Consider the following 57,671-nt stretch of genomic DNA (forward strand, 5'->3'; position numbering starts at 1 on the left):
CCTCGACCACACGCCGATTGTCCTCGAACGGACGACCCTTACGTCCCTCATTCGATGGCAGCAAAGGTTCAACGCGTTCCCATTGATCGTTCGTGAACTGCGTGAACCTCGACCGGCGAACCATGATCCTCAGCCTGCCCGAACTTCACCGACTCATATAGGAGACACGCCCTAGTCAGTAGGTGCTCTGTTCTCGCGAGTTCTCGACATCTACTGTCGAGCGGAGCGAGTCGATGAAGGGGATGTCGTCCCGGGTCCCCTGTCGTCGTGGGCGCACCTGCTCGTCAGACCTGCAGTGTACGGTGAATACGACGATGGGAGTGCTCCGTGACCGATCAGCAGCCGCAGTCCTCTGACGCCTCCTCCGGGGCGCAGGACGAGCGGAACCGCCCGCAGGCGCCGGGAATCGCGCCGCAACAAGCATCGCGCTACCTACCGCCCGGGGTTGTTCCGCCGCCCGCCGCACAGCCACCGTACGCGGCGCCCCAGCCGCCCTATGCGCCGGCCCGGTCACCGCACGCGGGAGCACAGCCCCCGGCCACACCCGCCTACCCCCAGCCCGCCCCCGTTTACGCCCCCTACTCGGCGGACCGGCCGCAGTACGGCCGGACGCCGACCACGCCGGCCTACCCCCAATACGCCGTCGCTCAGCCGCAATACGCCCCATACGGCTCCCCGGTTCAGCCGCCCTACCCCGGCTACCGGCTCCCCTCGGGCCGCAAGTTCTGGGCGCTTGGCTTCCTCTACTTCATCCCGTATCTCGGCTGGCTCGTCGCACCGATCGTGGCGCTGACGCTCAACGCGGGGGCCAGGCGGGATCCCTCGCCCCTGGTGCGCGAGAACGCACGATGGGCGGCGAACTGGAGCCTCACCGTGCTCATCGCGGGGGTAGTGGCCTTCATCACGATCCTCGGCTCGGCGATGGCGGGAGCCGCCACCGACGAGGCGGGCGGGAACGGCGATGTGTGGTTCCCCGTCGCGATGGTGGGGCTGCTCTTCCTGGGTATCGTCTGGCTCGCGCAGCTCGTCATCTGCATCATCGGAACCGTGCAGGCCGACCGCAGGGTGTTCGACCCGGTGGTGGTGTTCAGCTTCTTCCGTCGGGTGGATTGAGAACAATCCAAGGGGTTGTTCTTTGGCGGTTCTGCACAACGGATGCTCGCGGTGCCTCCGCCCCCGATTGTGGGGTAGGGATCCCTCGCTGGCCCGCCGCGCGAGCCGGTCGTAGCCTGAGAGGTACACGCGGGGACGTCGGCGCTCGCAGGCGCTCCGCGAGGCGCGCGTCAGCGACGCGCAGCACACCAGCGACCAGGGGGAGTCGTGAGCGACTCCGCATCGAAGGAGCATCGATGAGTGACCACACCGCCCGCACCCAGCCCCGTATCGACATCGCCGAGGTCGGGGACGCGCTGCTCGGACGATGGAAGCAGGAGCGCCTCGAATCGCGTGCGCTCGCAGCCGACCCGCGTCTCCACACTCCGCAGGGCACCCCGATGTCCGAGCACCGGGAGCGAGTGTTCGAGCAGCTCCGTATCCTGGTCGAGGAGAACGCGATCCAGCGCGCCTACCCCGGCGACCTCGGCGGCGGAGACAACCACGGAGGCAACATCGCGGCGTTCCAAGAGCTGGTGCTCGCCGATCCCTCGCTCCAGATCAAGAGCGGCGTGCAGTGGGGCCTCTTCGGTGCGGCGATCCTGCACCTCGGCACGCGGGCGCACCACGAGAAGTGGCTGCCCGACGTGATGGATCTGAAGCTGCCCGGAGCGTTCGCGATGACCGAGATCGGGCACGGCTCCGACGTCGCGTCCATCGGCACGACCGCGACCTACGATCCCGAGACCGAGGAGTTCGAGATCCACACCCCGTTCGCGGGCGCGTGGAAGGAGTTCCTCGGCAACGCCGCCCTGCACGGCCGCGCCGCCGTCGTCTTCGCGCAGCTGATCACCCGCGGCGTGAACCACGGCGTGCACGCCTTCTTCGTGCCGATCCGCGACGCCGACGGAGAGATGATGCCCGGCGTCGGCAGCGAGGACGACGGAGTGAAGGGCGGGCTCAACGGCATCGACAACGGTCGGCTGCATTTCGACCGCGTCAGGATCCCTCGCGAGAATCTGCTCAACCGCTACGGCGATGTGGCGCCCGACGGCACCTACTCCTCGGCGATCGAGAGCCCGGGCCGTCGCTTCTTCACGATGATCGGCACGCTCGTGCAGGGGCGCGTCTCGCTCGACGGCTCCTCGGTGCGCGCGATGCAGGCGGCCCTCGCGATCGCGATCCGCTACGGAAGTGAGCGGAGGCAGTTCCCCGGAGCCTCGGGGCGGGAGACCGTGCTGCTCGACTACGGACAGCACCGCCGCCGCCTCATCCCGCGGCTCGCTCAGACCTACGCCATGGCCTTCGCCGACGAGCGGCTGCTCACCGTCTTCGATGAGGTCTTCTCGGGCGCGCGCGACACCGAGGAGAACCGCGAGGATCTCGAGACCCTCGCGGCTGCGCTCAAGCCGCTCTCCACCTGGGCGGCGCTCGACACCCTGCAGGAGGCGCGCGAAGCGTGCGGCGGCGCCGGATTCATCGCGAAGAACCGGCTCACTGGCCTCCGAGCAGACCTCGACATCTACGCGACCTTCGAGGGCGACAACAACGTGCTGCTGCAGCTCGTCGGCAAGCGGCTGCTCACCGACTACGCCGACCAGTTCAAGCCGGGCGACCGCGCCGCGATCGCGAAGGCGGCCGCGGCGCAGCTGGGCGATCGGGTGAGCCGCTTCGGCCTGCGCCAGATGGGACAGAGCATCGCCGATCTCGGCCAGGTGGCGCGCTCGGTCGAGAGCCTGCGCAGCACCGAGGCCCAACGCGAACTGCTCACCGACCGAGTGCAGACGATGATCTCGGAGATCGCGCTCGCGCTGCGCGAGGCGACCAAGAACGTGCCCAAGGGCGACAGGCTCGCCAAGGCGATCGCCGCGGAGGACGCGTTCAACGCCCAGCAGCACAAGCTCATCGAGGCGGCGCGCGCGCACGCCGAACTGCTGCAGTGGGAGGCCTTCACCGAGGCCGTCGAAAAGCTCGAGGGCGAGGGATCGCGCCAGGTGCTCACCTGGCTGCGCGACCTGTTCGGGCTCGGATTGATCGAGCGCAACGCCGCCTGGTATCTCACCTCCGGACGCATCTCGGGACAGCGCGCGGAGGCTGTCACCGCCTACATCGACCGCCTCATCGGACGGCTGCGGCCCCACGCTCTCGACCTCGTCGACGCGTTCGGGCTCACGCCCGCGCTACTGCGCGCCGAGATCGCGACCGGTATCGAGGCCGAGCGGCAGCAGGAGGCGCACGACTACGTCGAGGCGCAGCGCGCGGCCGGCACCTGGCCGGTGCACGAGAAGGAGCTGCGGGCGCGCGCGAAGGCCGAGGCGAAGGCGGCGTCCAGGGTCGAGGCCCGGGCGGGTGCGAAGGTCGGAGCCAGATCGTAGGGGACGCGGCGGCCGCAGCGTCTCGGCGACGCTCCTTTACGGCCGCCTCCGCGGGGCACCGGGGGAGTGGATACGATGGGCCCATGGCTGAACTGCGCACACTCTACCCGCCGATCGAGCCGTACGCGTTCGGGCGGTTGCCTGTCGGCGATGATCAGCAGATCTTCTGGGAGACCTGCGGAAATCCCGACGGCAAGCCCGTCGTCTTCCTGCACGGCGGTCCGGGAGGCGGCTGCGGCCCCGACCACCGCCGCTACTTCGACCCCGAACGCTACCGCATCGTGCTGTTCGACCAGCGCGGCTGCGGTCGCAGCACACCGCACGCGAGCGACCCTCATGCCGATCTGTCGACGAACACCACCTGGCACCTCGTCGCCGATATCGAGCGGATCCGCGAGCACCTCGGCATCGAGCAGTGGCAGGTATTCGGCGGCTCGTGGGGCTCGACGCTCGCCCTGGCCTACGCTCAGAACCACCCCGAGCGCGTCACCGAGATCGTGCTGCGCGGCATCTTCACGCTGCGGAGCAGCGAGATCCACTGGTTCTATCAGGAGGGGGCCTCGCAGCTCTTCCCCGATGCCTGGGAGGACTACCTCTCGGTGATCCCAGCCGATGAACGCGACGACCTCGTCGCGGCCTACCACCGCCGCCTCTTCGACCCCGATCCGGCGGTGCACACTCCCGCGGGCGTCGAGTGGACCGTGTGGGAGAACACGACGATCCGGCTCATCCCCGATGAGGCCGCCATCGAGGCGGCGCGGGCCGACGAGGCCGCCGCCGTCGCATTCGCGCGCATTGAGAACCACTACTTCTCGAACGGCGGATGGATGGAGGATGGCCAGCTGATCCGCGACGCGGCGCAGAAGCTGCGAGGGATCCCGGGAGTCATCGTGCAGGGCCGCTACGACACCTGCACTCCGCCGCGCACGGCCTGGGACCTGCACCGCGCGTGGCCCGACGCGGACTTCGAGCTGATCCCCGACGCGGGGCACGCGGCGAGCGAGCCGGGCATCGTCGATGCGCTCGTGCGCGCGACCGACCGCTTCGCGGGATAGGGAGCGTATCGACTCGCAGGTCCGCTGGTCGGGCGAGGCGAAGCCGAGTCGATATGTGGGGGTCTCGGGTTCGATTCGTGGTATTGCACCGCAGCCCCAACGTTCTTCGGGTGGAATCTCGAATTTTCTGCGATGGTTCGCGCGACGCGGTGCGATTTGCTTCGGTGCTCTCCTCTCCGCGTCATGGCGTCCCGCCAATCCGGTCTCAGTACCTGAAGGGGATTTCTCTGCGCGTTGCGCGGCGAGTCTCCAGGCAGAGTTCTGAGAGAGGTGGAAGTCAGTGGAGAGTCCGATCCGCAGAAGGAACGGTTTCACGGGAGCGAAGCGGTGCGCGGCGGTCGTGGTGGCCATGGCGCTCGCCGTCGGTCTCGGACCGACTGCAGCATGGGCGGCTCCGGAGCCGCCGGGCGACGGGGGAGCCCAGGAAACCCCGGCGGAGGTGCCGGGGGACGCCGCTGAAAGCGGTGCCGGGGAGACGCCGACTGAGACGGCCGCCGAGCCAGCAGAGGGTCTCGCACCGACTCCGCTCGAGGCGCCGGTACCCGCACCGTTCGCGGGCGATGAGGCATCCCTCTCGCTCACGATCACTCAGAGCACCGGCACCGAGCCGTTCCAGCTCGACAACGGCCCCGGGCATGATTCGGGCCCGGATAACAACATCGTGCGCACGAACGATACGGTCACCTACAACCTCGGTATCCGCTACGAGGGCGACGACCAGACCGCACCGACGGTAAAGTTCGAGCTGCCGCGCGGCCAGGAACTGCTGCAGCTGCCGCCGTTCTGCCTCGCGGGCAGCTCGGTCGACCCGGCGACGCTGCCCGCACCGACCGCTCCGCTGACGGCGACTTCTTGGGAGGCGCTCCCGCGCCAGACGGTCACCTGCGTGCTCAAGGACGAGAACATGGGCACCGCGCTGAACTACGCCTTCATCGCACAGGTGCGATCCGAGGTGCCGAACGGCACCGTCATGGACGAGGTGACCTTCAGCGTGACCTCGGAGCAGGTCGCGGAACCCGCGACGATCGCACCGGAACAGGTGACGGTCTCGGCTGCCGCGGACTACGATCTGTCGAAGCGCATCGACTCTACCGACCCGAACAAGGGCTGGACCTGGCAGAACAACACCGCCTGCCCGGCTCCGAACTCCGGCGAAGCCTGCCAGAACGTGATCTACCCGCTCACCGTGACGCTGCCCGCGGGCGGCAAGGGGGCCACCCCGCTCATCGGAGACATCAGCTTCATTGAGAATCTCGATCCCGAGTCCTTCTACGGGGCGGACGTGTGGGCGCAGATGGTCGCCGCGGCCGGCTCGGTCGCAGATGCGAAGGCGAAGTACGGGCCGCAGTACCGCAGCTGGACGAGGATCACCTCCGGCAACGGCAGTCGGTCGAGCCTCCCGTACGGCGGCCTCTCGCTCGGCGACTACACCACGCCAGAGAATTCCGTGCGGGAGAGCGGCACGATCAACGCTTCAGGTACGGGACGCGGCGAGCCGACCACGATCACCATCTCGGGCATGGACACCACGGGAATCACCGTCCCCTCGACCACAGGAAACGGCAACGCGCTGCCGGCCAACCTCGGTTTCGTGGCTTCCTTCGAGCTCAGCATCGCCGTCCCCCAAGCGGCCGTGATCGAATTCGGGGGTGAGGAGAGCGGAGGATCCTTCGCCATCGAGACGCACAACGAGTTCACCGACTTCACGGCGACGGCACTCGACGGCACCCCGGTGACGGAGAGCGAGGAGAACCTCGCGAACAACGAGCGCGACCTCACCATTCGCGTGGAACGCGGTGCCGGGGTGAACAAGGGCTTCGCCGGTATCCCGGGAGTGGACGGCAACACGCCTCCGCAGCAGTTCATGCCGGCCGATGCCGTGGCACTCCCCGGGCCGCCCGGTTCGGGGGTCTGGAAGGACGGCAATACGGTCGTGATGCCCGGCCAGGCCGTCTACTCCGTGCTCATGTCGCAGTACTCCGGGCCCGACATGACCGGTGCGACGAATACGGTCGTGGCCTGCGATGTCTGGGACGCCGACCGTCTCTCGCTCGCGGCCCACCCCGATTGGAACGGCAAGAGCGAGGCGAGCTATCCGGGGAACAACCGCCCGGTCTTCCCCGTGCTCGTGCGATCCAACAACCTTGACAGGCCCGCGTCGCAGATCGGGGAGCCGCAGAGCGGCGTGCAGAGCCTCAAGGTCGAGTACAGCTCCGGGCCCGCCGGCCCCGGTGCCCAGTCGGACTGCTCGAGCGGCACCTGGTCGGAGAACCCCGGTGACATCGCGAATCCCACGGTCGACGCGCAGGGGCGCACCGTCTGGGACGGTGTCAACCGCGTCAGGGTCACCTGGGTGGCGAGCCACCCGGCGAACACGCTCATCGGCACGGTCTATCTGCGCATGGCGATCGGGCAGGTCGTGAAGGACTCGGACTCCACAGCTCCGATCGGCAACTGGGCTTCGCAGGCGAACACCGCCGGCACCAAGACGGCGGAGCAGGTGTTCGCCGACCCCGCGAAACGGACACTGATGCCGAGCTACAACCCGGCGACGCACCAGGGAACTCAGGGCGACCGCCTGTGGCAGGGCGATGCCCGGGTTCGCGTGCACAAGCTGGTCGAGAACCCCGGCACCGGCGAGTTCGTCGATGCCGCGGTGCCGCAGTACACCTCGGGGAACTCGATCCGCTACCGTCTCGACCCCTCGCTCACGGGCGATGTGACCGTCGATGGCACGAAGCAGCGGGTCACGATCGAGGACTGCCTGCCGCGCTATCAGGTGTTCGAGTCCGCGATGCAGGGCGCCGGCGCACTCGCTCCTCAGACGGTGCAGATGGGTGCACCCGCGGGTGCCGAGATCACCTGCGATGCGAGTCGTCAGTACCTGAAGTGGGATCTGGGCGAACTCGCGGTCGGCGCTCCGATCGAGCCGATCGTGGTGACCGCGGAGATCCTCGACGTGGCGCGCAACGGCGTGTTCACGAACGACGTCGTGATCGCCTCGCCCGCCGACAGCTCACCGGTGTCGGTGCGTTCCGATCATCGGCAGATGCAGCTCGTCGTGCCGACGGGGCTGAAGATCTCGAAGACCGTCGATCCCGGCGTGATCGAGGTCAACCCGGACGGCGTCACGAACCCTCGCACGCTCAAGTGGAGCGTCTACTTCGCGAACATCGACGGGCCGCCGAACGTCGCGAACGTCGACGTGATCGACGTGCTGCCGGCCGACGGCCTGAACAGCAACGTGTACACGGGCAGCCTGCGCTTCGAGTCGGCTGCTCCCGTCGCCGGAGACAACATCACGGTGCTCTACACGAAGACCGCTGCGGCGGCTCTGAACTCGGACCCGAGCGACGCGAGCAACGCCGCGGACGGCAGCACCGTGTGGTGCGACGCGCCGTCGGGTGGCGCCGTCGTCAGTGGCGCCGGTGATGCGGCGGTGGACTGCCCGCAGTCGAACGAGGAGGTGACGGGCCTGCGCTTCCAGCGCCCCGGTCAGTTCAACCCGGACGACGAGTTCCAGGTCGACATCCTGATGACTCCGGTCGGCAACCACTCGGGCGACGTCTACCGGAACATCACCTCGGGCCGCGCCGACGGCGTGAGCCAGGGAGTCGGACCGGCCAGGCGTGACGCGACCGTGATCGCCTCCCAGATCGGCGACTTCGTGTGGAACGACCTCAACGGCAACGGAGTCCAAGACGCCGGCGAGCCGGGCATCGCCGGCGTCCCGGTGAGGCTGACCGGCACCGATGTCGACGGGAACGCGGTGTCGCTTCAGACGACCACCGACGCGAACGGGAAATACCTGTTCGCCGAGCTCGCCTCGGGCGACTACCGGGTGACCTTCGACATCTCCGGACTGGCCGGGTACGTGTTCACCCAGAAGGGCGCCGGCAGCGACCCCGCCCTCGACTCGAACGCCGACCCTGCGACGGGCGAGGCCGAGGTGACGCTCGGGAAGGACACGCAGGATCTCACGATCGACGCGGGCGTCGTGCAGCGCTTCGGCGGGCTCATCATCAACAAGCAGCTCGAGGGCGTCGGCGTCAAGGACATCGCCGCCCAAGACGAGCTCGTGTTCAACGTGGTCTGCACTCTGGGAGGTGCCACCGTCTTCGAGCAGGACGTCACCCTCGCGGTCAACGGTCGGACCGCGGTCACCTCGGGCGAACTCGCCCCGATCCCAGCCGGCGCCGAGTGCGTCGTCACGGAGACCGGCGCGGGTCATTCGGATCCCGATTCGTTGCCGGATCCCGTCACGGTGACGATCCCGTGGAACCCCACCACCGGTGAATCGGGGACGGTCACGGCTTCGCTGACGAACTACTACTCGGCGGGCCGGCTCCAGCTGAAGAAGGTGCTTGAGGGCGATGCGACCCGCCTGGCTCAGGTGAAGGACACGCAGTTCGAGTTCCTCATCACCTGCCAGGTGGAGGAGCAGAACGACTCGGGCGAGACCGTTCGCGCCGATGTCGTTTCGGGAACCTGGAAGCTGAGGGGCGGCGAGACGATCATCCTGGGATCGGACGACCGGACTCCGCTCACCATCCCCGCTGGAGCGCACTGCTTCGGTCAGGAGACCGACAACGGCGGCGCGACCAGCGCTACGATCAGCAGCGACTCGTTCGAGAACGCCGTGGTGGTGGAGGGTGGCAAGCCCGATGAACTGCAGACGCTCGCGATCACCGCGGTGAACACCTTCACCTGTGCGAACGGGGCCTGCGGGCCCGGCACCCCGGGCAAGCCCGGGACGCCCGGCGGGCTCTCCCTCACCGGTGGTTCCTTCGCCGCCGCAGCCGTCGCGGGCATCGCACTGCTCGCGGCCGGCATGCTGCTCCTCGCCCGACGGCGCCGGGGCGCCGACGCAGCGGCCGAGTAGCTCCCGGCACCAGTCGAGGGGCCGGTCATCGAATCTCGATGGCCGGCCCCTCTCGTCGTCGTAAGGAGCACACGGCAGACGTCAAGTTTTTCTCTCGGACGGCGTCATATTCGGTGCGCATCGGTGTCCAGGTAGATGAGGGGAGATCCCCTCGGACTCGTCGGCCGACTTTCCCAGCACCCCGGCGGCGAGCAGACGGACTCGGCATCTTTCCCCCTACTCCATGCCCGGTCCGTCACCGTGATGGCGGCGGCCCCCGCCGCCGCCATCACGACTCTCATGGTCGACTCGGCCCTCGCACCACCGGTTCCTCCTGCGGAAGCGTCTCCCACGGGCCGGGGTCGACGGGGATGGCCGACTCGCCCGTAGTCGCATGACCAGAGGAACCACGGTCGCCGTTGCGCGACTCCGTCTCTTCTTCTTCGCGATCGTCGGGTCGGCTCTCCCGCCCGCCCTCAGCGGCGGCAACCGCTTCCGAATGCGTCGGAGGGCCGGGAGCAGACGAAGGTGCGTCGGAGCTCAGGAGTGCGACCAGCACGACCGCCGCGGTGAGGGAGGCGGCGGAGCCGACGAGGAGCGCAGTCTTATGGGAGGCGACCGAGCCCGCTCCCTGCGTCGCAGCTGCGGCGGACGAACCCCGGTCGACGAGGGGGAACAGGCAGCTCGCCGTCGACGCTCCGAGCACCACCACCAGGATCGCGCGTCCGAGAGCGCCCTCGCCACCGTCGACGATGCTGCGGAAGCGCTTCCGCGCACGGTGTCGGATCTGCGAGACATTGTTGGCCGAGAGCCCGAGCAGCTCTGCGGTCTCGCGCGGGGTGAAACCCTCGACCTCGGTGTACCAGAGCACCGCCTGCCAACGCTCCGGGAGTGCGGTCAGCGCCTCGGCGACGATGCTCTGGTCGGCGAGTATGTCGGCCAGATCGTCGAGAGAGCGCGGGTGCACCAGGTCGACGTCATCGATCGACGTCTCGTTGCGCGCGGCGGTGACACTCGACATGTCTATCGAGACGTTCCGTATGACCTGGTAGAGGTACGGGCGGAACGCCTCACGAGGCCCCGCCCCGTTCTCGATCGTCTGCAAGATCCTGGTGAACGCCTCGGAGATGATGTCGTCTCGATCGATGCGCGGAGCTATACGGTAGGCTGCGGCGCGCGCCGCGTCGAGGTGCCGACGGTAGAGCTCGCCGTAGGCGGTTCGGTCGTGCCTCTCGCGCACAGCAGCGATCAGGGCCCTGTCGCTCGTATTCAATTTCGCCCCTTCGAGTACCGTGCATCCCTGCCAGCGCTCTTTCCCCCGCTGCAAGTATAGGCAAGAAGGTGGACATGCCCCTCGGCCTCGGGCGCACTAGTATCGACTTCACCGGATAGCGCGCGATCGGCACGGTTGCCGTGCGGATCGCCATGCACGAGGAAAGGCGCGGCCACCTTGACCTTCAACGACAACGTGCGCATCGATACGAGCAAGGTTTCGAAGCGGCGCGGGGGCGCGCGCGGCGGAATGATCGCGGGCGGGGGTGCGGGTATCGCGCTGCTGCTCTTCCTCGGCTCTCAGCTGCTCGGCATCGATCTCACGCCCTACGCCCCCGTCGTGGAGCAGGCGCTCGGCAGCGGCCCCGTCTCGGAGGAACAGGCGGGATCCCTCGAGGGCTGCGCCACCGGCGCCGACGCCAATACTGACGCCGAGTGCCGTATGGCCGCGACGAGCGACTCGCTCGACCGCTATTGGGCCTCGCAGGTCGGCAACTACCGCGGCCCGTCCGACGTCGTGCTCTACGACGGCCAGACGCAGTCTGCCTGCGGCACCGCCTCCGGGGCCACGGGTCCCTTCTACTGCCCGGCCGACGAGGCGATCTACCTCGACGTCGCATTCTTCGACACGCTCAGCAGCGACTACGGCGCGTCCGACGGATCGCTCGCCCAGATGTATGTGCTCGCCCATGAGTGGGGGCACCACATCTCGAACCTCATCGGCTCGTTGCAGGGCGTGGGACGCGAGACCGGCCCGGCATCTGGGTCGGTGCGACTCGAGCTGCAGGCCGACTGCTTCGCCGGTGCGTGGGTGCGCGACGCCTCGACCGTGACCGACGACAGCGGCGTTCCGTTTCTGAAGCCCGTCACGAAGCAGGAGATCGCCGACGCCATGAGCGCCGCAGCTGCCGTCGGCGACGACCACATCATGGAATCGGCCGGCGTCGGCGTGAATCCCGAGCGGTTCACGCACGGCACGTCGGAGCAGCGGCAGCGCTGGTTCCAGACGGGATACCAGCAGGGGCCGACCGCCTGCGGCACCTTCGACGTTCCGGCCGCTCAGCTGTAGGCGGGCCTCTCAGCGCCGCTTGCGCTTCTTCTCGGCCCTGCGCAGCGCCTTCGCACGCTCGGCTTTCTCTCGCGCCGCTGCGAGCTGCGCGCCGCGCGAGCCGGGTTTGGGGCCGGGCTTCTTGGCTGTGGGCTTGGGCCTCGCGGGCCGAGCGGCCTTCGTCTGCTCCGAGGAATCTGCGGCGAGGGACGCCGAAGGGCGCGAGCTGCGGGCCGTGCGCCCGCGCATGATGCCGGCCAGCTGCTGCACGTCGGCCGCGTCGCGCGCGAGATCCCAAGTCGCCCAGATCGTGCTGCCCGCGAGTTCGGGCTCCCCGGTCAGCGGCACGACGGCGTGCTCGCGCTTCGTGGAGAGGTGACGCGCGAGCGGCAGCGGCAGCAGGATCGCGCCGGCGCCGGTGGCCACGAGCGCGAGCGCGGCCGCGGCGTCCTCGGGCTTCCAAGAGGGATCCGCCCAGGGCTGCGGCGCGGGCCAGCCCGGGGCGTGGTGCGCGTGATCGAGCAGGGCGACGAGCGCGAGGTCGTGCACGGGCAGCTCGGTCTCGCCTGCGAGTTCGTGTTCGGCGGGCACGACGAGCGCGACGGCCTCGGTGTACAGTCGCACGGCGTGACGGGTGCGATCTGGCTCGGCCGATCCCTCGGGGAACTCACCCGGCATCGCTCGCTCCAGCGTCACATCGACCGGCTCGCCTTCGAGGGGCGAGGGATCCCTGCCGAACGCGGTCTCGAACGGTACGAGCTCGAGCGGTTCGCCGACGGCCTGCCGCCAGCGCTTCGCCCATTTGCTCGGGGCGGTGCCCCGGGTGAACCCGAGTCGCAGGGGGCGGTGTTCGCTCACAGGGCGACCTCCGAGTAGATCTCGTGCGTGTAGGGGAGCCGGGCCGCGGACAGCGCCAGCCGGTAGTCCTCGGGATGACGCGCGTCGACACCCCTGAGCGGTGTGCCCTCTTCGAGGTAGTGGGGGAGCGCGAGGCGGGCGTGGCCCTGCGGCGGGTGGCCGCTCGCCGGCACGACGCGCCACCACGCCACCGCGTGGCCGTAGAGCGCCATCACCCGGCCGACGGCGCGCGGCGCCTCGGAGCCGACCGCGATGCCGACGTCGCCGTAGGTCATGACGCGCCCCTTCGGGATGCGGGCGACGACGTCGAGGACGGCGTCGACGAATTCCGAGCTGGGCATGGGACCAGGTTACGGCAGATGGGGAGCTCCGGTCCCGGCCCCATCAGGGACCTCAGCCGAGCGATGAGACCCCGAGCAGCATGCCGATCGTGTAGGTCGCCGCGACGGCGATTCCGCCGAACAGCAGCTGCCGCGCCGCGCCCGCGAGCCAGTTGCGCCGCGTGACGCGCGCCGCGAGGCCGCCGGCGAGCAGCAGGCCGGCACCGCCGAACGCGAGGCCCCACCAGAGCGTGCCGAAGCCGAACACGAACGGCAGGATCGGGATCAGCGCACCCACCGAGAACGACAGGAACGACGAGATCGCCGCGACCCAGGGCGACGGGTGTCCGTCGGGGCTCAACCCCAGCTCCTGCATCAGATGCAACTGCACAGCGCTGTCGAGGTTCTCCTGCACCTGCTCCGCGGCGGTGCGCGCGATGTCGGGGGCCATGCCGTAGCGCAGAAAACGGCGTTCGAGTTCGGCGCGCTCACCCTGCGGATTGCGGGTGTGCGCCTGGGCCTCGGCCGCCATCTCGGCGTCGAACTGCTCGTTCGCCGTGCGCACCGAGGTGTACTCGCCGAGCGCCATCGACACGGCTCCCGCGATGAGACCCGAGATGCCGGTGATCGCGACGATGCCGGGTGCCGCACCGGCGGCGGCGATGCCGGCGATGAGGCCGACGTTCGAGACGAGGCCGTCCATCGCGCCGAACACCGAGGCGCGCAGCCAGCCCGACGAGACATCGGCGTGGCTGTGATCGTACTCGTGGGGGTATGAGATGTCGACATCGTTCATGCGTGCTCCTGCGGTGGTGTCTCGCGGCCGGGCGGGGGACCGGGGACCCGCGGCCGGGAGGGGACTGGCTGGTGGTCTGTCGCTGTGCGACGGAGCTCCGACGCGAGACACTAGCAACTTCCGTGCGAGAGGGAGAAGCCGGGTTCAGACCTCGCCGGGCCGGCGCGGCGAGTTCGCCGAGCCGAACTCGCCGCTGCTGCTGCCGCCGCATCTTGTGATCGGGGTCACTTCTGGGGCGTGTCGCGATGTTTTCCGGCGGGACACGCCCCAGAAGTGACCCCGATCGTCGGGCGTGAAGGCCGGGCTAGGCCGGGCGCAGCTCCAGCACCCCCCCGGCCCAGCGCGAGCGCAGGTGCCGGTCGTGAGTCGCGATCACGAGCGCTCCGCGGAAGCCGTCGAGCGCCTCCTCCAACTCCTCGACGAGCGTGAGCGAGAGGTGATTGGTGGGCTCGTCGAGCAGCAGCACCGGCGGCGGGTCGGCGACGAGCGCCGCGAGGGCGAGCCTGCGGCGCTGGCCCACGCTGAGCGCGGCGACGGGCCGACCGAGGTCGCGGGCGGCAATGAGCCCGGTGAGTTCGAGAGGGATCGTCTCCGCCAGCTCCGCGCCGACGGCGTCGCGGTAGACGGCGGCGGCCGCGCGCTCGGGCCGGTCGAAGGAGGCCTCCTGCGGAAGGTAGCCGACGCGCGCGGCTCGCTCGACGGTGCCAGTCGCTCCTGCGGGCGCGGACTCGGCTCCGGCGAGCAGCGCGAGCAGGGTCGACTTGCCCGCGCCGTTGGGCCCCGAGAGGAGGATGCGGCCGCGCGGCTCGAGCTCGAGCGAGGTCTCGCGGAGCCGACCGGGCACCGCGACGCGTTCGGCCCGGAGCACGTGAGCAACGGCCTCCGCGTGCGGCGCAGCGCCCTGCGGGGCCTCGCCGGATCCCTCACCGAATGCGTCTGCCTCCGATCCCTCGCCCGGATCTCCGAAGCCGTGGAACCGCAGCGGCTCCGGCGGCCTCCGCACCCGCTCGCGCTCGAGCGTCTCGAGCCGCACGCGCGCGTTCCTGGCGCGACGGGCCGTCACGCGCGCGTCCTTGTCGGCGTAGAACTTGCGGGTGATGCGCGATTCCGACTTCGACTCGTGCTTGCGGTTCACCTCACGCGAGCCGACCTCGATCTCGTGCACGAGCGCATCCCGCTCGGCGCTCTCGGCCTCGTAGCGCGACCGCCACCGTGCCATCTCGGCGCGTCTCGCGGCGCGCGCAGCCGAGTAGCCGACGCCCCAGTGCCGCACGCCGAAGCCCGTGCCCGGGTCGTCGGTCGTGAGGGATCCCCCAGCCCCCGGTACGCCGGCTTCGGATGAAGCGCGCACCGGGAGGCCCTGAGCGGCGCGGCCGGCGAGCCCGGTAGGTCCGGGGACCGCGGGTTCGAGCGCGACCTCCGCGTCGGCGAGCTCGCGAGCGGCGACGGGCAGCGCATCGAGGTCGAGGATTCCCGTCGTCACCGCGTCGAGCAGCGCGCGATCGTGGCTCGCGACGATGACGATGCCGGGCCAGCCCGCGAGCACCCGCTCGAGGTAGGCCGCGGAGGCGTCGTCGAGGTGGTTCGACGGCTCATCGAGGAGCAGGGTCTGCGGAGCGCGCAGCAGCACCGCCGCCAGCGCGAGGCGCAGCCGCTGACCGCCCGACAGCTCGCCGATCGGTCGTGAGCCGGCGAAGCCTCCGAGACCGAGGCCGGTGAGCGTCTCGCCGCGCCGTGCCTCGGCCGACCAGGCCTCGCAGCGCTCCGCCCGTTCGAGCGCTTCAGCGTAGGCCTCTGCGATGCCTGCGTCGTCGGGTCGCTCCGCGAAGCGTTCGCCCAGGCGCTCGATGCGTTCGAGCGCCGCCACGGCGTCGCGCTGGGCGTCGTCGAGCACGCGGTCGAGCGGGGTCGTGTCCGGGTAGGGGAGCTCCTGGGCGAGCAGGCCGACGGAGCCGGGCAGCACGACCGTTCCGGAGCTCGGCTCGATCTCGCCCGCGATGATGCGCAGCAGCGTGGACTTGCCGGTGCCGTTCTCGCCGATCAGGCCGAGCCGGTCTCCCGGTGCGGCCGTGAACGAGATGTCGCTCAGCACACGACGGTCGGCGAAGCCGTGCGAGACGCCGTCGACGGCGAGATGGGTGCTGGGGGAGGCGCCGGGCTCGGCGCCTCGCGTTGCCGCTCGCGCGGCGGATCGGAGGTTCGGGGTGGTGGGGTTCGATGACGTCATGTCGACCGCCTCTCGGGGTGAGGGCGTCGTCGGCGCTCGGGCGGCGGGGGTCGTCGGATCCCTCGCCGGCGCCCGTACGTGCGCACGCTCGCGCGGGGCGGCGAAGGAGAAGAGGTGAGAACCGCAGCATCCCGAACTGCTCGACGATCGCGTGCGGCCGGTCGCCGGCCGCGGATCGGAGGGGATGGAGGCTGCGTTAGTTCTTCACGGCAGAGAGCGTACGCGGAACGGCGCCCACCGCGCAAGGCCGCGGGGGCGTAACCTTGAGCTGCGCGGGGTATCCGAGTGGACACCGCGGGCTCCGAGGCGAGGAGGACGGCATGACGGTCGAAGCGAGCGGGCGCGTGATCCCGACGGAGCGCGGCAGCGATCTGGTGCTGGTGCGATCCCTCGCCCTCACCGCCGAGGAGGCGTGGGCGCATCTCACCGATTCGGAGCTCACCGAGCAGTGGTTCGGGCCCTGGGAGGGCGACGCGCGCGCCGGTGGCGCGGTGCGGGTGCGCATGCGGTTCGAGGATCACGAGCCCGCGATCCGCATCCTGATCCGCGCCTGCGAGGCGCCGAGCAGGCTCGTGCTCGAGGCCGACGACGAGGTCGGCGGCTGGAAGCTCGAACTGCTCGTGGAGGAGGACGGCGCAGACGACGCGCTCCTCACGTTCATCCACCACCTCGAGGGCGACGACGTGGGAGGCGTCGGCGAGATCGGCCCGGGCTGGGAGTACTACCTCGATCTGCTCGTCGCGGCGACCGAGGGCACCGAGCGCCCCGCCTTTGACGACTACTACCCGGCGCTGCGCGAGGCGTACCTCTCGCAGCTCTAGGGGCTTCGTGGCGGCCCTGTCGATTCGGTTCGCTCGTCGTGAGGGCGGCCGGCGGCTCAACCGTAGGATGCGGCGATGTCGGCCTTCTTCATGTGCTCGGCGCGCCTTCAGGCGTTGTTCGGAAGCTCCATGTGGATGATCGGATAGGGTCGACCGTCCCCGTCGAGTTCGCTGCGACCGACCTGCACGAATCCCTTACTGACATAGAAACCGTGGGCGCCGCGGTTCTGCTCGTTCACATCGACTTCGGATACGGCCTGTCTGGTGACTACCTCGGCCAGAAGGGCCGAGCCGACACCCTGGCCGCGAGCCGAATCGGAGACGAACAGCATCTCCAGGGCACCGTCGAGCACACCCGCGAACCCGACCGGTTTCCCATCCTTTTCGGCGATGGTGAGATGCACGGCGGGGAAGTAGTCGGATGCGAGGCGGGATTCAATCCGAGCGAAGTCCGCTTCGTCGAGGAAGTCATGGGTGGCGCGTACGGCACTGCGCCAGATATCGACGAGCGCCGCGTACTCCTCGTCACCGCCGCACGCCCGGATGATGACGTCCGTGTTGCTTTGGGGCATGCTTTCGATCCTATTGCGCCCCTCGGCGAGCCCGCACCAGTGCTCAGACGGGGTCGCCCTCCACCGGCCCCTCAGTGTTCGGCTTCCACCCGAGTGCCGGGGCCACCTGCTCCGCGAAGGCCTGCAGCACGTGCAGGTTGTACTCGGGGCCGAGCTGGTTCGGGATCGTGAGCATCAGGGTGTCGGCCGCCATCACGGCCTCATCGGCGCGCAGCTGCTCGATGAGTCGATCGGGGGTGTCGGCGTAGGTCTTCCCGAACGTGGACCGGATGCCGTCGATGACGCCGATCTGGTCCTGCCCGTCGCGGCCGCGGATGCCGAAGTACATCTCGTCCTCCGCGCTGACGATCGGGAAGACGCTGCGGCTCACCGAGACCCGCGGCGATCCCGTGTGGCCGGCCTCGCGGTAGGCCTCGCGGTAGCGTTCGATCTGCTGCCGCTGCAGCACGTGGAAGGGCTCGCCCGTCGCCTCGGTGAGCAGCGTGGAGCTCATGAGGTTGAGACCGCGGCGACCTGTGTCCTCCGCCGTGGCCCGCGATCCGGCGCCCCACCAGATGCGGTCGCGCAGACCGGCCGATCGCGGTTCGATGGCCAGCCGACCGGGCGGCGCCATCGCGGGGTCCGAGTCGACGAGCGCCTCGCCGTCGATCGCCCGCAGGAAGAGGTCGAACTTGTCGCGGGCGAGGTCGGCGCCGCGCGGATCCTCGGAACCCGTGTATCCGAAGGCCTCGTATCCGCGCAGCGCGGTCTCGGGGGATCCCCGGCTGATGCCGATGGCGATGCGGCCGTCGGCGATGTGGTCGAGTGCCGCGAGCTCCTCGGCGAGGTAGAGGGGGTTCTCGTAGCGCATGTCGATCACGCCGGTGCCGACCTCGATGCGCTTCGTGCGCGCCGCCATGGCGGTGAGCAGAGGGACGGGCGACGCGGCCTGCCTGGCGAAGTGGTGCACGCGCACGTAGGCGCCGTTGACGCCGATCTCGTCGGCGCCCTCGGCGAGCTCGATCGTCTGCAGCAGCATGTCGCGGGCGGAGCGCACGCGCGATCCGGGCACGGGGCCGTAGTGCCCGAACGACAGGAATCCGAAAGCTCTCATGCGGGGTGCAACATCCCTTCGAGAGATATATTCCCGCGCATGCACCTGCGAGGGGTCAGGGTGCGGCGAGCTCCTGCTCGGCATCGTAACGGAACTTCCCACCCACCATGGTCGCCCGTACCTCGATGTCCTTGATCTTCTCCGGGGAGACGGCGAGCAGGTCGTCGGAGAGCACCACGAGGTCGGCGAGCTTGCCTCGGGAGAGGGATCCCTTCAGCCGCTCCTCGTGCACCGCGTACGCGGAACCGTAGGTGTAGGCGCGCAGCGCCTGCCAGGGGGTGAGGCGTTCGTCGGGGCCGATGAGCTCGCCCCCCTCGGCGCGCCGGTTGACCATGTCGTGCAGGGAGATCAGCGGTTCCGCGGGCACCACCGGCGCATCGGTGGAGCCGGGCAGCTCGACGCCCCGGTCGACGAAGCTGCGCATGCGATAGACCTGGTCCATGCGCTCGGGCCCCAGCGCCGACACGAAGCCGTCGCCGAGCTCGGAGATGAAGCGCCCCTGCGGCACGGGGATGTAGCCGCCGTCGGCGATCCGCTCCACCTGCTCGTCCGAGACGATCGCCGCGTGCTCGAGGCGATGACGCGCGTCGGAGCGGGGGCGCATCTTCTGCGCCTCGTCCAGTGCGTCGAGCACGAAGCCGACGGCGCGGTCGCCGATCGCGTGCGCGGCCACCTGCCAGCCGTTCACGTGGGCCGTGATGAGCATGTCGCGCAGCTCGGCCTCGTCCCACGCCATCAGCCCGGTGTTGCCGGGTTCGCCGACGTAGTCGTGGCACATGGCGGCCGTGTGTCCGATGAGGGATCCGTCGCTCAGCACCTTGGTCGGCCCGAGGCGCAGCCACTCGTTGCCGATGCCGCTGCGGAGGCCGAGGTCGATGCCCCATCCGTCGCCGTTGCCGTAGGGCGTGCCGATGGGGCCGAGCCCGTGCAGCGCGTCGATGTAGGGCATGAGCGTCAGCCTGGTGTGCAGCTTGCCCGCGTCGAGCAGATCCTGGTAGGCGCGCACGTCGCCGGGACCGTTGCCGATGCCGCGCCCCGAGACCCCGGCCTCGGTGACGCTCGTGAGGCCGTGCCGCAGGCACCAGCGCGAGGCGCGCTTGAGAGCGTCGAAGAGCATGGTCTGGGGCACGAGGCGCAGGTAGTCGTCGACGAGGCTCATCGCCTTGTCGGCGAGGAGGCCGGTATTGCGGCCGGTGTCGTCGCGGCCGATCTCGCCGCCGACGGGGGCCTCGAGCGCGTCGGGGTCGGGGTGGCCCGCGAGCGCGAAGGCCTCGGTGTTGGCGACGCACATGTGCGCGGAGTTGTGCAGGATGAACACAGGACGACCGCCCGAGATGCGGTCGAGCACGTCGCGGTCGGGGTGGGCGCCGATGCGGTTCTGGTCGTAGCCGTGGCCGATCACCCATGAGCCGGCGGGTCGGGTTGCGGCGTAGCGCTCGACCTTCTTGTAGAGGGCGTCGAGCGTCGGCGCCTCCTGCGCGGAGAGGTCGAGCTGGTCCATGCGCAGTCCGAGCGCAGAGAAGTGCATGTGCGCGTCGTTGAAGCCGGGCACAACGGGCGCACCGTCGAGGTCGATGCGCACCTCGGCCGAAATGCCGTCGAGCGCCTCGTCGAAACCGATGATGCGGCCCGCGAAGATGCCGAGGCGTGACGCCTGGGGGCGCTTCGGGTCCATCGTGGTGATGCGCGCATTCTCGATGATGGTGTCGACGAGCATGAATGCCCCTTTGCATGGTCCGCGGTCGAAAGCTCTTCAGCACAGTACCGGAGATCGGGGGCGAACCTCGAACCGGGCCTCGGGCGGGCGCGGGTCGGTACCGGGGTACGACGCCCGGGGCACCGGGGTCCGATCCCTCGCCCCTCATCGGTCCGTAGCGTCGATGACATGGAGATTCGAACGAGCGAGATGGGGCTGGTGGCGCGCGTCGCCCGCCTGGGGAAGCACTACGGAGAAGGGGAGCACCGGGTCACGGCGCTCGACGACGTGTCGATAGGGATCAGGCGAGGCCAGTTCACCGCCATCATGGGGCCGTCGGGCTCGGGCAAGTCGACGCTCATGCACGTCATGGCCGGTCTCGATACCCCGAGCGAGGGGCGCGCGTGGCTGGGCGACGACGAGATCACGGGCCTCGGCGACGCCGAGCTCACCAGGCTGCGCCGCCGCCGCATCGGGTTCGTGTTCCAGGCCTTCAACCTCGTGCCCACGCTCGACGCGATGGACAACATCCGGCTGCCGTTCGAACTCGACGGCCGCCGCCCCTCCGCTGAGGAGCGGGAGCGGATCGACGCGCTGATCGGCGCGCTCGGGCTCGTGGGCCGCACCGGCCACCGCCCGCACGAGCTCTCCGGCGGCCAGCAGCAGCGCGTGGCGATCGCCAGGGCGCTCGCGACCAGGCCCGACGTGATCTTCGCCGACGAGCCGACGGGTGCGCTCGACTCGCGCACGAGCCGGGAGGTGCTGCAGCTGCTGCGCGCCGCCGTCGTCGAGCGCGGGCAGAGCATCGCGATGGTCACACACGATCCGGTCGCGGCGAGCCACGCCGACCGCATCCTGTTCCTCGCCGACGGGCGCATCGTCTCCGACTGCGGGGCGATGTCGGCGGAGCAGATCTCCGAGACCATGCTGCACCTCGAGCGGGTGGCCTGATGCGCGTCGGGGCAGGGATTCGCGAGCACGCCTCAACCGTCGTCGTCGCAGCGCTGTCATCGCTGTTCGCGGTCGCGCTGATCCTGTTCACCGGCATACTGACGGCTTCGATCGAACCCGCGGTCATCGAGTCGAGCGGCACCTTCCGGGTCGTGCTGATGATGGTGGCGCTCGTCTTCATCCTCATCGCGCTCTACGTCGGCGCGATCGTCACGGCGAACACCTTCTCCACGATCATCGCCGGTCGCACCCGTACGATCGCGCTGCTGCGGCTGATCGGCTCGACCTCCGCTCGCGTGCGCGGCCGCGTCGCGGGCGAGGGGCTCGTCGTCGGTCTCGTCGGCGCGATCATCGGGTTCGCGCTCGCCGAGGGGCTCTGCGCTGCGGTCGTCGCCCTGGGGCCCGGCCTCGGCTGGCTGCCCGCCGAGCGCGACTATCCGCTGTTCGACCCGCTCGCGGTCGTCGCCGTCGCGGTCGTCGCGCTCACCACGTGGGCCGCGGCGTGGACCGGTTCGCGCCGGGTCGCCGGCGTCTCGCCGATCGCCGCGACCGGGGCGGCTGTCGAACTCGCGCCCGAGCGCTCGCGCCGTCGCCCGGCGCGCACCGTGTGGTCGGTCGTTCTGATGATCCTCGGAGCCTCGCTGCTCGCGATCGGGCTGGTGCTCGGCTTCGTGACACCGCTCGCGCTCTTCATCGCGTTCTGGGGAGGGCTGTTCTCGTTCACCGGCATCGCACTGGGAGCGCACCTCGTGATGCCGCCCCTGCTGGGCATCTCGGGCCGGATGCTCGGGCGCGGGGTCGCCGGGCGGCTCGCGGCGGCGAACACGCTGCGGCATCCCGAGCGCAGCGCGCGCTCCACGATCGGTCTCGTGATCGGCGTGACGCTCGTGACGATGTTCGCCGTGGCGCTCTCGAGCTACGAGACGATGGCTCTGCACGCGTTCGCGAGCGACGCCGAACTCGAGGCGCAGATGTCGGACACGCTCACCGTCACGACCGCGATCTTCACGGGACTCGTCGGCTTCTCGGCGGTGATCGCAGCTGTCGGGCTGGTGAACACGCTCTCGCTCAGCGTGCTGCAGCGCACCCGCGAGCTCGGGCTGCTGCGAGTGCTCGGCCTCACCGGTGCGCAGATGCGGCGGATGGTGCTGGCCGAGAGCGCGCAGATGACGGTCACGGCCCTCGGTCTTGGACTGCTGCTCGGCGTGTTCTACGGCTGGACGGCCGCGCAGTCGCTCATGGGTTCCCAGGCCGGCCTGATGGCGCCCACGATCCCGTGGCCGATCCTCGCGGGGGTGGCGGTGTTCGGCGGATCGCTCGCGCTCGTCGCCGCCGCGGCGCCCGCGCGCCGTGCGATCCGCGTGTCGCCGGTCGAGGCACTCGCCCTCGATTGAGGCTCCGGCTCAGACGTGCTCGACGAGGGCCGTGGCGATCGCCGCCACGCCCTCGCCGCGGCCCGTGAAGCCGAGGCCGTCGCTCGTGGTGGCGCCGACCGAGACGGGGGCTCCGAGCAGCGCGGTCAGCACGCCTTCGGCCTCGGCGCGGCGCGGGGCGAAGCGGGGGCGGTTGCAGACGAGCTGCACGGAGACGTTGATGGGGCGCCAGCCGTGCTGCGCGAGCCGGTCGAGCGCGAGGAGCACGAAGCCGGTGCTCGGGGCCCCGGCGGTCCCGGGCTCGTCGACACCGACGAGGGATCCGATGTCTCCGAGGCCGGCGGCCGAGAGCAGCGCGTCGACGATGGCGTGGCAGGCGGCGTCGCCGTCGCTGTGGCCGGAGAGGCCGATCTCGCCCGGCCAGTCGAGGCCGGCGAGACGCAGCGGCGATCCCTCATCGAATGCGTGCACGTCGACGCCGGTGCCGACGCGGATCACGGGCCCTCCAGCGCCTCTGCCGCGTTCGCGGCCAGGATCGACTCGAGCACGGTCAGGTCGTCGGCTGTGGTGAGCTTGTGCGCCCGGCGCTCGCCGGGCACCGTGCGCACGGTGCCGCCCGCGCGCTGGACTACCTCGGCATCGTCGGTAGGGGCGCCGTGCTCGCCGCCCTCCTGCAACTGCACGGTCTCGTGCGCCGACGCAAGGGCCTCTCGCGGGAAGCCCTGCGGGGTCTGCACGGCGACGAGCGGCGCACGGTCGACGGTCTCGTGCACGACGCCGTCTGCGTCGACCCGCTTGAGCGTGTCGGAGACCGCGAGCGCCGGCACGACGGCGTCTCCGGTGCGGCGCACCTCGGCGAGCACGCGCTCGAAGAGCTCGGCGCTCGCGAACGGACGGGCCGCGTCGTGCACGAGCACGGTGTCGACCGAGTCGGGCAGCGCGGCGATGCCGAAGCGAACCGACTCGTGCCGCTCGCGCCCGCCCGGCGTGACCGTCGCCTCCCACGGCGAGTTCGCCGGGAGCACGCGCTCGACGAGTTCGAGCGCCTCCGCCGCGCGGTCTTCGGGGACCACGACCACGAGGTGCCCGGCGTGGGGCAGCGAGGTCGCGGTCGCGATCGCGAACTCGAGCAGCGCACGGCCGTGCAGTCGCACGAACGCCTTGGGCACGCCCGCGCCCAGGCGCTCGCCCCGGCCGGCGGCGACGACCACGACACCGAGTTTCGCGAGGGCGTGAGGCGCGGTGCCGAGGGGCGTGCGCTCGTTTGCGAGGGGTGAGCTGCTCATGCGCCCCAGCGTACCCCCGGGCTCCGACACTCGGAAGCGAGGGATCCTACCGAGCGACGCGCTCCGTAAGAACGCGAAAGCCCGCCGGCCGCCCGGCCCGCAGCGTTGAGCTGCGGAGCGGGCCACCGGCGGGCGGCGCCGTTCAGCGACGGCGAGGGATCAGACCGCTGCCTCCGAGGCGAGCACGTCGTCGAGGATCTGCGAAGCCTTCTCCTCATCGGTGTTCTCGGCGAGGGCGAGCTCCGAGACGAGGATCTGGCGGGCCTTCGCGAAGAGGCCCTTCTCGCCCGCCGACAGCGAGCGGGATCCCTGGCTGCGGCGCCACAGGTCGCGCACGACCTCCGAGATCTTGATGATGTCGCCCGACGACAGCTTCTCGTTGTTCAGCTTGAAGCGGCGCGACCAGTTGCTCGGCTCCTCCGTGAACGGGGCGCGGAGCACCTCGAAGACGCGCTGCAGACCCTCGGGGTCGATCACATCGCGGATGCCCACGAGCTCGGCGCTGTCGGCGGGGATCTCGATGTCGACCGGAGTCGGCTGGCTCGCGTGGAGCTTGAGGAAGGTCTTCTCTTCGCCACCGATCTTGACCTTTCGGACTCCGACGATCTTGGACGGTCCGTGGTGGGGGTAGACGACAGTCTCTCCGACCTCAAATTGCATCGAGTCGCTCCTTCTTTTCTCCAACCGCTAGGATAACATATGCCCCCGCTCCGGTTGGCGGGCGCTGGCCCTGCGCGGCTATGATGATGCTGAACTGCGTGTCGCAAGACGGCGAGCGCGGCGCGAAACCACGGCTCGGAGGACCACCTTGAAGATTCGGATCGCCTCTTCCATCGCTCTTGCGGCGGGTCTCATGCTCGGAGCGACCGGCTGCGGCCTGATCGCTCCCCAGGCCACCACCGAGGCGTACGCGCCCAGCGACGGGATCGATGTGAACGTCGGCGACGTCGAGCTCCGCAACGTGCTGCTCATCGCCGACGAGACCGGCGAGAACTTCAACGTCGTCTTCTCGGCCGTGAACACGACCGGTTCGCCCGTCGACCTCTCGATCAGCTTCGTGGGCGAGGGATCGCAGAAGGCCCGCGCCGAGTTCACCGTGCCGACCGGCAGCACCGAGTTCGGCAATCCCGAGGGCGAGATCGAGCCCGTGCTCGTGACGATCCCGAACCTCATCCCGGGTGCCACCGCGCGCGCCTACTTCCAGACCCCCGGCGCGAGCGAGGTCAAGTACGACGTGCCCGCGCTCGACGACGAGAAGCTCGTCGAGTACCGCGACTACGTGCTCCCCGCCGACTTCGGCGCAGAGGAGGACGAGCAGGAGGCGAAGGCCGACGCGTCGTCTTCGACGGGGGGCGAGGGATCCTCGGCGGCCGCTTCGTCGGGCGAGACCTCTGCTGCGGGCGAGACCTCTTCGGCCGACGCCTCGGCGACCGAGACGCACACCGCCGAATAGACTGACCATCGCGTGCGGCCCTCCCCGGAATCCGGGGAGGGCCGCACGCGTGTGTGGGCGCCCCTTTCCGCTGGTCGAACGGAGCGTCCCTTCCGCTGGCTGAGCGGAGCGGAGCGCCCCCTCCGCTGGTTGAGCGAGCGGAGCGAGTCGAAACCCGGGTCGGTCCCTTGATTTCGACTCGGCTGCGCCTCGCTCGATCAGCGGGGTGGGCTGCGCCTCGCTCGATCGGCGGGGACGGCTGACACCCGCTCCTAACCGAAGCGGTAGCCGACGCCCCGCACGGTGGAGATGAGGCGAGGCTTCGAGGGCTCCTCCTCGATGCGGGCGCGGATGCGCTTGACGTGCACGTCGAGGGTCTTGGTGTCGCCGTAGTAGTTGCTGCCCCAGACCCTGTCGATGAGCTGGCCGCGGGTCAGCACCCGGCCCGAGTGCCGCATCAGCATCTCCAGCAGTTCGAACTCTCGCAGCGGCATCGCGATCTCCTCGCCCCGAACGCTCACCGCGTGACGTTCGGGGTCGAGTCGCACCCCGTGCTCCTCGAGCACGGGCGAGTCCTTGACACGATCGTCCTCATCGCCGCCGACGCGGCGAAGCGCGGCGCGCACCCGTGCGAGCAGTTCGCGCGCGGAGTAGGGCTTCGTGATGTAGTCGTCGGCGCCGAGCTCGAGGCCGACCACGATGTCGATCTCGCTGTCCTTCGCGCTCAGCATGATCACCGGCACGCGGGACTTCACGCGGATCGCGCGGCACACCTCGGTACCCGGTATGCCGGGGAGCATGAGGTCGAGCAGCACCAGATCGGGCGAGACCTCGCCGAACAGTTCGACCGCGGCGTTGCCGTTGTCGGCCACCGTCACCCGGTATCCCTCGCGCTCGAGCAGGAACGCGAGCGGCTTCGAGATCGACTCCTCGTCCTCGACGAGCAGGATGTGATGCGCCACTAGCTGGCTCCCTTCGTTCCGGTGGCGGCCTCGGCGGCCGATCCCTCGCCCGAGACCTCGGCCGCACGGGCCTGCCGCAGCGCGCGCTTCGCCTTCTTGAGTCGCTTCGTGCTCTTCTCCGCATCCTCTGCGTCGTGCCGGGGGAAGGTCAGGCTGAAGCTCGAACCGACGCCCTGCTGCGACCAGACGTCGATGTCGCCGCCGTGCGCGCGCATGGTGTGCCTGGCGATGCTGAGGCCGAGGCCGGTGCCGCCCTCGCCGCGTGTGCGCGCTCCGTCGACCCGGTAGAAGCGCTCGAAAATGCGGCCGAGATGCTCGGGCGCGATCCCTTCGCCCTGATCGGTGACGGTGACGACGAAGCTGTTGCGCTTCACCTCCATGCCAACACCGACGCGACCGCCCTCGGGGGAGTGGCGGATGGCGTTGCTCAGCAGGTTGGCCACCGCGGCGGAGAGCGAGGCCGCGCGCCCCTGGATCACCGCGTCGAGGCCGTTGTCGCCCGTGACGACGAGCTCCACGCCGTGCTGCGACGCGAACTCCCGGTGCGATTCGACTTCCCTGCGTACGAGCGCGGGCAGTGAGACCGCCTGGCGGTCCTCGGGTCGCAGCGTCGACTGGGCCTCCGACAGCTGGATGATGTCTCGCGACAGCTCGCCGAGCCGGCGGGACTCCTTCACGAGGCTCTTCGCGAAGCCGCGCACCGTCTCGGAATCATCGGCAGCCTCCTGCGTGGCCTCCGCGAGCAGCCCGATCGCCGCGATCGGGGTCTTCAACTCGTGGCTGACGTTCGCGATGAAGTCGCGCCGCATCGCGTTCACGCGCTGCTCCTCGCCGATATCCTCGGCGAGGACGGCGAGGAAGCGGGCCTGGATACGGATGATGTGGACGCGGATCGAGTCGCCCGGCACCGAGGTATCCGGTTCGCGGGTGTCGGGGATCCCCGTGGTCATCACGCGCCGCGCACGGCGCAGGAACTCGGGGTCCGAGAGTTCCTCGCCGCTGATGAAGCGCTCGTATCGCGCGGTCGGGTTGGCGTAGACCGGTGTGAGCGAAGCGTCGAGGATCACGGCGAAGGTCTCGATCTCGTCGAGTATGGTCGTGGCGATCTCGGGCAGTTCGGGGCGCATGGCCTCGGCCCTCCGGCGCCCGGCGCGGCGGGCGGCCACGATGGCGAGCGAAGTGCCCGCGCCGATGAGGATGCCGAGCGCGGTGGCGGCCAGCAGGAGCGCGGTCGGTGTCATGGCTTCATCGTATTCGGTCGTGCCGAGGGGGAGGCCGCGAGTTCAACTGCTGTTCACTCTGCGGTGCGGTGGGGTTCATCTGCCGGGGCGACACTTGAGGTGATGCGGGCCGAACGGGTGCCGCCACCCCTGAACGAGGAGACACCAGAAGAATGCGTGAGGTCTTTCAGCAGTCGCTGCGCGACGTGCAGAACCGGCTCGTGGAGATCGCGGAGCTCGTCGAGGCGTCGATCGAGAACGCGACGACCGCGTTCAGCAGCTCCGATGCATCCCTCGCGGAGAGCGTGATCGACGAGGGCGAGCAGATCGAGCGGCTCGCGAACGAGCTCGACCAGCAGACGATCGACATCCTCGCGCTGCAGCAGCCCGTCGCCTCCGACCTGCGGCTGATGGTCGGCGCGCTCCGCATGAGCGCGTCGCTCGAGCGCATGGCCGATCTGGCGCAGCACATCGCGCAGCTCGCCCGCTACCGCTACCCCGAGAGCGCGATCCCGAAGGGGCTCAAGAAGACCTTCATCCGTATGGGCGCGCTCGACGTGGAGATGGCTCAGAAGATCGTCGAGCTGCTGCGCACTCAGAACGCAGCGGTGATCGACGAGGTGCGCGATCTCGACGACGACCTGGACGAGCTGCACGCCAAGGTGTTCGAGAAGGTGCTCAGCGATCGGGTCGCCGAGACCCCGGTCGGCGTCGTCGACGCGACGCTCGCGAGCCGCTACCACGAGCGTTTCGGTGACCACGCCGTCAGCGTCGCGAAGCAGATGCAGTTCTTCCTCAGCGGCTCGACCGACTGAGAGCGCTGCGCGGTCCCGGTCTCTCGGCGGTGCTCCCCGAGCAGGAGATCGTCGCCCATGCGGGTCGATTCCCCGGAAAGTTCCCGCATGGGTGGGGATCGCCTGCCTGGACGTGACTCTTCTCCGGGGAACGGGGAGCCGGCCGCGGGTAGGCTTAGAGGGTGAAACAACGCATCTACGATTCGCGCGCGCAGCAGGTCGTCGACTTCGCGCCCCGCGAACCCGGCCGCGTCGGCATGTACGTGTGCGGTCCGACCGTGCAGTCGGCCCCGCACATCGGGCACCTGCGCAGCGCGCTCGTCTACGACCAGATGCGGCGCTGGTTCCAGGCGACCGGCCACGACGTGACCCTGATCCGCAACGTCACCGACATCGACGACAAGATCCTCGACAACGCGCGCATCGCGCAGGGCGAGGGATCGAGCGAGCAGTGGTGGGCGCTGGCCTACCGCGTGGAGCGGGAGTTCACCGCGGCGTACGACGCCCTCGGCGTTCTCGCTCCCACCTACGAACCGCGCGCGACCGCGAACATCCGCGAGATGATCGAGCTGATCGAGCGGCTGATCGAGCGCGGGCACGCCTACCGGGCCGCCGACGGCACGGCGAGCGTCTACTTCGACACCGCGAGCTGGCCCGACTACGGGGCGCTCACGCGGCAGCGGCGCGAGCAGATGGAGGACGCCGCCGACTCGGCGAACGCCCGCGAGAAGCGGAACCCTCAGGACTTCGCGCTCTGGAAGGCGCATCGCGAGCACGAACCGGAGAGCGCGTCGTGGCCCTCGCCGTGGGGTCGCGGGCGGCCGGGCTGGCACATCGAGTGCTCGGCGATGGCGACCCGCTACCTCGGCGCGGAGTTCGACATCCACGGCGGCGGGCTCGACCTGCGCTTCCCGCACCACGAGAACGAGCTCGCCCAGTCGTCCGCGGCCGGCCACCCCTTCGCGCGGCATTGGATCCACAACGGCCTCGTGAACACAGGCGGTCAGAAGATGTCGAAGTCGCTCGGCAACTCGCTGTTCGCCGCAGACCTCCTGGCGGCGGCCCGACCCATCGTGCTGCGCTACTTCCTGGGTTCCGCCCACTACCGCTCGGTGCTCGAGTTCTCCGAGAACTCGCTCGCGGAGGCCGCCGCCGCCTTCGAACGGATCGAGGGGTTCCTGGAGCGCGCCCGCGAGGCGCTACGCGATCCGTCCCTGAACCAGGTGCAGGTCGCCGAGGACGGTCGTAGCGCTACCTCCAGCACGATGTACGGCTCTGACACCCGCACCTTCGGGCACGCGGAGGTGCCCGAGGCATTCGCCGACGCGATGCGCGACGACTTCGCGATCCCGCAGGCGCTCGCGGTGCTGCATGACACCGTGCGCGCGGGTAACACAGCACTCGACGCGGGCGACGACGAGGCCGCATCGGCGCGCGCCGCGGAGGTGGAGGCGATGCTCGACGTGTTGGGGATCAACCCGCTCGACCCGGCTTGGCGGAGCTCCGGCGACGACGAGGCCGGTGCTGCGCGCGCCGCGCTGGAAGCGCTTGTCACGGGGTTCATCGTCGACCGAGCGGACGCACGCAAGAACAAGGACTTCGCCGCGAGCGACGCGATCCGAGACCGCCTGCTGGCGGCGGGGATCGCGCTCGAAGACGGCCCGAACGGAACACGCTGGAGCATCGTATGAGCAACAAGAAGAGTCGCACCGGAGCCGTGCGAAAGAAGGGCCTCGGCAAGGCCGTCGGCTCCGGCGGTCAGGGGCGTCAGGCGCTCGAAGGCCGAGGGCCGACGCCGAAGGCCGAGGACCGCGAGTATCACGCCGCGCACAAGGCGAAGAAGGCGCGGGAGCGCCACGAGGCGGCCAGGCAGCGGCACGGACTGGATCCGCGCGGCCGCGGCGACGCGCGCTCCTCGCGCCCGGCGCGCAAGGGCGACGACAGCGAGCTCGTGACGGGCCGCAACGCGGTGCTCGAGGCGCTGCGGACGAAGATCCCGGCGACAGCGCTGTACGTGGCCGCGCGGGTCGAGATGGACGACCGCATGCGCGAGATCCTGCGCCTCGCGACCAACCGCCAGGTGCCGGTGCTCGAGGTCATGCGCCCCGAGCTCGACCGCATGACCGACCGCGACACCGTGCACCAGGGCGTGGTGCTCAAGGTGCCGCCGATGGAGTACGCGCATCCGATGGAGATGCTCGACCAGATCGTCGACCGCGACGAGACGCCGCTCATCGTGGCCCTCGACGGGGTCACCGACCCGCGCAACCTCGGGGCGATCATCCGCTCGGTCGCCGCGTTCGGCGGTCAGGGCGTGGTGATCCCTCAGCGGCGCTCGGCGAGCCTCAACTCGGCCGCGTGGAAGACGTCGGCGGGGGCGGCGGCGCGCATCCCGGTCGCGATGGCGTCGAACCTGACCCAGACGATCAAGGAGTTCAAGAAGCAGGGGCTCTTCGTCGTGGGTCTCGACGGCGGCGGCGACGTGGAACTGCCCGGTCTCGAACTGGCGGAGCGCCCCCTGGTCATCGTGATCGGCAGCGAGGGCAAGGGCCTGTCGCGCCTCGTCACCGAGACCTGCGATGCCATCGTCTCGATTCCCATCTCCGCCGCCACCGAGTCGTTGAACGCCGGAATCGCCGCGAGTGTCGCCCTCTACGAGGTGTCGAAGCTGCGGGCCGACTCCGCAGAGTAGGCGGTGAGGGATCCCTGTCGATCCCTCACCGCACAGAGAGTTCCGACTCGCTTCGCTCGCTCACCCAAGGCTCGCTCGATCGGTGGAACGGGCTTCGCTCGTTCAATCGGCGGAAGACGGGCACCCGTCGCTCACAGCACCGTCAGGTGCGTGGCCTGCCAGCGGTCTCGCCGGATCTCCAGGCGGAATGCCACAGCGGTGCAGCGGGGCTCGGCCTGCAGCACGACCACCCCCTCGATGACGTTCGGCAGCGGGCGGTCGAGGCGGGGCCGACCGGGCGTCGGCACGACTCGTCTGCGGTCTCTGATCATCGACCTGAGCTCCACGCGGGCGCGCCGCCGCTCCGCGAGCGCATCGATGACCTCGGCCGAGACGAGCGAGCCGAGCTGGGCGATCGGGCGGTGACCCTCGACGACCTCGAAGGCGAGGAGCGCGAGCCGACGGATCGCCGAGGCTGGCGGGGGCTCGGGCTGCTCCTGGCAGACGGGCCGGGGTGCGGCAGCGGGCGGCTGTTCATCGGCCGGCGGCGGTTCGGCTGAGGGCAGGTCCTCGACGCGGCGCAGATGCCTGCGAGAAGGCCTCCGACGATCGTCGGCGGGTTCCAGGCGGAAGGTGAGGGGAATCGACATCGGGCACCTCTCGATCTCTCCGGCGATGCCCCGTGGTTAACCCCTGCCGCTCGGATATGCGTGTGAATGGACTCTCACCTTACGAAGGGATGCTTGGACGGTGTCAAGAGTTTTCTTCGCTCTGAGCTTTTATGGCGCGTTCGAGCGGTCGGGCGCGCAACTGCGCACTCGGGTGTCGTCGCGGCACCCGTCTTATGCTGGTGTCGTGAACGACGAACGCATGCCGCAGATCGACGAAGCGCTCAAAGACGGATCCCATGCCGAATGGCGGCGGGTCTCGCCGAAGTACGCGATCGCCGACCTGGTGCTGAACCTGCTGCTCGACGCGGCAGTGCTCGTGGTGCTGATCGTGGTGCTGGTGGTGGCGAGAGATGACGCGCCCGTCGTCGTGCCGATCGCCCTCGCAGCGCTCTTCGTCGCGCTGCTCGTCAATTCGCTGCTCGCCTTCCGCCGGGTGCGCGCGATCGGCTACATCCTGCGCGAGGACGACCTGCTCTTCCGACGAGGCATCATGTTCGAGCGCATCATCGCCGTGCCCTACGGGCGGCTGCAGCTGGTCGATGTGACGCGGGGGCCGCTGCTGCGCGCCCTCGGCCTCGCCACCCTGAAGTTCGTGACGGCCTCGGCCGCGACCGGCGTCAATCTGCCCGGTCTGAAGGTCGAGGATGCGGAACAGCTGCGCGACCGTCTCGTGCAGCTCGCCGAGTCGCGGAGGTCGGGTCTGTGACCGACGACGACCAGCGCGGACTCGACCCGGTGCCTGCCGGCGGATCCCTATCCGATACGGCGGAGGCGTCCCTGCTCGGAATTGCCGAGGGATCCCTGCCCGGCACGGCCGATGCCGAAGGCTGGCGACGGCTGCACCCGCTGTCGCCGCTGCTGCGCGGCGGGCTCGTGCTGCTCGTGATCGTCGGCGTCGTCGTCGCGAATTTCCGCGACCGCTTCGTCGAGCTCTTCTTCGCCGACCGCGTGTTCGAGGGATCGGGGGTCGACGTCGATGTCGACCCGAGCGGCGACATCGTGAGTCTGATCGAGTATCTGGCTGGTCAGGGCCTGCTGCTCCTGGTGCTCGGCGCCCTGCTCGCCGTGCTGCTGCTGATCGTGCTGTTCGCGTGGATCGCGTGGCGGTTCTCGACCTACCGCATCACGGACGAGGCGGTCGAGGCGCGTCGCGGTGTGCTCTTCCGCACGCACCGTCGCGCGCCGCTCGAACGCATTCAGAGCGTCAACCTGCAGCGCTCGCTGCCGGCCCGCGTGCTGGGCCTCACGAAGATCGAGGTGCTCACCGCCGGGCAGGGCGGCAAGGTCGAGCTGGCCTATCTCGGGTATCGGGACGCCAAGACCGTGCGCGAGCAGATCGTGCGACGCGCCGCTATGAAGCGCGGCGGCAGGCCTGCGGTCGCGGCTGCCCTGCCCCAGGCCGCCGCCGGCATCGCAGGGCGGGGCGTGCTCGCGAACGTTGGGGACCGTCTGTCGGAGCGGGCGATCGACTTCGCAGACGCCGACATCGACCCCGAGGCGATCGCGGCCGACGCGCTCGTGAGGGTGCCGGTGGGTCGTCTGCTCGGCGGCATCGCGCTCGGCTGGGAGGCCGTCGTCACCCTCGTGCTGATGGTAGCTGTCATCGTCGGCGGATCCCTCATCGCTCCCGGAGTGCTGTTCGGCATCGTGCCGCTCATCCTGGTCATGGCGAGCATCCTCTTCACCCAGTTCAACAAGGGCTTCAACTTCACGCTCTCCCGCGACGGCGATTCGGTGCGCACGGGCGCCGGCCTCACGGCGACGGCGACCGAGACCATCCCCTTCGGCCGCATCCACGCCGTCGAAGCCCGGCAGCCACTGCTGTGGCGCCCCCTCGGCTGGTGGCGCGTGCGCATCACCGTCGCAGGGCACTCCGTCGCGCAGGGCGGTCAGAACACATCGCAGAACGTCGTGCTGCCGGTCGGCCCGGAGGCCGACGTGCTGCGCGTCATCGAGACGCTGCTGCCGGGGGTCGGCGACGACGAGCACGAGATGGCCGCGCTCCGCGACGGCCTGATGGGATCGGGCGAGGGGTATCTGCGAGCGGGGCCCCGTGCGGCCTGGGTGCTGCTGTGGGGGCGCAGACGGGCGGGCATCCGCATCGCGGACGAGGGCACGGCTCAGGCGACCTTGCGCGTGCGCAGGGGAGTGCTCACCCGATCCCTCGCGATCATGCCGATCGTGCGCGCCCAGTCGGTGCAGCTGCGCCGCCCGCTGCTGCACCGGCTCCTCGGCCTCGCCTCGCTGCAGGCGCACACGGTGCTCGGACCGGTGCGGATGGAGATGCGAGGGATCGAACTCGAAGCGGCCCGCTCGGCCTTCGACGAGCTCGCCGCCGAGGTGCTGCGCGTGCAGGGAACGGAGGCGCGCGAGTTGCGCGAGGAGATCCGGGAGCGCACGGCAGAGGGATCGGGCGAAGGGTCGGCTGAGGGATCGGGCGAGGGTTCGGCCAAGGGTCCGTGGGAAGCAACCCCGCCCGGAGACGACGGCGAGGAGACACGGTGAGCGCGGCGGCGCAGGCATCGCGACTCGGCGTCGGTGTCATCGGCTCAGGCCGCGTCGGCCCGGTGCTCGGGCGCGCGCTCGCCGGTGCGGGGCACGCCATCACGGGCATCAGCGCGATCAGCGAGGAGAGCCGCGAGCGAGCCGAGTCCATGCTGCCCGGTGCGCCCATCCTCGAAGTCGCCGAGGTCGTGCGCCGATCCGAACTCGTGCTGTTCGCGGTCCCGGGATCCGAGCTGCCCGATCTCGTGAGCGGTCTCGCCGCGACCGGCGCCTGGCAACCGGGGCAGCTCGCGGTCCACACCGCCCCCGAGCACGGCTACGGCGTGTTCGCGCCCGCGCTCGCCGCCGGCGTGATCCCGCTCGCACTGCACCCGGCCGTGGTGTTCACCGGCACGAGCCTCGACCTCACCCGCCTCGCCGGAGCCGCCGTCGCGGTCACCGCGCCCGGTCCCGTGCTGCCGATCGGACAGGCGCTCGCAGTCGAGATGGGGGGCGAGCCGGTGATCGTGAGCGAGCAGGATCGTCCGGCCTACGCCGAGGCGGTGGCCGCGGCGGGCGAGCTGTCGCGGGCGGTCGTGCGCAATGCGCTCGACGGCCTCGACGAGTTGGGTATCGAGGACGCCGCGCGGATCGTCGGCGGCATCGTGCGCGCGAGCATCGAGGAGGAACTGCGCGCGGCGGGGCAGAGGCCCGGCGAGGAACTCGCCGGGTGAGCGCGCTCGACCGGCAGGATCCCTCGCCCCGGCATCGCGGGTAGACTTGCTCGGTACGCCCAAAACACTGGAGGAACCCGCCACCATGAGCGAGCAGCCCGCAGCCGCGCCCGTCGCGACCGAAGAGGAGATCTTCGAGCAGAAGCGGGTGCGCCTCGACAAGCGCGACAAGCTGAACGAGGGCGCCGAGCTCGGCGGGGGCGCCTACCCGGTCGCCGTGCCCGTCACCACCACCATCGCCGAGGTGCGAGCCAAGTGGGGCCACCTCGAGACCGGCGCCGAGAGCGGAGAGACGGTCGGTGTCGCGGGCCGCGTCGTGTTCCAGCGCAACACCGGCAAGCTCTGCTTCGGCAGCATCCAGGCGGGAGACGGCGAGCGCATCCAGGTGATGCTGAGCCTCGCCGAGGTCGGAGAGGAATCGCTCGCGGCCTACAAGGAACTCGTCGATCTGGGCGACCACCTCTTCGTGCGCGGCCAGGTCATCTCGAGCCGCCGCGGCGAGCTCTCCATCATGGTCGAGGAGTGGCGGATCGCCGCCAAGGCGCTCGCCCCGCTCCCCAACATGTACGCCGAGCTGAACGAGGAGACGCGGGTGCGCCAGCGCTACCTCGACCTCATCCAGCGCCCGCAGGCCCGAACCAACGTCATCACGCGCGCCCGCACGATGGCGAGCCTGCGCAGCACCTTCGCCGATCGCGGCTTCATCGAGGTCGAGACCCCGATGCTGCAGACGATGCACGGCGGCGCCTCGGCGCGTCCGTTCGTGACGCACTCGAACGCCTTCGACACCGATCTCTACCTGCGCATCGCGCCCGAGCTCTACCTGAAGCGCGCGGTCGTCGGCGGTCTGGAGCGCGTCTTCGAGATCAACCGCAACTTCCGCAACGAGGGCGCCGACTCGACGCACAGCCCCGAGTTCGCGATGCTCGAGGCCTACCAGGCCTACACGGACTACAACGGCATCGCCGATCTCACCCAGGAGCTGGTGCAGAACGCGGCGCTCGCAGTGAACAAGGGCACCGAGCGCGCTGGCACCCACGTCGTGCAGTGGGCGGACGGCGCCCTCTTCGACCTCGGCGGCGATTGGGATCGCATCTCGATGTACGGCACCCTTTCGGAGGCCGCCGGTCGCGAGATCACCCCTGCGACGCCCGTGTCCGAGCTGCTCGAGATCGCCGAGGCGGAGGGCGTGCAGGTGAAGCTCCCCAACCACGGCAAGCTCGTCGAGGAGCTGTGGGAGCACTTCGTGAAGGACGGCCTCACGCGGCCCACCTTCGTGATGGACTTCCCCGTCGAGACGAGCCCGCTCACCCGCCACCACCGCTCGATCGACGGCGTCGTCGAGAAATGGGATCTCTACGTGCGCGGCTTCGAGCTGGCGACCGGCTACTCCGAACTCGTCGACCCGGTCGTGCAGCGCGAGCGCTTCGTGCAGCAGGCCGCCGAGGCCGCGCGCGGCGACGACGAGGCCATGGGCGTCGATGAGGAGTTCCTGCGCGCGCTCGAGCACGGCATGCCTCCGGCGGGCGGCATGGGCATGGGCATGGACCGCCTGCTGATGGCGCTGACGGGTCTCGGCATCCGCGAGACCATCCTCTTCCCGCTCGTCAAGTAGCGGGCGGGGAGCTCCCGCCCGCTGATTGAGCGAGGAGCTTGTCGAGGGACCGGGTCCCCGATTCGCGCCGGGCCGACGGGGTGGGGCTTCGCCTCGCCGGACCGGCCGCGAGGGGTGGCGATCGCACAGGAAGCGCGCGGTGCGCGACCGGTAGACTGTGCAGCATGGATAACTGGTGGCTGAACGCGGTGTGGTCGTTGACCCCGACCGTGCTGATCGGCCTGTTCTTCTTCTTCGTGCTGCGATCGATCCTGCGAGCGGATCGCACCGAGCGCCGCATCTACCAGCAGATCGAAGACGAGGAGCGGGCCAAGGCCGGCCTTCCCCTGCGAGAGGACTCCTGACCCCGCTCCCGGTAGAGTGAGTGCAGCCGGATACGGCGGCATACACGAACGGCGGGACATCCATGGACCTCGAGTGGTTCGGCTTCAACTGGCCCTACCTCTGGACGCTGACGGTACTCATCGTCGATAACCTGATCCGCATCGTCGCGCTCTTCGTCGTGCCGCGCAATCGCCGCCCCACCGCGGGCATGGCCTGGCTGCTCGCCATCTTCGCGCTGCCGGTGCCCGGCCTGCTGCTCTTCCTTATCATCGGCAGCAAACGTCTTCCGAAGCAGCGCGAGCAGAAGCAGGAGGCCATCAACCAGCTCGTCGCCGATCTCGCCCAGCGCGAGGAGAAGAGCCTGGTCACCGTGAGCGACGACCTCGACCCGGCGGTCGAGAACGCCGTGCGGCTGGGGCGATCCCTCGGAGCGCAGCCGATGCTGCTCGGCAACACGGCCTCGATCTGCATCGATTACGAGGAATCGATCGCCCGCATGGCCGCAGCCATCGACGAGGCCAGGGAGTACGTGCACGTCGAGTTCTACATCCTCGTGCACGATGAGGCCACCGACGGCGTATTCACGGCGATGCGCAACGCCGTCGCCCGCGGGGTCAAGGTGCGCGTGCTGCTCGACCACATCTCGGCCGTGCGCAACCCCGGCACGAAGCGCACGGCGCAGAGCCTCACCGACCTCGGAGCGGAGTGGGCCTACATGCTGCCCGTGCGTCCCTGGCGCGGCGAGTACCAGCGCCCCGACCTGCGCAATCACCGCAAACTGCTCGTCATCGACGGGCGCGTGGGCTTCATGGGCTCCCAGAACCTCGTCGACTCGAGCTACAACAAGCCGTCGAACCGCCGCCGCGGCCTGCACTGGCGCGATCTCATGGTGCGCGTCGAAGGCCCGATCGTGCTGGGTCTCGAGGCGGTCTTCCAGGGCGACTGGTTCCTGGAGACCGGCGAGTTCCTGCGGCACCTCGCGGAAGCCGACTTCGAGGCTGAGAAGCCGGGCGAGCTCGACTGCCAGATCGTGCCGAGCGGGCCCGGTTACGCCGGCGAGAACAATCTGCAGGTCTTCGTGGCACTGCTCTATGCGGCCAGGCGCCGCATCAGCATCACGAGCCCCTACTTCGTGCCGGACGGCTCCATCATGAATGCGCTCCGGGCCGCGACCGCCCGCGGCGTCGACGTGGAGTTGTTCGTCTCTGAGATCGGCGATCAGGCCGTGGTCTATCACGCCCAGCGCTCCTACTACGAGGAGCTGCTCCGGGCCGGGGTGCGCATCTGGATGTACCGGCCGCCCTACATCCTCCACTCCAAGCACTTCACGATCGACGACACCGTCGCCGTCGTGGGGTCGTCGAACATGGATCAGCGATCCTTCGGCCTCAACATGGAGATCTCCATGGTCGTGCACGGGAAAGGCTTCATCGAGGACCTCGACCGGGTGAACGACCACTATCGAGCAAATTCCCGAGAACTCACGATCGACGAGTGGTCGCGCCAACCGCTGCGCTCGCAGCTGCTCGACGGGCTCGCGCGGCTCTCGTCCGCGCTGCAGTAGCGCCGGAGCGGCTCGAGCCCTCGCCCGATCGTGAGGGCCGACGTCTCGAGCCTGACGATGAACTCGAAATCGGTAGGTTCAGCCCGCTCTCACACCTTCGCACACGAGGAGCCGCAAAACTCCCGGCTCGGCTCGTTTTGGAATCGCGACGGATTCGTGCAACGATGCCTCTACCGAATCCGATGGAAGGAAACGCAATGGCGCGTCAAACGGCTTCTCAGTCAACCCTGAACACCGATCCTGTGGAGCAGAGTCCCGCCGAATCGCAGACCTCGCAGGAGGCGAAGAAGGCCCCGGCCAAGAAGCCCGCTGCGAAGGCTCCGGCGAAGCGCGCGGCCTCGAAGACCTCCTCGAAGACCGCGGCGAAGCCTGCTGCGAAGGCCCCCGCGAAGCCTGCTGCCAAGGCCCCGCAGATGAAGGACGAGGCCGCGAAGGCCGATGCCGTGAGCACCGCTGCTCCGGCCCCGAAGCCGGCGGCGGAGAAGAAGTCGCTCGCCCGCCGCAAGCGTCCGCGCAAGGCGCCCGCCACCGGCCCCGTGACCATCGGCCGCAGCGGCTTCACCAAGCTCAAGAACATCTCCGAGATCCGCCACTACCTGCGCACGAGCGACACTCCGGTGTTCTTCGTCGGCGCGACGGCGTTCAACCTGCTCGGCCTCGACCGCTGGGTGCGCGGCTTCTCCTACATCAGCTACTACGACAGCTGGGACGGAACGCACCCGCGCGTCTTCTGCCCGAAGGACAAGCCCTACGTCGAGTTCGAGAGCGGCGAGCAGATCAACAACTGGCTGCTGCGCAACCACGAGGTCCGCGCGCACATCGAGCGCCGCACGCCTCCGGGCAAGCGCCCCCAGGTCGTGATGGTCTTCTTCGACGAGGAGACCGAGCGGATCTGCGAGGAGCTCGACTACGAGCTGATCCTGCCGAGCCACGCACTGCGTGAGCGGCTCGACTCCAAGATCGTGACCACGCAGATCGCCGACTCCGTCGGTGTGCCGAGCGTGCCGAACGTGCTCACGACCGTCAAGGACTGGGACGAGCTCGTCAAGGTCACGAACAAGGCGAAGCTCGGCCAGGATCTCGTCATCCAGACCGCCTACGGCGACTCGGGCAAGACCACCTACTTCGTGACGAGCGAGGCGGAGTTCGCCGCGATCGCCGACGAGGTGGTGGGCGTCGAGATCAAGGTGATGAAGCGCATCAACAACCGTCCGATCGCGATCGAGGCCGTGAACACCCGTCACGGCACCGTGGTGGGCCCCTGCATGACCGAGATCACCGGTCACGCGGACCTGACGCCGTACCGCGGCGGCTGGGCGGGCAACGAGATGTTCCCGACCGTGCTCGACGACGAGAGCCGTCACGCGGCCGTGCAGCTCGTGCGCAAACTCGGCGACCGCCTCGGCAAGGAGGGGTACCGCGGCTTCTTCGAGGTCGACGTGCTGCTCGACACCGATACCGGCGATGTCTACCTCGGCGAGCTCAACCCACGGGTCAGCGGCGCCTCGGCGATCACGAACGTCACGGCGGGTGCCTACGCCGACGTGCCGCTGTTCGCCTTCCACCTGCTCGAGTACTCCGGCATCGACTTCGAGATCGATGTCGACGAGATCAACGCCCGCTGGGAGGAGCTCGCCTCGGAGGACGAGTGGAGCCACATGGTCATCAAGCACACGACCAACTCGGTGGAGCGCATCGACGCGGCGCCGCGTACCGGCCGCTACGTGCTCGACCACTTCGGCAACCTCGTCTACAGCCACGGCGATCTCGACTGGCACCTCCTGACCAACGAGTCGGAGGCGTTCTTCCTCCGCATCTACCCGGAGGGCGAGTACCGCTGGAAGGGCGCCGACCTCGGCATCCTCGTCACGAAGGCGCACCTCGAGAACAGTCACGGGGGGCTCACGCTGCACGCGAAGTACCTCATCGACGCGATCCGCGGCATGTACCGCACGACGCTCATCGAGGGAGACGAGCCGCAGCCCAAGCCTGCCCCCGCGAAGGGCAAGTAGCCCCCGCGTGGGATACTGAAAGGATGACTGCCGAGACCGAATACGGGATGAGCACGGCCTCCGGATACGGGATCGAGGTGCCGCCGCTGGACCAGTGGCAGTTCGCTCCCTACCTGCAGTGGTCGATGCAGAACATCCAGACATTCCTTCCCGTGCATCAGATTCGCCGGGGGGTGCGCGTCGCAGAGTTCGCGCACCGCCCGACGGCCCTCGAATCGTTGTCCGTGCCGCATCCCTGGGAGGATCGCAGGGCCTCCTTCACCGAGGTGATGGGGGCTACCCACACCGACGGGTGGATGGTGACCCACCGGGGAACGGTGGTCGGCGAGGAGTACCTCGGAACTCTGGCACCCGGCAGCATGCACCTGCTGATGTCGGTGTCGAAGTCGCTGACCGCGACCGTCGCGGGGCTGCTCGCGGCGAGCGGCGAGCTCGACCTCGAGCGCGAGGTCACGCACTACGTCCCGCGGCTGGCGGGTTCGGGCTACGACGGCGCGCTCGTGCGCCATCTCGTCGATATGCGCACCGGGGTGCGCTTCTCGGAGGAGTATCTGAACGAGGACGCCGAGGTGCGCCTGCTCGAGGAGGCGATCGGCTGGGCGCCGAAGAAGCATCCCGAGGTGCCCGACACGCTGCTCGCCTTTCTCGCGACCCTCGAGAAGGATGCTCCGCACGGCGGCCCGTTCTCGTACAAATCGTGCGAGACCGACGCCCTCGGCTTCGTCATCGAGGGAGCGGCGGGCGTGCACGCGGCCGAGGTGATGTCTGAGCGGCTGTGGCAGCCGATGGGTGCCGAGTTCGACGCGCACGTGGGCATCGACACGGCCGGCGGCGGGATGTTCGACGGCGGTGTGTCGGCGGGGGTGAGGGATCTCGCCCGCTTCGGCAATCTGTTCGTGAACGGAGGCCGCGCGCTCGACGGGGCTGCCGTGCTGCCCGGGTGGTGGGTCGCCGACACCTTCGCGGGCGGCGAGGACTCCCGGGAGGCCTTCGCGCGGGCGGAATCGCCCACTCTGATGCCGGGAGGCATGTACCGCAACGGCTTCTGGTTCCCGGGGGAGAGCGGTGACGTGATGCTCGCTCTCGGCATTCACGGCCAGATGATCTACATGAACCGCGCGACGGGCGTGGTCGGTGTGAAGGTGTCGAGCTGGCCCACGCCTCAGGACGCCGAGAAGCTGTTCTGGACCGTGCGCGCGTTCGAGACCGCCTCTTGGGCGCTCAACCGCGGCGAGGTCTGACGCGGGGCTTCGTGCTCGACCCGGTCCTCGAAGCCGTTCGATGTTATGGTTTCGACAGGGAGTGGAAGTGAAACGGGTCGGGGGGACCGTTCAGTCGTATCCGGTAGTAGGGACGGATCTGTGCGGAACGAAGGAAGGGCGGTCTCGTCGACCGCTGCGAAGGGGCGGGAAGACGGAGGCTCGTTCGCGGGCCTGAGCGACGTGGAGCTGTGCGTTCGCGTCGCAGCGGCGGGCTCGGACTCGGAGGAAGGCCGCGCGGCCTTCGCCGAACTGTACCGGCGATACCGCGACGCTGCGCTGTCTCGAGCCGTGGCGGCGGCGCGCCCACCGGTCTCCCCGGAGGATGTGGTCTCCGAGGCCTTCGCGAAGACTCTGCAGGCGATGGACCGCGGGCTCGGCCCCAGGGAATCGTTCGTCGGCTATCTCTTCACCGCGATCCGTTCCGAAGGGCGGCGGCGCACGAAGGTCGAGGGAGCCACCGACCTCGTGCCGGATGAGGAGCTCGACGTGCTGGCGAGCACGTCCGCCGAGGACGCGGCGGAGCGTCACGGCGAGCTCGATCAGCTGCAGCGCGCCTTCGCCTCGCTGCCCGGCGACTGGCAGCAGCTGCTGTGGCTCGTGGAGGTGGAGGGCATTCCGCAGGAGCGGGCTGCGACCCGCATCGGCGCGACACCCTCCGCGATGATCTCGCGCCTCGCTCGGGCGCGCGAGGCGCTGCGCACCGCGTATCTGCAGCAGTACGTCGACCGGGCGCCCGTCGGCTGCGGGGAGGCTCCGATGCTCCTCGCCGGTTTCGTGCGGGGCTCGCTGGGGAAGCGGCAGCACCGCGCCGTGCAGGCGCACACCGAGGAGTGCGCCGAGTGCGCCGAACAGGCGCGCCGACTGCGCACGCTGAACGGGCAACTGCGATCCTGGCTCGGGCCAGTGGTGGTCGGGGCAGCCGCGGCCGGTGGCGGCGCGGCGGCGGGGAGTGCCGCTCCCGCGTCCGCGGTCGAGGGATCGAGCCCCTCGGAAACGGCTCCGGGTGCCGCGGAGGTCCACCGGATTCCTACGGCCTTGCTCTGGGGGAGTCTCGGCGGTGCTGCGGCGCTGCTCGCCCTCGGCCTGTTCCTCCTGCTGAGCCCGGGTGGGGCTCCGCCAGCGGAGCGGGATCTCTCGCCGGTCGTGGAAGCCGAGGCCGACCGCCCCGACGATGAGAGGGAGCCGCTCGACGATGAACAGAAGGTCGAGGGCGCCGGCGGCGAGCGCGTCGTGCAGCGCGCGGCGGATCCCTCGCGGCCTTCTCAGGTCGGGGGCGATGATCGCACGCCGCACTGGCGCCTGCTCGAGGACCGCCTGAAGCACCTGCGCGAAAAATAATCTCGGAACGCTGCATGACTTCGTCGCCCGACGGGTCTCTATATGTGGGGAAGGCCTCGGCTCTACGAGGCGATCGGGTGAAAGGGACGAGATGTCAGTCAATGGTGCGCGCGTGTGGAAGCGCAGAAGCGGTGGGGGAGTAGCGGCGGCGCTGGCGCTGGTGCTCGCGGTCACGCTGTCGCCCGTCGGAACGGCGTGGGCGAACGAGGAGACGCCCGCTGCGGAGACCGACGTCGTGACCGAGCAGCCAGGCGGAGAGACCGGTGCCACTGCAGGCGAGAAGTTGGCGGCCGAGGGTGAGGGATCCGGCGAGACGCCGAGCGAGTCCGGTCCCGCCGACGACGTGACGAACGACCCCCACGCGGGGCACGACGCCGTCGGGCCGCACGCGGACTACCCGAACGACCCGCACGACAGCTACGCCGACTGCGTCGAGAAGTCGGACGCCTTCGGCCACGGGCTCTGCGCATTCCTCGAGCAGACCGACGGCACGCCCGACTGGGATCACCTCGACGACGCGAACGACAACGGCGTCGTGCGCACGAACGACCTGATCACCTACACGGTGAGCGTCTGGTCGAAGGGCGGGCACGCGAACGGGTGGTTCACGCTCGAGCTGCCCCGGGGCGTCGTGCTCGAGTCGATCCCCGGCAACTGTCTCGCCGATTCGACGTTGACGCCTACGGCCGCGCAGATCGGCGAGCCCGCTGTGCCGCTCACGGGCACGTCATGGCAGGATCTGCCCGCGCAGACACTCGTCTGCAACGTCGGTCCGCAGGGCGACTCGGTGAACAAGTACGACGTCACGGTCAAGGTGCGCCCCGAGGTGCCCGCGGGCACCGAGCTCGAGGCCACCGCGCACGTGCAGTGCTCGACGGGCGGCGACCACTTCACGAACCCGGTCGAAGCCGACGTCGTCGCCGAGCCCCGCTACGACATCTCGAAGAACAGCTTCAACCCGCTGCCCGACGACGGCAGCGACCTGAACAACGGCCCGATCAACTTCGACAATGCCCGCGTCTTCCCGTGCTCCTTCGACGCGTCGATGACCTGCACGAACATCATGTACTCGCTGTGGATCTCCACACCGAAGGGCGGCAAGGGCGTCTCGCCGGCGACCGAGCTCTCGTTCGTCGAGGATCTGAGCCCCGAGAGCTTCTACGGCGATCCCGACATCACGAGCCACCCGAACTGGAGCGACGACTTCCGCCCGCGGTTGAAGATCACCAACGGTACTACGGGTGGTCGTGCGATCAACGGTGTGAACACGCGGAGCTATCCGAGCACTCGCGAGAAGGGCGTGCGTTTCAGCGGAACCCCGCAGCTCACCCCGGGGCCGACGGAGGATCCGGGCGACGGGCGCTACGAGGTGCGTATCACCGACGCCGACCTCTCTGCTTGGACGGTGCCCACCACGAACGACTGGGGGCAGCCCATCCCGAACACGGGCGGCGGCGTCGTCAATCTCGACGCCATCGTCGAGATTCCGCGCGAGGCACTGTTCGCGCTCGGCACGCCGAACGGCGATGGCAGCTCGACGCTGCGCACCGTCAACAGCTACACCGACTTCGAGGTCACCGACATCGCGGGTCAGCCGAACGCCGCAGACGCCGACACCCCGCGCAACAACACCCGCACCGCCGATCTGCGCGCGGCCCGCGGGCAGGGCGACCGCGGATTCGGCAAGAGCTTCGTCGGCATCCCGAACGTCACCCAGAACGGGACCGACATCAACCTGTCTCCTGACCGGCCGTGGCAGAAGCCCTACGTGATCGGAGAGGGCCAGCTCGTCGGATCGCGGCTGCAGATCAACCGGACCCGCGCGGCCGAGGCCGACCGGCCGGGCATGACCGCGCTCGCCTGCGACTACTGGGACCCGGCTCAGTTCACGATCGAGCCCGGCAGCTACGGGCCGATGACCTCGCCCTCGAACGGCGAGCCCGTGTGGAACATGACGCGGAACACCGGCACGACCGAGCTGCGCAGGGTGCAGTACGGCGTGCACGACTTCACCCCCGACCCGGCGCTGCCGGGCGGCGTGACGAGCCCGATGCCCTCTAACTGCGAAGACTCGCGCATCATCTGGTACGACTCGCTCGACGCGGTGCCGACCGGTCGACAGGCCGTGGGCGCCGTGCGCGTGCTCGTGACACTCACCCCCGATGCGCAGGGCAACGCCTACGCCAACATCGGCATCGCGCTGCGCTCGACGACGACTCAGCGCCCCGACAACACGGTCATGCCGAACTACGCCGGCTACCGCTTCGACTACCACACGGTCGACGACGAGCCGACGTGGGAGGAGGGGCTCGCCATGCCCAGCAAGGGCAACGGGCGCCAGCCGATCAACGGTGACCCTGGCGACTACCGTGCCGACAACCACACCGGAACCTTCGGCGATCGCGTGGTCTCGGGTGCGCTCTACTCGTTCATCGAGAAAGAGGTCAAGAACCGGACGGGCGAATGGCGCAGCTCGGTTCAGTCGTTCGCCGGCGGACAGACCGCCGACTTCCGCCTGATACCGCGGCTGTACTCGGTTGCACCGACGGCCCGCTCCGAGAGGGCCGTGGTCGAAGACTGCATTCCGGCCGGCTTCACGATCGAGTCGTCGAACCGCTCGTACAGCCTCGTGCGCCCGAGCACGGCGACTCTCACCTGCTCCGCCGACGCGACCTACGTCTCCTGGGATCTCGGCGCGCACGACGTCACGACGAGCGGCCTCACGCTCCCCGCCATCGAATACACCGTGAGCATCTCGCGCTTCGCGGCGACGGGGCTGCACCGCAACACGGCGCGCGTGCTCGCCCAGGGAGATCCCGCGTCGAGCAACCCCGCGGCTTTCCCGCGCGTCACCGACACGCTCGACGTGCAGATCGACGCGAGCCGGGGCGTCTTCCTCGAGAAGTCGACCCTGCCCGACTCGCTCGTGACGAGCGCGAACCGGCCGGGGCAGGCGACGAACCAGCTCACCTCGTGGGAAGTACGCCTCGGCAACCTCGGCTTCACGGGGCCGGGCAACGTCGACATCATCGACACGCTGCCGACCGCATCGGGCAGCGAGGGCAATGAGTTCCACGGCACCATGCGCTTCGCGGGTGTCTCGCTCACCGACCCCGGTACGGGCGACCCGTCGGGTGCGCGTTCGACGTTCTACTACACGACCGCGGCGTCGTTCGACGAGAACCCCGAGCACGCCTCGAACTGGGAGAACGGCGACGTGACCGCGATGTGGCAGCCGATTCCGGCCGCGGGGCTCGCGCCCGAGGTCGCCGCGCAGGTCACGGGCATCCGCCTCATGCGCACCGGATCCTTCGACAACGGCGAGCAGCTCGCCTTCCGCCTCGACATGACGGGCGTCGGCAACCGGGCCGGCGACACCTACCGCAACACCACGCGGGCGGTGGCGCACCAGGGCCTCGAGAACCTCGTGATGAGCAGTCGTGCGAACTCCGAGGTCGTCTCGTCGACGATCGGCGACATCGTGTGGTGGGATCTGAACCGCAACGGCGTGCAAGACGACTACGCGGGCCAGCCCGAGCCGGGCGCCGCCGGTGTCACCGTGCGCCTGACCGGCACCGACGACCTCGGCAACACGATCTCGCTCGAGACCGCGACGAACGCAGACGGCAAGTACGACTTCGGCGCGCTGCGCCCGTCGAGCGGCGCCGGATACGTCGTGACCTTCGTCGCACCGAACGGCGCGACGTTCACGCAGAAGCATGCCGCCGCGGCGACGCCCGGAACCGACTCCGACGCGACCCCCGCGACCGGTGCCTCCGACGCCGTGGTGCTCGCCGCCGACTCGTCGAACCTCGACATCGACGCCGGTCTGCTGGCGAACGGATCCCTCGTGATCGACAAGCAGTTCCGCGGAGTCGGCGTGCAGCCCTTCGCTGGCGGCGACTCGTTGACCTTCGACGTGGTCTGCACCTTCGAGGGCGCGCCCGTGTACGACGACGAGGTGACGCTCGAGGTACCCGCCGGGGCGAGCGCGGTGCAGTCGCAGCCCATCGCGGGCCTGCCGGCCTTCGCCGAGTGCACGATCACCGAGACCGGCGCGGGCAAGGCCGACGAGGCCGCGGCTCCGGTGACGGTCACGATCCCTCGCGGCGGTCAGACGCAGCAGGTCACCGCGTCGCTGACGAACTACTACTCGGCGGGAACCATCCGGATCACCAAGCTGCTCGAGGGCGGCGAGACCGCGGTCGAGGCCGCAGCCGAGCGCAGCTTCGAGATCCTCGTGACCTGCCAGGTGGAGCGCGACGGCGACAGGGTCGACGTGCACTCTCAGCGCGTGACCTTCACCGGCGCTGGGTCGAAGCTGCTCGAAGACGCGAACGGGGATCCCGTGCGTCTGCCGCTCGGCGCGACCTGCTTCGCTGAGGAGACGGAGAACGGCGGCGCGTCCGGGGTGGAGATCGACCACGACTCCTTCGACACAGGAGTGGAGGTCGTCTCCGGCAACCCCGACCGGCTGCAGGAGCTCGCAATCACCGCGCTCAACACCTTCGAACTGCCCGAGGGATCGCTCCTGATCAACAAGCTGCTCGAAGGCGAGGGCGTGAAGCCCTTCGCCGGCGGCGACAGCCTCGTCTTCGACGTGGCGTGCACGCTCGACGGTGAGACGGTGTTCGAGCAGGAGGTCACCCTCGAGGCCGCCGCCGGTGCGACCGCGGTGCTCTCGGGCACCCTGGGGCCGATCCCGGCGTCCGCCTCGTGCACGATCACGGAGATCGGGCACGGCGATGCCGACGGCCCGGCCGCACCCGTGACGGTCGAGATCCCCTGGAACGCGACCGCCTGGACCTCGGGCGAGGCGACCGCATCGCTGACGAACTACTACTCCGTGGGCACTGTCGCGCTCACGAAGGAGCTCGCCGGCGAGCAGCAGGCGATCTCTGCCGTGGCCGACACCGTCTTCGAGATCCGAGTCACCTGCCAGGTGGAGGAGACCGGACCCGAGGGCGTGGTGCGCTCGACCCTGTACTCGGGGCCGGTGAAGATCAGAGGCGGCCAGACCAAGCTGCTCGTCGATGACGCCGACGAGCCTCGTTACCTGCCGCTCGACGCCCGCTGTTTCGGAGTCGAGACCGATGACGGCGGTGCCGTGAAGAAGTCGATCGATCGGGATTCGTTCGAGAACGCCGCGACGGTGACCTCGGGCAGCCCGGATGAGCTGCAGCAGCTCACCATCACGGCGGTCAACACTTTCGAGTGCACCGAGGCCCTCTGCCCGAAGCCGAGGGGGCCGATTCCCGGCCTGGCGGCGACGGGTGCACAGCTCGGCGGTATCGCGAGTATCGCAGCGGCTCTGCTCGCTGCGGGCGCGATCCTGCTGATCAGGCGACGCCGGGAGGTTTCCTCAGGCCCCCACCCCGGAAACCTCTGACGTCGAACGGGAGCCGAACTTCAACTCTCGACATCATCCTCCCACCCGGGCGCTCCCAGCCCGGTGGATGATGCCGAGTGCGGACCCCGAGGGCCGCACGACGACCGCCCCCCAAAGGTCGTCGTGCGGTCCGTCCGCGTATTCGACGAGGTGACGCGGAGATCCGGTAACGGCGCCCAGCGTCACCCTGTCGCGTCTCGAGCGACGGCCTGCGCCCGCGCCGGGCGGGACTCCCTCCATGCTCTAAGCTAGAGCGAGCGCCCCTATAGCTCAGTTGGTAGAGCTGCTGACTTTTAATCAGTAGGTCCCGGGTTCGAGTCCTGGTGGGGGCACAGGTTTCAGGGGGTGAAGCAGCGCTTCACCCAAGCTGTGCCCGCGGGCCCACTGGCCCGCCCCAAGTGGCGAGGCTCGAACTTTGCCCCGTCCGGGGCACTGTTCGGGCCTCGTCTGCACCTGCCGCCCAGTTCAGGCGTTCTGACAACGGCTCTAACGCCGAACCGCAGCTCGGGCCGCGGATTCGGTGCCCGGCTAGGTCCACCGCCGATCACCCGTTGAAGGTCGAGGGGTGGGGGCCGGTGCGGCCGTCGCGCTCGAGGCCGTCGAGCGCGGCGAGCTCGTCGGCGGTGAGCTCGAAGTCGAAGACGTCGAGGTTCTCGGCGATGCGCGCGGGCGTGACCGACTTCGGGATCACGACGCGACCCTGCTGCAGGTGCCAGCGGAGCACCACCTGGGCGGGTGTCCTGCCGTGGCGCTCGGCGATCGTGACGACCGCCTCCTCGCGCAGCACTGAGCCCTGCGCGAGCGGGCTCCACGCCTCGGTCACGATCCCGCGGGCGGCGTTCGCGGCCACGGTCTCGCGATTCTGCAGCGCAGGGTGCAGCTCGATCTGATTGATCGCGGGTACGAGATCGCTCACCGTGGCGAGCCGGTCGAGGTGCTCGGGGAGGAAGTTCGAGACGCCGACCGCGCCCACGCGGCCGTCGGCGGCGAGCTGCGCGAGCGCCCGCCAAGCCTCGAGGTAGGAGTCGCTCGCGGGGGCCGGCCAGTGGATGAGGAACAGGTCGAGCCGATCGAGACCGAGCCGCTGGAGCGAGGCCTCGTATCCGCGCAGCGCGTGGTCGTAATCGAGCGAGTCGATCCAGAGCTTCGATGTGACGAACAGTTCGTCGCGGGCGATGCCCGACTCGGCGATCGCGCGGCCGACGCCCGACTCGTTGCCGTAGATGGCCGCCGTGTCGATGCTGCGGTAGCCTGCCTCGAGCGCAGCGGTGACGGCCGCGGTCGTCTCGGCGTCGGGCACCTGGAAGACGCCGAAGCCGAGCTGGGGCATCTCGAGGCCGTTGTTCAGGGTGATGGTGGGGATGGTCATGATGGCTCCTTCTGAGGGTGGGATGGATCCTGCGACTCGCTTCGCTCGCGCAGGACGACGGTGGGATCAGGCGGCGGCGAGCACGGGCTCGGGCACCACGGGCGCTGCCGAGGCGCGTGCGCGGGCGGAGACCGCGGCGATCATCATGACGACAAGGGCCGCGGCGGTGATGCCGGCTCCGATCCAGATGGGGGAGGTGTAGCCGAGGCCCGCGGCGATGCCGAGGCCGCCCGCCCAGGCGCCGAGCGCGTTGCCGACGTTGAAGGCTCCGATGTTCGCGCCGGAGGCGAGGGTCGGCGCCCCGCCGGCATACCGCATGATGCGGCTCTGCAGGCCGGGGACGGTGCCGAAGCCGAAGCCGCCCATGAGCACGAGGATCGCGACGACCGCCGGCTGCGACCCGGCAAGCAGGCCGAACGCGACGAGCACGACGGCGAGCGCGGTGATGAAGCCGATGAGCGTTCCGTCGATCGAACGGTCTGCGAGCTTGCCGCCCGCCCAGTTCCCCACGACGAGTCCGGCACCGAAGAGCACGAGCAGCCACGGCACGGCCGAGCTCGCGAACCCGGTGACGCCCGTGAGCGTGTACGCGATGTAGGTGAACGCGCCGAACATGCCGCCGTAGGCGAGCACCGTGACGGTGAGCGAGGACCAGACCTGGCCCGATCGGAACGCCCCGAGTTCGCTGCGCAGGCTGACCTGCTCGCTCGTGGGGCGCGGCGCGGTGACGAGCGCGGCAATGCCGGCGAAGGCGAGCACGCCGATGCCCGAGATGGCCCAGAACGTCGCACGCCAACCGAACTGCTGTCCGAGGAAGGTGCCGAACGGCACGCCGAACACGTTGGCGGCGGTGAGGCCCGTGAACATGATCGCGATCGCACCGGCCTGCTTCTCGGGGGCGACGAGGCCCGCGGCGACGACGGAGCCGATCCCGAAGAACGCCCCGTGACTGAGCGCGGCGACCACGCGGCCGACCATCGCGAGCTCGTAGCCCGTCGCGGTGGCGGTGAGCAGGTTGCCGACGATGAAGAGCACGACGAGCCCGAGCAGCACGGGTTTGCGCGGCAGCCGGGTCGTCGCGGCCGTCAGCCCGAGGGCGCCGGCGACCACGCCGAGCGCGTATCCCGAGATGAGCCAGCCCGCGGCCGACTCCGTGACGCCGAGGTCGGTCGCGACCTCGGGCAGCAGGCCCATGATGACAAACTCGGTGAGGCCGATCCCGAACGCTCCGAGCGCGAGGGCGATGAGTCCCAGTGGCATGTGATGTTCCCGTTTCCTCTGGTAAAGTATTTGCAAACGCGGGATATTGCGTCGCTGTACATGATCATTGCACACGCAATTAATCTGCGCAAGCAACTATTGTTGGGCGCTCGACCGAGCGGGTGCCGGAAAGTCGGGAATCATGGGTATCGCAGACGACGCCGTTGAGGTCCGTGCACGCGGGTGGCGCACCCTCGCCGCCCTGCACGCGCTCATCGAAGCGGAACTCGAGCGCGCGCTCACGGAATCGGCGCAGTTGTCTGTGGTGGAGTACACGGTGCTCGATGCGCTCAGCCGCCAGGACGGATGGCACATGCGCATGCTGCAGCTCTCGCGTGCGACCGCGCTGAGCGCGAGTGCGACGACGCGTCTCGTGACCCGGCTCGAGGACCGCGGGTTGCTCACCCGGGTCCTCTGCGCCGACGACCGGCGCGGCATCTACACCGAGCTCACCCAGGCCGGGCGAGAGCTCTACGAGCAGGCCCACCCGATCCACGACGAGACCCTCGAGCGCACGCTCTCCGAGGCTGAGGAGCGGCCCGAGCTGGCTCCCGTCGTGCACGCGCTGCAGGAGGCCGGCATTCGAGCATGAGGGCGCCGTCTCGGCAGGAGCGAGTCAGAAGATTCCGTCGACCGTGATGCCGCCGTCGACTCTGAGCACCTCGCCGTGTGCGAACGACGCATCGTTGGAGAGCGGGAAGGCGATGGCCTCACGACCGAATGGAGGAAGCGCTCGGCGAAGATGCGGAGGACCCGCCGCTCTGCGCTCCGGGCCTCCTCCCAATCTAGCGCGTTCACCTGGGCCTCCGATCCACGCGCTGGGCTCGTTCCGGGCGTAGACTCGCCGGGTCCGTTCGAACCGCGAGAGGAGCATCGTGACGCGAGACCATCAGCGCCCCGTGCTGCAGCCCGGCACCGCCTTCGACTGGGTGATCGGCTCAGACGAGCCCGGTGCGGCGCACCGACTCGCCCAGGAGACCTCGTGGGCACTGCTCGACCGGGTGCGCAGCGTGGCCGATCCCGACGTGGTCGACCGCGTCGTCGGCCTGGCCTCGGGCAGCGGTATCGACGACATCGCGGAGCTGTGGGCGCACGAGGGCACTCACTCGCTCGCGGGCGTGCTCTGGAGGCTGTACCTGCTGCGCCGCGTGGTCGCGGCGGACCCCGAGGGATCCGCCGAACTCTTCAGACGGGGCGCCGCGGCGGCGGCGACGATCGACCCCGTCGTGGCCGGCGCAGCCGAACCCGTCACCCCGGGATCGATCGCCCAGCTGTGCGACACCATCCTGCGCGGCGCGTTCGCGGGCGACATGGGCGGAGCGCTCGACCGCGCCGCGAGCTACTGCCGCATCATGGCGCTCGGCTCGGCCGATCTCGCCGACACCCGCGACGCCCACGACGACGCGCACGCGTCGGAGCTCACCACCCGCGCCCTGCGCTACTCGGCGACTGCCCACGAGCTGCACGCCGGCGCTCGCCGCTGGCGCGACGGCACGCTCGCCTGAGGTCGTCGCGCTCACTCCGCCGCACTCGGATGAGGAGATCGCTCTCGGAGTAGGAGAAAATCTCCGAGTGCGCCCGCGTGGATGTGGATCTCCTCCCTGGGGCGCGGGGAATGCGCACCATGAGATGCGCCGCGCCCGGTGTCGCGCCGACCCATGCTGCGATACACTGGTTCGCGCCGGGCCGCAGTAACCCCGGGCTCCAATTTTCGCCGCTTCGAGCGGCCTTCCGCCGAGAGGCGTTCTGCGGTCCGGTTCTTTCGTGCCCGGAGTCACCGGAGACGGAACCCTACCCGAAGCGGCCCGAGACGTAGTCCTCGGTCGCCTGCACCGACGGGGTGGAGAAGATGGTCTTCGTCTCGTCGTACTCGATGAGCTTGCCCGGCTTGCCCGTGCCCGCGATGTTGAAGAACGCGGTGCGGTCGGAGACGCGCGAGGCCTGCTGCATGTTGTGGGTCACGATGACGATCGTGTACTCCTGCTTGAGCTCGTCGATGAGGTCCTCGATCGCGAGCGTCGAGATGGGGTCGAGCGCCGAGCAGGGCTCGTCCATGAGCAGCACCTCGGGGGAGACGGCGATGGCGCGGGCGATGCAGAGGCGCTGCTGCTGACCGCCGGAGAGGCTCGAGCCGGGCCTGTCGAGGCGGTCCTTGACCTCGTTCCAGAGGTTGGCGCCCGAGAGCGAGCGCTCCACGAGGTCGTCGGCGTCGCTCTTGGAGATGCGGCGGTCGTTGAGTCGCACCCCTGCGAGCACGTTCTCGCGGATCGACATCGTGGGGAAGGGGTTGGGGCGCTGGAACACCATGCCCACCTGACGTCGCACGAGAACGGGATCGACGCCCGGCCCGTAGAGGTCCTCGCCGTCGAGCAGCACCTCGCCCTCGACACGGGCGCCGGGGATGGCCTCGTGCATGCGGTTGAGGGTGCGCAGGAAGGTCGACTTGCCGCAGCCCGACGGGCCGATGAAGGCGGTGACGCTGCGGGGCTCGATGTTCATCGACACCCCCTCGACGGCGAGGAACTTCGAGTAGTAGACGTTGAGGTCGGAGACCTCGATGCGCTTGGACATGCGGTGTTCTTTCGTTCGGTGTCTGAGAAGTCTGCGAGGGATCGGCGCCGACGGATGTGCGCCTAGCGCCCGGTCTTCGGGGCGAACCACTTCGCGATGAGACGTGCGAGGAGGTTGAGCGCCATGACGATGAGAATCAGGAGGAGCGCTGCAGCCCAGGCGCGCTCGAGGAACGCGAAGGCGGGGTTGCCCTGGTTCGCGAACTGCGTGTAGACGTAGACGGGCAGCGACTGCATGCGGTCCTGGAACAGGTTGTAGTTCATCGATGCGGTGAAGCCGGCGGTGATGAGCAGGGGCGCGGTCTCTCCGATGACGCGGGCGATGGCGAGCATGATGCCGGTAGTGATGCCGGCGATCGAGGTCGGCAGCACGACCTTCACGATCGTGCGCCACTTCGGCACGCCGAGCGCGTAGGAGGCCTCGCGCAGCTCGTTCGGCACGAGGCGCAGCATCTCCTCGCTCGAGCGCACGACGACGGGGATCATCAGCACCGACAGCGCGACTGCGCCGACGATGCCCATGCGCACGCCGGGTCCGAGGAACAGGGCGAACGCCGCGTATGCGAAGAGGCCGGCGACGATCGAGGGGATGCCCGTCATCACGTCGACGAGGAAGGTGATGGTCTTCGCGAGGCGGCCGCGGCCGTACTCGACGAGGTAGATCGAGGTCATCAGGCCGAGCGGAACCGAGATGATCGTCGCCGCGAGCGTGATGAGCAGCGTGCCGACCATGGCGTGCAGCGCTCCGCCGCCCTCGCCCGTGACGTTGCGCATCGAGGAGTTGAAGAACTCGCCGTCGAAGCGGGCGAGGCCGTTGCCGATCACCGTGATGCCGACGGAGATGAGCGGCACCATCGCGAGCAGGAAGGCGCCCGAGACCAGCCCTGTGATGAAGCGATCGACCGCCTGGCGACCGCCCTCGACCGACAGAGAGAGCACCGTGATCACGATGAGGTAGCCGATGGCCCCGACGAGCACGGCGCCCACTGTCTGGAAGGCGCTTCCGGAGGCCGCCGCGAGCAGCGCGAAGAGCGCGAAGGAGGCGGCGAGGCTGGCGGCGAGCACGACCCACGGGGTGCGCTTCGAGAGCCGGTTGCCCGCGAGTGCGGAGCCTGCGCTGACCGGACGGACGGTGAGAGCCACGGGAGGGATCCTCTTTTCTTTCCTTGACGAGCGCTGCAGCATCAGTTGGCGGCCGAGAACTCTGCGCGACGGCTGATGATCCAGCGGGCGACCGCGTTCACGAGGAAGGTGACGATGAACAGGATGAGGCCGGTGGCGATGAGCACGTTGATGTTCTCCCCGTAGGCCTCGGGGAACGAGAGCGCGATGTTCGCCGCGATCGTCGAGGGGTTCTCCGAGGTGAGCAGGCGGAAGCTGACGACGCCCGTTGCGGAGAGCACCATGGCGACGGCCATGGTCTCGCCGAGCGCCCGGCCGAGGCCCAGCATGGCGGCGGAGACGATGCCGGGGCGCCCGAACGGGAGCACCGCGAGGCGGATCATCTCCCAGCGGGTGGCGCCGAGCGCGAGCGCGGCCTCCTCGTGCAGTGCGGGCGCCTGGAGGAACACCTCGCGGCAGATCGCCGTCATGATCGGGAGGATCATCACGGCGAGCACGAGGGCGGCCGTGAGGATGGTGCGGCCGGTGCCCGTGACCGCGCCGCCGAAGAGCGGGATCCAGCCGAGATATTCGCCCAGCCAGGCGTAGACCGGTTGGGCGGCGGGGGCGAGCACGCCGATGCCCCAGAGGCCGAAGACGACGCTCGGTACCGCGGCGAGCAGATCGACGACGTAGCCGAGCACCTGCGCGAGCCTGCGGGGCGCGTAGTGGGAGATGAAGAGAGCGATTCCGATCGAGAGCGGGAGCGCGATGAGCAGAGCGAGCGCGGCGGCCCAGACCGTGCCGAAGACGAGGGGGCCGACGTAGGCCCAGAAGTTCGACGTGAGGAGCGAGGCGCTCTCTCCCGTCGCGACGAAGGCGGGGAGACTGCGGAGGATCAGGAAGATCGCCACGGCCGCGAGCGTCACGAGGATCATGCTCCCCGCGAAGAGCGCGGAACGGGAGAACACGCGGTCGCCGAGGCTCAGCACCGGCTTGGAAGGGGCGGACGTCGAGGTCACTCGGTCTCCTGGGTCGGGTCGGATGGGGGTATGCCGCCGGTCGAGCGAGGGATCCCGCCCGCTCGACCAGCGGCGATGATCACTTGATCGAGTCGATCGCGGTCTGCACCTTGCCGCGCAGATCCTCGGAGATGGGAGCGCTGCCGGCCGACTCCGCCGCGGCCTGCTGGCCCTCCTCGCTCACGATGTAGCCGAAGTACTCCTTGACGAGCTCCGCGTTCGCGGCGTCGGCGTACTCTTCGCAGCCGATGAGGTAGCTCACGAGCACGATCGGGTAGACGCCCTTCTCGGTCGTGGTGCGGTCGAGCTCGATCGCGAGATCGTGCTCGGTGCGCCCTTCCTCGAGGGTCGAGGCGTCGACGATCGCCGAGGCGGCCTCGGGCGTGTACTCGACGAATTCGTCCCCGACCTTGATCTTGACGGTGCCGAGTTCGCCGGCCTTCGACGCGTCGGCGTAGCCGATGGTGCCGACGCCGTTGGTGACGGCCTCGACGACGCCGGAGGTGCCCTGCGCGCCCTCGCCGCCGAGCTCGGTCGGCCACTCCTCGACCGAGCCGACGGTCCACGACTCGGGAGCCGCGGCCTCCAGGTACTCGGTGAAGTTGCCGGTGGTGCCCGACTTGTCGGAGCGGTGCACGGCCGAGATCGCCTGGTCGGGCAGCGTGACGTCGGGGTTGAGGGCAGCGATGGCCTGATCGTTCCAGTTGGTGATCTTGCCCGAGAAGATGTCGGCGACGGTCTTCGCATCCATGTTCAGGCTGTCGACGCCGTCGATGTTGAAGACGATCGCGATGGGGGAGATGTAGGCGGGGACCTCGACGATGTCGCTCGTGGCGCAGCCGTCGAAGGGGCCGGCCGAGATCTCATCGGTCTTGAACGCGCGGTCGGAACCAGCGAACGCAGAGGCGCCCTGCTGGAAGGTCTCGCGGCCCGCACCCGAGCCGGTGGGGTCGTAGTTGACGGTCACGTCGGGGTTCGCGGTCTGGAAGCCTGCGATCCAGGCCTCCTGCGCCGCGCCCTGCGAGGAGGCGCCCGCTCCGGAGAGCTCGCCGGAGAGGCCGCTCGAGTCGGCCGGGCCGGATGCCTCGTTGGCCGCGCAGGAGGTCAGGGCGAGGAGCGCAATGCCGCCGATCGCGGCGGTCTTGATCACGGGTGAGAACTTCACTTCTGATCGTGTCCATTTCTCGATGTGTGCGTGGTGTGTCGAGCGCTTGTCCGGCCCAACAGCATTCACGCTATGCACCCCGGGTGACGGCCGCTCTGCCGAGGGGTGAACGGAAGGTGAACGTCGACCGACGCATCGGCACCGATCCCTGGGCGAGGCGAGGGATCGACATCGGCGAGGGATCCGCCCGGGTAGACTCCTGGACATGGTGCAACGAGGACTGCGGGCGATGGCGACGACGGGGATGGCGGCGCTGCTGCTCTTCGGGGCGGCGGCATGCGCCGCCGAGGAGGAGCCGCAGAAGACGACGCCGCCCGCGACGGAGGCTCCGGAGCCGGAGCCCGAACCGGAGCCGCAGCCCCAGCCTGGGGCGGGCCCGGCCTGCCCCACCGAGCACTGCGTGTCGGTCGCGGTCGCAGGCGATCTGCTCTTCCATGAGGGACTGTGGTCGCCGTTCGCCATTCCGACCAACGAGGCCGGGCAGAACTTCGACTTCATGCCGCTGCTCGAGGGAGCAAAGCCCTACCTCGATCGCAGCGATCTCGCGATCTGCCAGATGGAGACGCCGCTGTCGGTGCCGGGCGGCCCATACGCGGGGTACCCGAACTTCAACACCCCGCCCGAGGTCGCCGACGCCGCGAAGGCGATTGGATTCGACGTCTGCACCACCGCATCGAACCACAGCGTGGACATGGGCACGGAGGGGCTGCTGCGCACTCTCGACAAGCTCGACGCGGTGGGCCTCGCGCACACGGGGACCTACCGTGCGGAGACCGACCGCGACGTGCCGCTCATCGTCGAGGCGAACGGGGTCAAGGTCGCCGTCATCACGTCGACGTTCTCGGTGAACGGCAACTACAACGAGCACTGGTGGCAGGTCGACTATCGCGAGGAGGAGCCCCGCGTCGACCCCGAGCGCACGATCGCGAAGGCTCAGAAGGCACGGGATATGGGCGCCGAGCTCGTGATCGGCGTGCAGCACATCGGCGAGGAGTACTGGAGCGAGCCGACGCCGG

45 protein-coding genes, 1 tRNA gene and 1 pseudogene (1 of these 47 running past the window's edge) are annotated in these 57,671 nt (G+C 69.5%); 26 read left to right on the plus strand and 21 right to left on the minus strand.

Going from position 1 to position 57,671, the window contains the following annotated elements; genetic code table 11:
* A pseudogene (locus tag J4H91_RS05665) lies at positions 1–124 on the minus strand (IS5/IS1182 family transposase); the annotation flags it as partial.
* Between the two features lie 203 nt (positions 125–327).
* Between J4H91_RS05665 and J4H91_RS15865 the strand changes: the two are divergent.
* The 4 genes from J4H91_RS15865 (at position 328) to J4H91_RS15870 (ending at position 9,404) form a co-directional block, all read left to right on the plus strand.
* Positions 328–1,113: a magnetosome magnetite crystal formation protein family gene (locus J4H91_RS15865; RefSeq protein WP_208045296.1), complete on the plus strand. Its 786-nt coding sequence runs from the start codon at positions 328–330 to the stop codon at positions 1,111–1,113.
* Between the two features lie 236 nt (positions 1,114–1,349).
* Positions 1,350–3,467 carry an acyl-CoA dehydrogenase family protein gene (locus tag J4H91_RS05675; RefSeq protein WP_208045297.1) on the plus strand — a complete coding sequence of 706 codons (2,118 nt, stop codon included), beginning with the start codon at positions 1,350–1,352 and terminating at the stop codon, positions 3,465–3,467.
* Positions 3,468–3,550: 83 nt separating this feature from the next.
* A complete protein-coding gene (pip, locus tag J4H91_RS05680) occupies positions 3,551–4,522 on the plus strand; it encodes a prolyl aminopeptidase (RefSeq protein ID WP_208045298.1) in 972 nt (323 codons plus the stop codon).
* 280 nt (positions 4,523–4,802) lie between these two features.
* Complete coding sequence (locus J4H91_RS15870; RefSeq protein WP_208045299.1) at positions 4,803–9,404, plus strand: SdrD B-like domain-containing protein; 4,602 nt, start codon at positions 4,803–4,805, stop codon at positions 9,402–9,404.
* 277 nt (positions 9,405–9,681) lie between these two features.
* On the opposite strand, the gene J4H91_RS05690 is transcribed toward J4H91_RS15870, so the two are convergent.
* Complete coding sequence (locus J4H91_RS05690) at positions 9,682–10,656, minus strand: RNA polymerase sigma factor (RefSeq protein ID WP_208045300.1); 975 nt, start codon at positions 10,654–10,656, stop codon at positions 9,682–9,684.
* 177 nt (positions 10,657–10,833) lie between these two features.
* Between J4H91_RS05690 and ypfJ the strand changes: the two genes are divergently transcribed.
* A complete protein-coding gene (gene ypfJ, locus J4H91_RS05695; RefSeq protein WP_208045301.1) occupies positions 10,834–11,724 on the plus strand; it encodes a KPN_02809 family neutral zinc metallopeptidase in 891 nt (296 codons plus the stop codon).
* Positions 11,725–11,733: 9 nt separating this feature from the next.
* On the opposite strand, the gene J4H91_RS05700 is transcribed toward ypfJ, so the two are convergent.
* The 4 genes from J4H91_RS05700 to J4H91_RS05715 all read right to left on the minus strand — a co-directional run bounded on the left by J4H91_RS05700 (position 11,734) and on the right by J4H91_RS05715 (position 15,904).
* Positions 11,734–12,561: a LysR substrate-binding domain-containing protein gene (locus J4H91_RS05700; RefSeq protein ID WP_208045302.1), complete on the minus strand. Its 828-nt coding sequence runs from the start codon at positions 12,559–12,561 to the stop codon at positions 11,734–11,736.
* Positions 12,558–12,902 (minus strand): MGMT family protein, encoded by a 345-nt coding sequence (locus J4H91_RS05705; protein ID WP_208045303.1) that lies wholly within the window; start codon positions 12,900–12,902, stop codon positions 12,558–12,560. Before J4H91_RS05705 ends, J4H91_RS05700 begins: the two co-directional genes overlap by 4 nt.
* Positions 12,903–12,954: 52 nt before the next feature.
* A complete protein-coding gene (locus J4H91_RS05710) occupies positions 12,955–13,677 on the minus strand; it encodes a VIT1/CCC1 transporter family protein (protein ID WP_208045304.1) in 723 nt (240 codons plus the stop codon).
* 304 nt (positions 13,678–13,981) lie between these two features.
* The gene (locus tag J4H91_RS05715) at positions 13,982–15,904 is read right to left on the minus strand and encodes an ABC-F family ATP-binding cassette domain-containing protein (protein WP_208045305.1); all 1,923 of its coding nucleotides are present in this window, start codon (positions 15,902–15,904) and stop codon (positions 13,982–13,984) included.
* A 320-nt stretch (positions 15,905–16,224) separates the two neighbouring features.
* On the opposite strand from J4H91_RS05715, the gene J4H91_RS05720 reads away from it, so the two are divergent.
* Entirely contained in the window at positions 16,225–16,725 is a 501-nt protein-coding gene (locus J4H91_RS05720) for an SRPBCC family protein (RefSeq protein ID WP_208045306.1), read from the plus strand.
* A gap of 107 nt (positions 16,726–16,832) precedes the next feature.
* Here the strand turns inward: J4H91_RS05720 and J4H91_RS05725 are convergent, their stop codons facing one another.
* The 3 genes from J4H91_RS05725 to J4H91_RS05735 are packed head-to-tail and all read right to left on the minus strand — an operon-like array spanning position 16,833 to position 20,107.
* Complete coding sequence (locus tag J4H91_RS05725) at positions 16,833–17,297, minus strand: GNAT family N-acetyltransferase (protein ID WP_208045307.1); 465 nt, start codon at positions 17,295–17,297, stop codon at positions 16,833–16,835.
* A 43-nt stretch (positions 17,298–17,340) separates the two neighbouring features.
* Complete coding sequence (locus tag J4H91_RS05730; RefSeq protein ID WP_208045308.1) at positions 17,341–18,390, minus strand: LLM class flavin-dependent oxidoreductase; 1,050 nt, start codon at positions 18,388–18,390, stop codon at positions 17,341–17,343.
* Positions 18,391–18,445: 55 nt separating this feature from the next.
* Positions 18,446–20,107: an amidohydrolase gene (locus J4H91_RS05735; RefSeq protein ID WP_208045309.1), complete on the minus strand. Its 1,662-nt coding sequence runs from the start codon at positions 20,105–20,107 to the stop codon at positions 18,446–18,448.
* Positions 20,108–20,275: 168 nt separating this feature from the next.
* Here J4H91_RS05735 and J4H91_RS05740 point away from each other — a divergent pair, with 168 nt between their 5' ends.
* Together J4H91_RS05740 and J4H91_RS05745 are read left to right on the plus strand one after the other, a co-directional pair.
* Positions 20,276–21,037 carry an ABC transporter ATP-binding protein gene (locus J4H91_RS05740; protein WP_208045310.1) on the plus strand — a complete coding sequence of 254 codons (762 nt, stop codon included), beginning with the start codon at positions 20,276–20,278 and terminating at the stop codon, positions 21,035–21,037.
* A complete protein-coding gene (locus J4H91_RS05745; protein ID WP_208045311.1) occupies positions 21,037–22,431 on the plus strand; it encodes an ABC transporter permease in 1,395 nt (464 codons plus the stop codon). Before J4H91_RS05740 ends, J4H91_RS05745 begins: the two co-directional genes overlap by 1 nt.
* Positions 22,432–22,440: 9 nt before the next feature.
* Here the strand turns inward: J4H91_RS05745 and ispF are convergent, their stop codons facing one another.
* The 3 genes from ispF to J4H91_RS05760 form a co-directional block, all read right to left on the minus strand.
* Complete coding sequence (gene ispF / locus J4H91_RS05750) at positions 22,441–22,908, minus strand: 2-C-methyl-D-erythritol 2,4-cyclodiphosphate synthase (protein WP_208045312.1); 468 nt, start codon at positions 22,906–22,908, stop codon at positions 22,441–22,443.
* Positions 22,905–23,696 (minus strand): 2-C-methyl-D-erythritol 4-phosphate cytidylyltransferase, encoded by a 792-nt coding sequence (gene ispD / locus J4H91_RS05755; protein WP_208045313.1) that lies wholly within the window; start codon positions 23,694–23,696, stop codon positions 22,905–22,907. The genes ispF and ispD overlap by 4 nt, the downstream gene beginning before the upstream one ends.
* A 159-nt stretch (positions 23,697–23,855) precedes the next feature.
* On the minus strand, positions 23,856–24,356 hold the full coding sequence (locus J4H91_RS05760) for a CarD family transcriptional regulator (protein ID WP_208045314.1): 501 nt from the start codon (positions 24,354–24,356) through the stop codon (positions 23,856–23,858).
* Between the two features lie 148 nt (positions 24,357–24,504).
* On the opposite strand from J4H91_RS05760, the gene J4H91_RS05765 reads away from it, so the two are divergent.
* Positions 24,505–25,149: a DNA modification methylase gene (locus J4H91_RS05765; protein WP_208045315.1), complete on the plus strand. Its 645-nt coding sequence runs from the start codon at positions 24,505–24,507 to the stop codon at positions 25,147–25,149.
* Between the two features lie 251 nt (positions 25,150–25,400).
* Here the strand turns inward: J4H91_RS05765 and J4H91_RS05770 are convergent, their stop codons facing one another.
* Together J4H91_RS05770 and J4H91_RS05775 are read right to left on the minus strand one after the other, a co-directional pair.
* Complete coding sequence (locus tag J4H91_RS05770) at positions 25,401–26,090, minus strand: winged helix-turn-helix domain-containing protein (RefSeq protein ID WP_208045316.1); 690 nt, start codon at positions 26,088–26,090, stop codon at positions 25,401–25,403.
* A complete protein-coding gene (locus J4H91_RS05775; RefSeq protein ID WP_208045317.1) occupies positions 26,090–27,331 on the minus strand; it encodes a sensor histidine kinase in 1,242 nt (413 codons plus the stop codon). Before J4H91_RS05775 ends, J4H91_RS05770 begins: the two co-directional genes overlap by 1 nt.
* Positions 27,332–27,483: 152 nt before the next feature.
* Here J4H91_RS05775 and phoU point away from each other — a divergent pair, with 152 nt between their 5' ends.
* The 3 genes from phoU (at position 27,484) to rlmB (ending at position 30,796) form a co-directional block, all read left to right on the plus strand.
* Complete coding sequence (phoU, locus tag J4H91_RS05780; protein WP_208045318.1) at positions 27,484–28,125, plus strand: phosphate signaling complex protein PhoU; 642 nt, start codon at positions 27,484–27,486, stop codon at positions 28,123–28,125.
* Positions 28,126–28,286: 161 nt separating this feature from the next.
* Positions 28,287–29,795, plus strand: coding sequence for a cysteine--tRNA ligase (cysS, locus tag J4H91_RS05785; protein ID WP_208045319.1), 1,509 nt, complete (start codon positions 28,287–28,289; stop codon positions 29,793–29,795).
* Complete coding sequence (gene rlmB, locus J4H91_RS05790; RefSeq protein WP_208045320.1) at positions 29,792–30,796, plus strand: 23S rRNA (guanosine(2251)-2'-O)-methyltransferase RlmB; 1,005 nt, start codon at positions 29,792–29,794, stop codon at positions 30,794–30,796. Before cysS ends, rlmB begins: the two co-directional genes overlap by 4 nt.
* A gap of 131 nt (positions 30,797–30,927) precedes the next feature.
* Here the strand turns inward: rlmB and J4H91_RS05795 are convergent, their stop codons facing one another.
* Positions 30,928–31,425 (minus strand): Rv3235 family protein, encoded by a 498-nt coding sequence (locus tag J4H91_RS05795; RefSeq protein ID WP_208045321.1) that lies wholly within the window; start codon positions 31,423–31,425, stop codon positions 30,928–30,930.
* A 205-nt stretch (positions 31,426–31,630) separates the two neighbouring features.
* On the opposite strand from J4H91_RS05795, the gene J4H91_RS05800 reads away from it, so the two are divergent.
* The 11 genes from J4H91_RS05800 (at position 31,631) to J4H91_RS05850 (ending at position 48,500) form a co-directional block, all read left to right on the plus strand.
* Positions 31,631–32,152 carry a PH domain-containing protein gene (locus J4H91_RS05800; RefSeq protein ID WP_424960830.1) on the plus strand — a complete coding sequence of 174 codons (522 nt, stop codon included), beginning with the start codon at positions 31,631–31,633 and terminating at the stop codon, positions 32,150–32,152.
* On the plus strand, positions 32,149–33,951 hold the full coding sequence (locus J4H91_RS05805) for a PH domain-containing protein (protein ID WP_341783455.1): 1,803 nt from the start codon (positions 32,149–32,151) through the stop codon (positions 33,949–33,951). The genes J4H91_RS05800 and J4H91_RS05805 overlap by 4 nt, the downstream gene beginning before the upstream one ends.
* Positions 33,948–34,664 (plus strand): DUF2520 domain-containing protein, encoded by a 717-nt coding sequence (locus J4H91_RS05810; protein WP_208045322.1) that lies wholly within the window; start codon positions 33,948–33,950, stop codon positions 34,662–34,664. The genes J4H91_RS05805 and J4H91_RS05810 overlap by 4 nt, the downstream gene beginning before the upstream one ends.
* An 85-nt stretch (positions 34,665–34,749) precedes the next feature.
* Positions 34,750–36,279, plus strand: coding sequence for a lysine--tRNA ligase (gene lysS, locus J4H91_RS05815; RefSeq protein WP_208045323.1), 1,530 nt, complete (start codon positions 34,750–34,752; stop codon positions 36,277–36,279).
* A 164-nt stretch (positions 36,280–36,443) separates the two neighbouring features.
* Positions 36,444–36,623: a hypothetical protein gene (locus tag J4H91_RS05820; RefSeq protein WP_208045324.1), complete on the plus strand. Its 180-nt coding sequence runs from the start codon at positions 36,444–36,446 to the stop codon at positions 36,621–36,623.
* Between the two features lie 62 nt (positions 36,624–36,685).
* Positions 36,686–38,167, plus strand: a complete 1,482-nt coding sequence (cls, locus tag J4H91_RS05825) for a cardiolipin synthase (protein WP_208045325.1) — start codon at positions 36,686–36,688, stop codon at positions 38,165–38,167.
* 242 nt (positions 38,168–38,409) lie between these two features.
* Positions 38,410–40,179, plus strand: coding sequence for an ATP-binding protein (locus J4H91_RS05830; RefSeq protein WP_341783456.1), 1,770 nt, complete (start codon positions 38,410–38,412; stop codon positions 40,177–40,179).
* A gap of 23 nt (positions 40,180–40,202) precedes the next feature.
* Positions 40,203–41,420 (plus strand): serine hydrolase domain-containing protein, encoded by a 1,218-nt coding sequence (locus tag J4H91_RS05835; RefSeq protein ID WP_208045327.1) that lies wholly within the window; start codon positions 40,203–40,205, stop codon positions 41,418–41,420.
* 120 nt (positions 41,421–41,540) lie between these two features.
* On the plus strand, positions 41,541–42,779 hold the full coding sequence (locus J4H91_RS05840) for a sigma-70 family RNA polymerase sigma factor (protein ID WP_208045328.1): 1,239 nt from the start codon (positions 41,541–41,543) through the stop codon (positions 42,777–42,779).
* A 91-nt stretch (positions 42,780–42,870) separates the two neighbouring features.
* The gene (locus J4H91_RS05845; protein WP_208045329.1) at positions 42,871–48,168 is read left to right on the plus strand and encodes a DUF5979 domain-containing protein; all 5,298 of its coding nucleotides are present in this window, start codon (positions 42,871–42,873) and stop codon (positions 48,166–48,168) included.
* 259 nt (positions 48,169–48,427) lie between these two features.
* Positions 48,428–48,500 (plus strand) — tRNA-Lys (locus tag J4H91_RS05850).
* Positions 48,501–48,712: 212 nt separating this feature from the next.
* On the opposite strand, the gene J4H91_RS05855 is transcribed toward J4H91_RS05850, so the two are convergent.
* Both J4H91_RS05855 and J4H91_RS05860 read right to left on the minus strand, forming a co-directional pair.
* On the minus strand, positions 48,713–49,537 hold the full coding sequence (locus J4H91_RS05855) for an aldo/keto reductase (RefSeq protein ID WP_208045330.1): 825 nt from the start codon (positions 49,535–49,537) through the stop codon (positions 48,713–48,715).
* Between the two features lie 66 nt (positions 49,538–49,603).
* Complete coding sequence (locus J4H91_RS05860) at positions 49,604–50,797, minus strand: MFS transporter (RefSeq protein WP_208045331.1); 1,194 nt, start codon at positions 50,795–50,797, stop codon at positions 49,604–49,606.
* 142 nt (positions 50,798–50,939) lie between these two features.
* On the opposite strand from J4H91_RS05860, the gene J4H91_RS05865 reads away from it, so the two are divergent.
* Together J4H91_RS05865 and J4H91_RS05870 are read left to right on the plus strand one after the other, a co-directional pair.
* A complete protein-coding gene (locus J4H91_RS05865) occupies positions 50,940–51,389 on the plus strand; it encodes a MarR family winged helix-turn-helix transcriptional regulator (protein WP_208045332.1) in 450 nt (149 codons plus the stop codon).
* Between the two features lie 283 nt (positions 51,390–51,672).
* Positions 51,673–52,302, plus strand: coding sequence for a hypothetical protein (locus J4H91_RS05870; protein ID WP_208045333.1), 630 nt, complete (start codon positions 51,673–51,675; stop codon positions 52,300–52,302).
* A 286-nt stretch (positions 52,303–52,588) separates the two neighbouring features.
* Here the strand turns inward: J4H91_RS05870 and pstB are convergent, their stop codons facing one another.
* The 4 genes from pstB to pstS form a co-directional block, all read right to left on the minus strand.
* Complete coding sequence (gene pstB, locus J4H91_RS05875; protein WP_208045334.1) at positions 52,589–53,368, minus strand: phosphate ABC transporter ATP-binding protein PstB; 780 nt, start codon at positions 53,366–53,368, stop codon at positions 52,589–52,591.
* A gap of 62 nt (positions 53,369–53,430) precedes the next feature.
* Positions 53,431–54,552 (minus strand): phosphate ABC transporter permease PstA, encoded by a 1,122-nt coding sequence (pstA, locus tag J4H91_RS05880; protein ID WP_208045335.1) that lies wholly within the window; start codon positions 54,550–54,552, stop codon positions 53,431–53,433.
* Positions 54,552–55,490 carry a phosphate ABC transporter permease subunit PstC gene (pstC, locus tag J4H91_RS05885; RefSeq protein WP_208045336.1) on the minus strand — a complete coding sequence of 313 codons (939 nt, stop codon included), beginning with the start codon at positions 55,488–55,490 and terminating at the stop codon, positions 54,552–54,554. Before pstC ends, pstA begins: the two co-directional genes overlap by 1 nt.
* Positions 55,491–55,569: 79 nt before the next feature.
* Entirely contained in the window at positions 55,570–56,655 is a 1,086-nt protein-coding gene (gene pstS, locus J4H91_RS05890) for a phosphate ABC transporter substrate-binding protein PstS (RefSeq protein ID WP_208045337.1), read from the minus strand.
* A 205-nt stretch (positions 56,656–56,860) separates the two neighbouring features.
* Between pstS and J4H91_RS05895 the strand changes: the two genes are divergently transcribed.
* Positions 56,861–57,671: the 5' portion of a CapA family protein gene (locus tag J4H91_RS05895; protein ID WP_243752688.1), read on the plus strand. Its footprint extends 443 nt past the window's final position; 811 of the gene's 1,254 nt are visible here — the first part of the coding sequence; its start codon is at positions 56,861–56,863; its stop codon lies beyond the right edge, outside the window.

This window comes from Leucobacter ruminantium, from assembly GCF_017565705.1.
In the GTDB taxonomy this organism is placed as follows: domain Bacteria; phylum Actinomycetota; class Actinomycetes; order Actinomycetales; family Microbacteriaceae; genus Leucobacter; species Leucobacter ruminantium.

Coding starts and splice junctions, on each gene's coding strand:
- J4H91_RS05860 (WP_208045331.1), bottom strand. CDS start 50,797: ATGCCACTGGGACTCATCGCCCTCGCGCTCGGAGCGTTCGGGATCGGC.
- J4H91_RS05845 (WP_208045329.1), top strand. CDS start 42,871: ATGTCAGTCAATGGTGCGCGCGTGTGGAAGCGCAGAAGCGGTGGGGGA.
- rlmB (WP_208045320.1), top strand. CDS start 29,792: ATGAGCAACAAGAAGAGTCGCACCGGAGCCGTGCGAAAGAAGGGCCTC.
- J4H91_RS05705 (WP_208045303.1), bottom strand. CDS start 12,902: ATGCCCAGCTCGGAATTCGTCGACGCCGTCCTCGACGTCGTCGCCCGC.
- J4H91_RS05735 (WP_208045309.1), bottom strand. CDS start 20,107: ATGCTCGTCGACACCATCATCGAGAATGCGCGCATCACCACGATGGAC.
- J4H91_RS05745 (WP_208045311.1), top strand. CDS start 21,037: ATGCGCGTCGGGGCAGGGATTCGCGAGCACGCCTCAACCGTCGTCGTC.
- J4H91_RS05710 (WP_208045304.1), bottom strand. CDS start 13,677: ATGAACGATGTCGACATCTCATACCCCCACGAGTACGATCACAGCCAC.
- J4H91_RS05820 (WP_208045324.1), top strand. CDS start 36,444: ATGGATAACTGGTGGCTGAACGCGGTGTGGTCGTTGACCCCGACCGTG.
- pip (WP_208045298.1), top strand. CDS start 3,551: ATGGCTGAACTGCGCACACTCTACCCGCCGATCGAGCCGTACGCGTTC.
- lysS (WP_208045323.1), top strand. CDS start 34,750: ATGAGCGAGCAGCCCGCAGCCGCGCCCGTCGCGACCGAAGAGGAGATC.
- J4H91_RS05795 (WP_208045321.1), bottom strand. CDS start 31,425: ATGTCGATTCCCCTCACCTTCCGCCTGGAACCCGCCGACGATCGTCGG.
- J4H91_RS05725 (WP_208045307.1), bottom strand. CDS start 17,297: ATGCCCCAAAGCAACACGGACGTCATCATCCGGGCGTGCGGCGGTGAC.
- J4H91_RS05730 (WP_208045308.1), bottom strand. CDS start 18,390: ATGAGAGCTTTCGGATTCCTGTCGTTCGGGCACTACGGCCCCGTGCCC.
- phoU (WP_208045318.1), top strand. CDS start 27,484: ATGCGTGAGGTCTTTCAGCAGTCGCTGCGCGACGTGCAGAACCGGCTC.
- J4H91_RS05675 (WP_208045297.1), top strand. CDS start 1,350: ATGAGTGACCACACCGCCCGCACCCAGCCCCGTATCGACATCGCCGAG.
- cls (WP_208045325.1), top strand. CDS start 36,686: ATGGACCTCGAGTGGTTCGGCTTCAACTGGCCCTACCTCTGGACGCTG.
- J4H91_RS05740 (WP_208045310.1), top strand. CDS start 20,276: ATGGAGATTCGAACGAGCGAGATGGGGCTGGTGGCGCGCGTCGCCCGC.
- J4H91_RS05775 (WP_208045317.1), bottom strand. CDS start 27,331: ATGACACCGACCGCGCTCCTGCTGGCCGCCACCGCGCTCGGCATCCTC.
- J4H91_RS05865 (WP_208045332.1), top strand. CDS start 50,940: ATGGGTATCGCAGACGACGCCGTTGAGGTCCGTGCACGCGGGTGGCGC.
- pstB (WP_208045334.1), bottom strand. CDS start 53,368: ATGTCCAAGCGCATCGAGGTCTCCGACCTCAACGTCTACTACTCGAAG.
- J4H91_RS05855 (WP_208045330.1), bottom strand. CDS start 49,537: ATGACCATCCCCACCATCACCCTGAACAACGGCCTCGAGATGCCCCAG.
- J4H91_RS05715 (WP_208045305.1), bottom strand. CDS start 15,904: ATGACGTCATCGAACCCCACCACCCCGAACCTCCGATCCGCCGCGCGA.
- J4H91_RS05720 (WP_208045306.1), top strand. CDS start 16,225: ATGACGGTCGAAGCGAGCGGGCGCGTGATCCCGACGGAGCGCGGCAGC.
- pstA (WP_208045335.1), bottom strand. CDS start 54,552: ATGCTGCAGCGCTCGTCAAGGAAAGAAAAGAGGATCCCTCCCGTGGCT.
- J4H91_RS05835 (WP_208045327.1), top strand. CDS start 40,203: ATGACTGCCGAGACCGAATACGGGATGAGCACGGCCTCCGGATACGGG.
- ispD (WP_208045313.1), bottom strand. CDS start 23,696: ATGAGCAGCTCACCCCTCGCAAACGAGCGCACGCCCCTCGGCACCGCG.
- J4H91_RS05760 (WP_208045314.1), bottom strand. CDS start 24,356: ATGCAATTTGAGGTCGGAGAGACTGTCGTCTACCCCCACCACGGACCG.